The organism is Arcticibacter pallidicorallinus, from assembly GCF_003002875.1.
GTDB classification, from domain to species: domain Bacteria; phylum Bacteroidota; class Bacteroidia; order Sphingobacteriales; family Sphingobacteriaceae; genus Arcticibacter; species Arcticibacter pallidicorallinus.
On record NZ_PVTH01000009.1, the window covers coordinates 1 to 57671 of the forward strand.

At 46.3% G+C, this 57671-nt stretch carries 58 protein-coding genes (1 of these 58 running past the window's edge); 29 read left to right on the forward strand and 29 right to left on the reverse strand.

Annotated elements, in window-relative coordinates; translation table 11 throughout:
• Positions 1-390: 390 nt before the first annotated feature.
• The 3 genes from B0I27_RS13575 (at position 391) to B0I27_RS13585 (ending at position 2923) form a co-directional block, all read left to right on the forward strand.
• The gene (locus B0I27_RS13575; RefSeq protein ID WP_106294265.1) at positions 391-966 is read left to right on the forward strand and encodes an NUDIX domain-containing protein; all 576 of its coding nucleotides are present in this window, start codon (positions 391-393) and stop codon (positions 964-966) included.
• A gap of 90 nt (positions 967-1056) precedes the next feature.
• Positions 1057-2040, forward strand: a complete 984-nt coding sequence (locus B0I27_RS13580; protein WP_106294267.1) for an alpha/beta fold hydrolase — start codon at positions 1057-1059, stop codon at positions 2038-2040.
• A 40-nt stretch (positions 2041-2080) separates the two neighbouring features.
• Positions 2081-2923 (forward strand): cyanophycinase, encoded by an 843-nt coding sequence (locus B0I27_RS13585; protein ID WP_106294269.1) that lies wholly within the window; start codon positions 2081-2083, stop codon positions 2921-2923.
• Between the two features lie 32 nt (positions 2924-2955).
• Here the strand turns inward: B0I27_RS13585 and B0I27_RS13590 are convergent, their stop codons facing one another.
• The 6 genes from B0I27_RS13590 to B0I27_RS13615 all read right to left on the reverse strand — a co-directional run bounded on the left by B0I27_RS13590 (position 2956) and on the right by B0I27_RS13615 (position 11617).
• Positions 2956-3984, reverse strand: coding sequence for an isoaspartyl peptidase/L-asparaginase family protein (locus B0I27_RS13590; protein ID WP_106294271.1), 1029 nt, complete (start codon positions 3982-3984; stop codon positions 2956-2958).
• A gap of 4 nt (positions 3985-3988) precedes the next feature.
• A complete protein-coding gene (locus B0I27_RS13595) occupies positions 3989-5050 on the reverse strand; it encodes a cyanophycinase (protein WP_106294273.1) in 1062 nt (353 codons plus the stop codon).
• Positions 5050-6447 (reverse strand): RagB/SusD family nutrient uptake outer membrane protein, encoded by a 1398-nt coding sequence (locus B0I27_RS13600; RefSeq protein ID WP_245925520.1) that lies wholly within the window; start codon positions 6445-6447, stop codon positions 5050-5052. The genes B0I27_RS13595 and B0I27_RS13600 overlap by 1 nt, the downstream gene beginning before the upstream one ends.
• Before the next feature lie 11 nt (positions 6448-6458).
• Positions 6459-9824 (reverse strand): TonB-dependent receptor, encoded by a 3366-nt coding sequence (locus B0I27_RS13605; protein WP_245925521.1) that lies wholly within the window; start codon positions 9822-9824, stop codon positions 6459-6461.
• 40 nt (positions 9825-9864) lie between these two features.
• Positions 9865-10941, reverse strand: a complete 1077-nt coding sequence (locus B0I27_RS13610) for a FecR family protein (RefSeq protein WP_106294275.1) — start codon at positions 10939-10941, stop codon at positions 9865-9867.
• Between the two features lie 106 nt (positions 10942-11047).
• Positions 11048-11617: an RNA polymerase sigma factor gene (locus tag B0I27_RS13615; protein WP_106294277.1), complete on the reverse strand. Its 570-nt coding sequence runs from the start codon at positions 11615-11617 to the stop codon at positions 11048-11050.
• A 115-nt stretch (positions 11618-11732) separates the two neighbouring features.
• Here B0I27_RS13615 and B0I27_RS13620 point away from each other — a divergent pair, with 115 nt between their 5' ends.
• Positions 11733-12239, forward strand: coding sequence for a DinB family protein (locus B0I27_RS13620; RefSeq protein WP_106294279.1), 507 nt, complete (start codon positions 11733-11735; stop codon positions 12237-12239).
• Between the two features lie 32 nt (positions 12240-12271).
• On the opposite strand, the gene B0I27_RS13625 is transcribed toward B0I27_RS13620, so the two are convergent.
• The 3 genes from B0I27_RS13625 to B0I27_RS13635 form a co-directional block, all read right to left on the reverse strand.
• Positions 12272-13462, reverse strand: a complete 1191-nt coding sequence (locus B0I27_RS13625) for a multidrug effflux MFS transporter (RefSeq protein ID WP_106294281.1) — start codon at positions 13460-13462, stop codon at positions 12272-12274.
• A 69-nt stretch (positions 13463-13531) separates the two neighbouring features.
• Positions 13532-15436 (reverse strand): PAS domain S-box protein, encoded by a 1905-nt coding sequence (locus tag B0I27_RS13630; protein WP_106294283.1) that lies wholly within the window; start codon positions 15434-15436, stop codon positions 13532-13534.
• A gap of 56 nt (positions 15437-15492) precedes the next feature.
• Positions 15493-16941: an MATE family efflux transporter gene (locus B0I27_RS13635; protein ID WP_245925522.1), complete on the reverse strand. Its 1449-nt coding sequence runs from the start codon at positions 16939-16941 to the stop codon at positions 15493-15495.
• A gap of 122 nt (positions 16942-17063) precedes the next feature.
• On the opposite strand from B0I27_RS13635, the gene B0I27_RS17540 reads away from it, so the two are divergent.
• The 3 genes from B0I27_RS17540 to B0I27_RS13645 all read left to right on the forward strand — a co-directional run bounded on the left by B0I27_RS17540 (position 17064) and on the right by B0I27_RS13645 (position 18909).
• Entirely contained in the window at positions 17064-17234 is a 171-nt protein-coding gene (locus B0I27_RS17540; protein WP_181276786.1) for a hypothetical protein, read from the forward strand.
• A gap of 82 nt (positions 17235-17316) precedes the next feature.
• Positions 17317-18048: an SIMPL domain-containing protein gene (locus tag B0I27_RS13640; protein ID WP_106294287.1), complete on the forward strand. Its 732-nt coding sequence runs from the start codon at positions 17317-17319 to the stop codon at positions 18046-18048.
• A 99-nt stretch (positions 18049-18147) separates the two neighbouring features.
• Positions 18148-18909, forward strand: a complete 762-nt coding sequence (locus tag B0I27_RS13645) for an NYN domain-containing protein (protein WP_106294289.1) — start codon at positions 18148-18150, stop codon at positions 18907-18909.
• Between the two features lie 19 nt (positions 18910-18928).
• Here the strand turns inward: B0I27_RS13645 and rluF are convergent, their stop codons facing one another.
• Positions 18929-19855 carry a 23S rRNA pseudouridine(2604) synthase RluF gene (rluF, locus tag B0I27_RS13650; RefSeq protein ID WP_106294291.1) on the reverse strand — a complete coding sequence of 309 codons (927 nt, stop codon included), beginning with the start codon at positions 19853-19855 and terminating at the stop codon, positions 18929-18931.
• A 40-nt stretch (positions 19856-19895) separates the two neighbouring features.
• Positions 19896-20318: a secondary thiamine-phosphate synthase enzyme YjbQ gene (locus tag B0I27_RS13655; protein WP_106294293.1), complete on the reverse strand. Its 423-nt coding sequence runs from the start codon at positions 20316-20318 to the stop codon at positions 19896-19898.
• A 65-nt stretch (positions 20319-20383) separates the two neighbouring features.
• On the opposite strand from B0I27_RS13655, the gene B0I27_RS13660 reads away from it, so the two are divergent.
• Positions 20384-21613, forward strand: a complete 1230-nt coding sequence (locus tag B0I27_RS13660; protein WP_106294295.1) for an MFS transporter — start codon at positions 20384-20386, stop codon at positions 21611-21613.
• Positions 21614-21719: 106 nt separating this feature from the next.
• Here the strand turns inward: B0I27_RS13660 and B0I27_RS13665 are convergent, their stop codons facing one another.
• Positions 21720-22772: a hypothetical protein gene (locus tag B0I27_RS13665; RefSeq protein ID WP_106294297.1), complete on the reverse strand. Its 1053-nt coding sequence runs from the start codon at positions 22770-22772 to the stop codon at positions 21720-21722.
• A gap of 356 nt (positions 22773-23128) precedes the next feature.
• Here B0I27_RS13665 and B0I27_RS13670 point away from each other — a divergent pair, with 356 nt between their 5' ends.
• From B0I27_RS13670 to B0I27_RS13690, 5 genes are all read left to right on the forward strand, one after another.
• On the forward strand, positions 23129-23470 hold the full coding sequence (locus tag B0I27_RS13670) for a PadR family transcriptional regulator (RefSeq protein WP_106294299.1): 342 nt from the start codon (positions 23129-23131) through the stop codon (positions 23468-23470).
• Positions 23467-26664, forward strand: coding sequence for a glycosyltransferase family 117 protein (locus B0I27_RS13675; protein ID WP_106294301.1), 3198 nt, complete (start codon positions 23467-23469; stop codon positions 26662-26664). The genes B0I27_RS13670 and B0I27_RS13675 overlap by 4 nt, the downstream gene beginning before the upstream one ends.
• A 248-nt stretch (positions 26665-26912) precedes the next feature.
• Entirely contained in the window at positions 26913-27116 is a 204-nt protein-coding gene (locus B0I27_RS13680; protein ID WP_106294303.1) for a hypothetical protein, read from the forward strand.
• A 326-nt stretch (positions 27117-27442) separates the two neighbouring features.
• Positions 27443-28093, forward strand: a complete 651-nt coding sequence (locus B0I27_RS13685) for a response regulator transcription factor (RefSeq protein WP_106294305.1) — start codon at positions 27443-27445, stop codon at positions 28091-28093.
• Positions 28094-28221: 128 nt separating this feature from the next.
• The gene (locus B0I27_RS13690) at positions 28222-28602 is read left to right on the forward strand and encodes a response regulator (RefSeq protein ID WP_181276787.1); all 381 of its coding nucleotides are present in this window, start codon (positions 28222-28224) and stop codon (positions 28600-28602) included.
• 6 nt (positions 28603-28608) lie between these two features.
• On the opposite strand, the gene B0I27_RS13695 is transcribed toward B0I27_RS13690, so the two are convergent.
• The 7 genes from B0I27_RS13695 to B0I27_RS13725 form a co-directional block, all read right to left on the reverse strand.
• On the reverse strand, positions 28609-29886 hold the full coding sequence (locus B0I27_RS13695) for a glycosyltransferase (protein ID WP_106294309.1): 1278 nt from the start codon (positions 29884-29886) through the stop codon (positions 28609-28611).
• Positions 29858-31045 carry an amine oxidase gene (locus B0I27_RS13700; RefSeq protein WP_106294311.1) on the reverse strand — a complete coding sequence of 396 codons (1188 nt, stop codon included), beginning with the start codon at positions 31043-31045 and terminating at the stop codon, positions 29858-29860. The genes B0I27_RS13695 and B0I27_RS13700 overlap by 29 nt, the downstream gene beginning before the upstream one ends.
• A gap of 215 nt (positions 31046-31260) precedes the next feature.
• Positions 31261-32091, reverse strand: a complete 831-nt coding sequence (locus B0I27_RS13705; protein ID WP_106294313.1) for a hypothetical protein — start codon at positions 32089-32091, stop codon at positions 31261-31263.
• 122 nt (positions 32092-32213) lie between these two features.
• A complete protein-coding gene (locus B0I27_RS13710; RefSeq protein WP_106294315.1) occupies positions 32214-32414 on the reverse strand; it encodes a hypothetical protein in 201 nt (66 codons plus the stop codon).
• 62 nt (positions 32415-32476) lie between these two features.
• Positions 32477-33679, reverse strand: coding sequence for a DUF763 domain-containing protein (locus tag B0I27_RS13715; protein WP_106294317.1), 1203 nt, complete (start codon positions 33677-33679; stop codon positions 32477-32479).
• Positions 33680-33710: 31 nt separating this feature from the next.
• A complete protein-coding gene (locus B0I27_RS13720) occupies positions 33711-34640 on the reverse strand; it encodes a PRC-barrel domain-containing protein (RefSeq protein WP_106294319.1) in 930 nt (309 codons plus the stop codon).
• A 115-nt stretch (positions 34641-34755) separates the two neighbouring features.
• On the reverse strand, positions 34756-35379 hold the full coding sequence (locus B0I27_RS13725; protein WP_106294321.1) for a DUF4142 domain-containing protein: 624 nt from the start codon (positions 35377-35379) through the stop codon (positions 34756-34758).
• A gap of 121 nt (positions 35380-35500) precedes the next feature.
• Between B0I27_RS13725 and B0I27_RS13730 the strand changes: the two genes are divergently transcribed.
• Positions 35501-36394, forward strand: a complete 894-nt coding sequence (locus tag B0I27_RS13730; protein WP_106294524.1) for an SDR family oxidoreductase — start codon at positions 35501-35503, stop codon at positions 36392-36394.
• A 16-nt stretch (positions 36395-36410) separates the two neighbouring features.
• On the opposite strand, the gene B0I27_RS13735 is transcribed toward B0I27_RS13730, so the two are convergent.
• From B0I27_RS13735 to B0I27_RS13745, 3 genes are all read right to left on the reverse strand, one after another.
• On the reverse strand, positions 36411-37841 hold the full coding sequence (locus B0I27_RS13735; protein WP_106294323.1) for an L-serine ammonia-lyase: 1431 nt from the start codon (positions 37839-37841) through the stop codon (positions 36411-36413).
• A 213-nt stretch (positions 37842-38054) separates the two neighbouring features.
• Complete coding sequence (locus B0I27_RS13740) at positions 38055-38465, reverse strand: GreA/GreB family elongation factor (protein ID WP_106294325.1); 411 nt, start codon at positions 38463-38465, stop codon at positions 38055-38057.
• 379 nt (positions 38466-38844) lie between these two features.
• Positions 38845-39567, reverse strand: coding sequence for a DUF72 domain-containing protein (locus B0I27_RS13745; RefSeq protein WP_106294327.1), 723 nt, complete (start codon positions 39565-39567; stop codon positions 38845-38847).
• Positions 39568-39760: 193 nt separating this feature from the next.
• Here B0I27_RS13745 and B0I27_RS13750 point away from each other — a divergent pair, with 193 nt between their 5' ends.
• The 4 genes from B0I27_RS13750 to B0I27_RS13765 all read left to right on the forward strand — a co-directional run bounded on the left by B0I27_RS13750 (position 39761) and on the right by B0I27_RS13765 (position 44235).
• Positions 39761-41392, forward strand: a complete 1632-nt coding sequence (locus B0I27_RS13750; protein WP_106294329.1) for a pectate lyase family protein — start codon at positions 39761-39763, stop codon at positions 41390-41392.
• Positions 41393-41580: 188 nt separating this feature from the next.
• Positions 41581-42750 carry a hypothetical protein gene (locus tag B0I27_RS13755; RefSeq protein WP_106294527.1) on the forward strand — a complete coding sequence of 390 codons (1170 nt, stop codon included), beginning with the start codon at positions 41581-41583 and terminating at the stop codon, positions 42748-42750.
• A 64-nt stretch (positions 42751-42814) separates the two neighbouring features.
• Positions 42815-43396 carry a DUF4202 domain-containing protein gene (locus B0I27_RS13760; RefSeq protein ID WP_106294331.1) on the forward strand — a complete coding sequence of 194 codons (582 nt, stop codon included), beginning with the start codon at positions 42815-42817 and terminating at the stop codon, positions 43394-43396.
• Positions 43397-43539: 143 nt separating this feature from the next.
• Positions 43540-44235, forward strand: a complete 696-nt coding sequence (locus B0I27_RS13765; RefSeq protein WP_106294333.1) for a DUF421 domain-containing protein — start codon at positions 43540-43542, stop codon at positions 44233-44235.
• Positions 44236-44242: 7 nt separating this feature from the next.
• On the opposite strand, the gene B0I27_RS13770 is transcribed toward B0I27_RS13765, so the two are convergent.
• Positions 44243-44695, reverse strand: a complete 453-nt coding sequence (locus B0I27_RS13770; RefSeq protein WP_106294335.1) for a 3-oxoacyl-ACP synthase — start codon at positions 44693-44695, stop codon at positions 44243-44245.
• Positions 44696-44869: 174 nt separating this feature from the next.
• On the opposite strand from B0I27_RS13770, the gene B0I27_RS13775 reads away from it, so the two are divergent.
• From B0I27_RS13775 to B0I27_RS13785, 3 genes are all read left to right on the forward strand, one after another.
• Positions 44870-47146: a TonB-dependent receptor gene (locus tag B0I27_RS13775; protein ID WP_181276788.1), complete on the forward strand. Its 2277-nt coding sequence runs from the start codon at positions 44870-44872 to the stop codon at positions 47144-47146.
• A 2-nt stretch (positions 47147-47148) separates the two neighbouring features.
• Positions 47149-47979: a DUF4249 family protein gene (locus tag B0I27_RS13780; protein ID WP_106294339.1), complete on the forward strand. Its 831-nt coding sequence runs from the start codon at positions 47149-47151 to the stop codon at positions 47977-47979.
• Between the two features lie 262 nt (positions 47980-48241).
• The gene (locus tag B0I27_RS13785; protein ID WP_106294341.1) at positions 48242-49567 is read left to right on the forward strand and encodes an acetylxylan esterase; all 1326 of its coding nucleotides are present in this window, start codon (positions 48242-48244) and stop codon (positions 49565-49567) included.
• Here the strand turns inward: B0I27_RS13785 and B0I27_RS13790 are convergent.
• Together B0I27_RS13790 and B0I27_RS13795 are read right to left on the reverse strand one after the other, a co-directional pair.
• Positions 49544-49885 carry a hypothetical protein gene (locus B0I27_RS13790; protein WP_106294343.1) on the reverse strand — a complete coding sequence of 114 codons (342 nt, stop codon included), beginning with the start codon at positions 49883-49885 and terminating at the stop codon, positions 49544-49546. The two genes, B0I27_RS13785 and B0I27_RS13790, sit on opposite strands and share 24 nt — an antisense overlap.
• A 42-nt stretch (positions 49886-49927) precedes the next feature.
• Positions 49928-50914, reverse strand: a complete 987-nt coding sequence (locus B0I27_RS13795) for an SDR family oxidoreductase (protein ID WP_106294345.1) — start codon at positions 50912-50914, stop codon at positions 49928-49930.
• Positions 50915-51019: 105 nt separating this feature from the next.
• Between B0I27_RS13795 and B0I27_RS13800 the strand changes: the two genes are divergently transcribed.
• Entirely contained in the window at positions 51020-51292 is a 273-nt protein-coding gene (locus B0I27_RS13800; protein WP_106294347.1) for a hypothetical protein, read from the forward strand.
• 51 nt (positions 51293-51343) lie between these two features.
• Positions 51344-51784 (forward strand): hypothetical protein, encoded by a 441-nt coding sequence (locus B0I27_RS13805; RefSeq protein ID WP_106294349.1) that lies wholly within the window; start codon positions 51344-51346, stop codon positions 51782-51784.
• Between the two features lie 40 nt (positions 51785-51824).
• Here B0I27_RS13805 and B0I27_RS13810 read toward each other — a convergent pair whose 3' ends face one another.
• Positions 51825-52028, reverse strand: a complete 204-nt coding sequence (locus tag B0I27_RS13810; protein ID WP_106294351.1) for a YtxH domain-containing protein — start codon at positions 52026-52028, stop codon at positions 51825-51827.
• Positions 52029-52141: 113 nt separating this feature from the next.
• Between B0I27_RS13810 and B0I27_RS13815 the strand changes: the two genes are divergently transcribed.
• From B0I27_RS13815 to B0I27_RS13820, 3 genes are all read left to right on the forward strand, one after another.
• On the forward strand, positions 52142-52603 hold the full coding sequence (locus B0I27_RS13815; RefSeq protein ID WP_106294353.1) for a MaoC family dehydratase: 462 nt from the start codon (positions 52142-52144) through the stop codon (positions 52601-52603).
• 63 nt (positions 52604-52666) lie between these two features.
• Complete coding sequence (locus tag B0I27_RS17545; RefSeq protein ID WP_181276789.1) at positions 52667-52837, forward strand: hypothetical protein; 171 nt, start codon at positions 52667-52669, stop codon at positions 52835-52837.
• A gap of 10 nt (positions 52838-52847) precedes the next feature.
• Positions 52848-53255: a cupin domain-containing protein gene (locus B0I27_RS13820; protein WP_106294355.1), complete on the forward strand. Its 408-nt coding sequence runs from the start codon at positions 52848-52850 to the stop codon at positions 53253-53255.
• A 56-nt stretch (positions 53256-53311) separates the two neighbouring features.
• Here the strand turns inward: B0I27_RS13820 and B0I27_RS13825 are convergent, their stop codons facing one another.
• Positions 53312-54043 carry an SRPBCC family protein gene (locus tag B0I27_RS13825; protein ID WP_106294529.1) on the reverse strand — a complete coding sequence of 244 codons (732 nt, stop codon included), beginning with the start codon at positions 54041-54043 and terminating at the stop codon, positions 53312-53314.
• A 117-nt stretch (positions 54044-54160) separates the two neighbouring features.
• Between B0I27_RS13825 and B0I27_RS13830 the strand changes: the two genes are divergently transcribed.
• Positions 54161-54955, forward strand: a complete 795-nt coding sequence (locus B0I27_RS13830) for a HipA family kinase (RefSeq protein ID WP_106294357.1) — start codon at positions 54161-54163, stop codon at positions 54953-54955.
• On the forward strand, positions 54933-55316 hold the full coding sequence (locus B0I27_RS13835) for a DUF3037 domain-containing protein (protein WP_106294359.1): 384 nt from the start codon (positions 54933-54935) through the stop codon (positions 55314-55316). Before B0I27_RS13830 ends, B0I27_RS13835 begins: the two co-directional genes overlap by 23 nt.
• A 15-nt stretch (positions 55317-55331) precedes the next feature.
• On the opposite strand, the gene B0I27_RS13840 is transcribed toward B0I27_RS13835, so the two are convergent.
• Positions 55332-57323 carry a sensor histidine kinase gene (locus tag B0I27_RS13840; RefSeq protein ID WP_106294361.1) on the reverse strand — a complete coding sequence of 664 codons (1992 nt, stop codon included), beginning with the start codon at positions 57321-57323 and terminating at the stop codon, positions 55332-55334.
• A 63-nt stretch (positions 57324-57386) separates the two neighbouring features.
• Here B0I27_RS13840 and B0I27_RS17920 point away from each other — a divergent pair, with 63 nt between their 5' ends.
• Positions 57387-57584 carry a KTSC domain-containing protein gene (locus B0I27_RS17920; protein WP_106294363.1) on the forward strand — a complete coding sequence of 66 codons (198 nt, stop codon included), beginning with the start codon at positions 57387-57389 and terminating at the stop codon, positions 57582-57584.
• 3 nt (positions 57585-57587) lie between these two features.
• On the opposite strand, the gene B0I27_RS13850 is transcribed toward B0I27_RS17920, so the two are convergent.
• A protein-coding gene (locus B0I27_RS13850) for a PfkB family carbohydrate kinase (protein ID WP_106294365.1) crosses the window boundary here: on the reverse strand, positions 57588-57671 show its end. Its footprint extends 783 nt past the window's final position; the window shows 84 of its 867 coding nt (coding positions 784-867); its start codon lies beyond the right edge, outside the window; the stop codon is at positions 57588-57590.

Here is a 57671-nt window from a genome sequence, read left to right on the forward strand (position 1 = left end):
CATCGAATTGCTCAAGATTTAACTTAAAAGCCCAGTCCATCGGACGTTGAGCTTTTAATTGCGTACATATCAAGACAAGTAACGAGATAAAGAGAGTTCTTTTCATATCATGGAATCACTTAGATCAACAGATAAGTCCCACAGACTGAATTTGCCCCGATCCAATCTGCGAAGTTTGCCCAAAGATGGATAGTTATAACAGGTTATACTTCAGCTAAGTTATTGAAAACTAAAAACAATCGCTGGCACACTTTTAGTTATTTATAGCACTAATGTTCAGCGCCTGTCAGCATAAGGTTACCAGATTAATCCTATCAAATACTGAACATTTGTCGATAATCCGTTCGCACAGTTTTACCAACTAAAAAATGCTCATCAAAACAAAACAGTATGTCCGATATCAAGATCATCAAAGAAGAAACCCTTTCGGATAAAAAGTATCCGCTAAAATTCTATACCTTCCAGAGAACCGGCAGCAAGGGAAAGCTCCTGGAGAAGAAAAACGAAGTTTACTTCCGTCCTGATGCAGTGACCGTTTTGCTCGTGGATAGTGTAAACAGTAAGTTTCTGCTCATTAAACAGTTCAGATTACCCACCTTCCTGAACGGAAACGAGACGGGCTATCTGGTAGAGGCTTGCGCTGGACTAATCGACGAAGGCGAATCTCCGGAAGAAACTGCTTATCGGGAAGTTGACGAAGAAACAGGATATCCCATCCATGATCTTACTAAAGTTGCCAATGTCTATACCTCTGCAGGTGGAATCACCGAATTTCAGCACCTGTACATTGCCTGGTACAACAGCAGGGGCAGGCATGGTGAAGGCGGTGGTCTGGAAGAGGAAGGTGAGGATATAGAACTTGTGGAAATGAGCTTTGATGAGGCCCGTCGAACCCTGAAAAAAGGGGAGTTCATGGATGCAAAGACAATCCTGTTGCTGCAGCATTATTTTCTTAACTATGAGTGAAGGGACATCCTGAAGATGGAATCGGATGATAGAGTACAAACAATAGCGAACGTCTGGATGTTTGAATAACAAGCATACTTACAGCAATCAATGAACCGTTCACTTAAAACATTCGGACTCGTGTCTGCAGGCCTACTGCTGGCCTTTGGCAGGTACCCCGTTTCCTGGCTGGTATCTTCGCGAAGCAGGTTGGCTAATCCAAAGCGATTAAAATCAAATGGTCACCAGTACATCAAAAGCCCGACAGGAAATACGATCTATGTCGAAATCGAAGGTCCTGAAAACGCGCAGCCCCTGGTGCTGATTCATGGGCTCAATGGAAGCCGCGAACAATGGTTCTACCAGCGGTCCATGCTGCGCGAATCCTACCGGCTGATTATCGTCGATCTGCCCGGACATGGAAAATCACCAGCTCCTGCGAGTCTTGCTGTAAAGGACCTGGCAAGGGATTTAGCAGCAGTTATTTCTGCTCTCTCACTCATCAAGCCGATTTTATATGGTCACAGTCTGGGAGCTATGACTGTTATGGAATATTGCAGCACATACCCTAACGAGGTAAAAGCAACGATCCTGCAGCATTGCAGCTATACAAACCCTTATACCACCTGCCAAGCGTCATGGCTTATGCAATATTTACAGGAACCCGTGATACGGCCTTACTTGAAATATGCGAAACGACATCCCTTGTTGTTCAGTTGGTTAACACGGATGAACTACATGAACGGCTTAAGTATCTTGTTTCACCGTTATATCTTCTTCAAAGGGGAGCAGAGTGCAGCGCAGCTTAGATTCATTTCCCGCATTGCAGCATTTTGCCCACCGGAAGTCACCGCCGAAGGGCTGCTTAGATGTGCTGATTTTGAGATGTCCGCCCGGTTGAAAAAGATCATAGCTCCTTGTCTGGTAATTGGGGCTGCGGATGACAGGCTAACCAGAGCATACGCTGGTAAGCACATAGCCAAACACGTAAAACGAGGGGAATACGCACTGGTAGAAGGTGGTCACCTCAGTTTAATCGAACATGCTGATAAGGTTAACGATTTAGTTGCAGGTTTTTTGGCGAGGAATAAGTAGGCTCAGGTTCGTAATTAGCATGTTTTTCTTATTTTTAAGCATGAATTACGCCCTTTCTATTGCGATAGCTTTATCGCTGGTTTTCTCTCATGCATCTGCACAGCACACACCCAAAGGAAAGTTATTTATCATCGGAGGGGGGAGCCGCTCAAATGATCTGATTAAAAAGCTGGTTGAAACAGCAGATCTTAAGAGCAAAGATTATATTGTGGTACTACCCATGGCAAGCGAACTTCCTGTGGAGTCATTTCAGGGGATTGCTAAACAGATCGGAGAGCTCATTCCCAACAAGATCACTTCATTTAATTTCAGTAGGGCAACCGTGGGTAATAAGCGATGGGTAGATTCATTACGGAACGCCCGTTTAATTTATATTGCCGGGGGAAGCCAGGACCGGTTTATGGACGTCGTCAAAAATACACCGGTTTACGAGGCTATTCATGCGGCCTACAAGAACGGATCAACGGTGGCAGGTACCAGTGCGGGTGCTGCTGTGATGAGTAAGGTGATGATCACCGGTCAGCAGCTTGCAGGCGACACTACGTATAAGGAGACTTTCGACAAATTATGGGATAAAAATATTGAATTCAAAGACGGCCTTGGACTTCTTGACTCGGTTATCATAGACCAGCATTTCTTGAAACGCAGCAGGCATAACAGGCTTATTTCTGCTTTAGCTGCCTATCCGGATTATACGTGTATAGGAATCGATGAGAGCACCGCGATCATTGTGAGAGGAAATAATATAGAGGTCTCTGGCGAGAGCCAGGTGATGACCATTTCTGAACCTCAAGGTTTAAAGGTCAATTCCCGCGGTTTGATACTGATGCAGGATCTGCGATTTGGTTTATATGCAGATGGGGAGAAGTTCCTGATTCGATAAATAAGAAAGGGAGCACAACGCTCCCTCTCTTATTACTTATAAATCTCGATGGTAATTTTTCCATCCGCGGTTACCATTCCACGGTACATCCCTTCGGTGTTGAAAGGGGTCGCTACATTGCCCTTCCGGTCCAGCGCAATCACACCTCCATCGCCCCCCAGCTTGCCCACTTTATCCATCACGAGTTTAGAAGCTTCGGAAACGCTAAGTCCCTTGTATTCCATCAATGCTGAAATATCGTGCGCCACTACGCTGCGGATATAAAACTCTCCCCAGCCTGTGCCGGAGATACCGGCTGTAGCGTTATTGGCATATGTTCCTGCACCAATTATGGGCGAGTCGCCAACGCGGCCGTACTTTTTGTTAGTCATTCCTCCGGTTGAGGTTCCGGCGGCCAGATTGCCTTGCTTGTCGAGCGCTACTGCGCCAACGGTGCCGAACTTGTTATCGCGGTTCTTTATTCCCATTAAAGCGGCCTTCTTACTGCCATGATCGAGCACGCTCTTCGTAGAATCTTCTTTGATCGCTCTCTGAAGCCCCTGCCAGCGCTCTTCGGTACGGAAGTACGAAGGATCAACCAGCGTGATTCCTGCTTCTTTTGCGAAGGCCTCGGCACCCTGACCGACCATCATCACATGTTCTGATTTCTCCATAACTGCCCGGGCGGCGCTGATGGGATTACGAATGGTGGTGACACCGGCCACAGCGCCCGCTTCCAGCGTTTTTCCGTCCATGATGGAGGCGTCCATCTCATTGCGCCCGTCATGTGTGAACACCGCACCTTTCCCGGCATTAAAAAGCGGGGAGTCTTCCAGCACATGGATCGCTGCTTCTACAGCATCGAGGCTGGGTTTGCCTGATTGAATCACGCTATACCCCCGTTGCAGGGCGGTCGTGAGGGCTGCGCGATAAGCTTTTTCCTTTTCGGCAGTCATACTTGACTTCGTTATGGTTCCCGCTCCTCCGTGGATGACCATGACATATTTTTGAGCAAATGCACCACTCAAACATGCGCTGGTGAGTATAACGACCAGGCCCGCTTTAGCTTTCTTAAAATTCATCTTATTATTTCATTATTAATTTTCCCTGTTCTGCCGACCACCACTGCCAGCTTCCGCCTTTTGCTTCAGTTTCAGCGTAGGTGCTTAGGTCGAAGTTTCCGTTGCCTTGTTCTGAACCTGCTATGGCATAAACCTTAACAGCTGCCTGTTTAGCGTTCCAGCTTAAAGCCTTTCCGCTTTCACAAACTTCAGGAATTTTATTCTTATCAGTCATCAGAAAGAAAGCCTTGCCTTTGCCGAATACAGCGGCCTTACCATTCGCATCTATACAGACAGCGGTTCTTTCGTCAGCTGCAATACCTTTGGCTTCGATCCCTTTATCTTTCAGCATCCTTGCGAGAAAAGCAAGATGTCTTCCCTGGCGGCTTCGCGCTACATAATGCTGATCTGTTAGCACCGTTTTCATAAACGGAGCCTTAAGAAAGTCATTGGCATACAACGTCACGTTGGGATGATAAGGATTCGCGAGCGCCTCATCGGAAACAACGCTGCCGTTTTCGCCGCTGTAGTAGAGTTCACCGAGGATGGCGCAACCCGCACTTGTACCGCCCACAGGCGCTTTTTTAACGTTCAGCAAGTAATTGATGGCGTCCATGGTTTTGGTATTTTTCCAGTACTTCATGTAATTGGACTGGTCGCCTCCTGCGATAAACAGCATCTCCGCATTTCTGATCATGCTGGCTACCTGTTCGTTGTCAGCCAGAGCTCTTGAATTAATGTAAAGGGTTTCGACGGAGTTCACCTTTCCGAGCTCGTAAATGTAAGGGTTGTAAGCATCAGCTCCTGATGCCCGGATGATGACCACATCACCTCCGCCGCTTCTCCCGATCATCCATTTGAAGGCTGCGTCTACGTCGGATCCGCCGCCCATCAGCACTAAGCCGCCGTTAACCGGAGTTACGACATCAGCACTATCGCCCACATAACCAATAGAACCCGGCCGCAAGGCGGCCGGGTCGGGGTTGAGAGCATGCTCCTTTTGTATATCAGACCCCTTGGGGTCTTTTTTACATCCCACTGCCGAATAGCAGAGGAAGAATAACATTGCCGCCAGTGAATACTTCATTAGTAGTTCGGGTTTTGTTCCATATTACGGTTCACCGAGATCTCTCTTGCCGGAATAGGGAAGGCATATTGCGCCTGGGTCGGCTCTAGCTTTACCGCACCAACAGCGTTGACAGCATCCTGCGGTAAACGTTCTACGGGTAATTTTCTTCTTCTCAGATCAAAGAAACGATGACCTTCAAAGGCAAGATCTTTGAAGCGCTCCTGGTAAATAGCGGTAATAAGGGCTTCTTTGCCAGCAAAGGTCTCAGAAGCATAGTTCTGTATGCGCGCTGAACGGAGTGTATTGAGGTCTGCGCCTGCAGCTTGCGGCGCGAGTTCCGCTTCTGCCTCTGCTCTGATCAGGTACATCTCTGCTGTCCGGAACAGCTTCACGTCTGCGCGACCGGGTGCAGCAGCGTCGCCACCGATATATTTCTTGACGAGATAAGCAGACTTGCCCGCTCCCCGGTTAGGCGAGTATGTGATATAAGAGCTATAGCGGATGTCATTTGCCTGGTCAAAACTGTTGATCAGCTCAAAAGACGGCGCGTATAGAACAAGACCTCCGGTCTCGCGGAAGAAGAAGGCGCCGATTCGTGAGTCGGAACCAACTCTTTTTAACTTCCAGATTACTTCTGCATCGCTCTGGTCTGTCCAGATCTGCGGAAACTGTGTCCTGCTGGCCAATGGAACGGCATTGATTACTTCCGTCGAATAGCTGACTGCTTCTGCCCAGTTGCGCTCGTAAAGGGCTGTCCGGGCCTGAATGGCGGCCACTGCAGTTCTGGTAATACGGGTCCGGTCATTGAAAGATGCCGGGATCAGATCTTTTGCCTCGATTAAATCAGCTTTTATGTTCGCGATGACAGCTTCAAACTTATCCCTGGCAGGGTAGCTGATGATGGAACTTTTCATATAGGGCACCCCTAAAGCGCCATTGTCATACGAAGAGGCGTAAGCCCGAAGTAACTCCAGATGACAATATGCTCTCAAAGCAAGCAGTTCCCCCTGATATCGCTGTTTCAACGTGAGGTCTGCACCTACTGCCTCTACAGCGGGTATGGCGGCAAGAACGCGGTTAAGACGATCAATCGCTATATAGTAATCATTAAAAGCGGAGGTTACTGATCCGCTGCCTGAATTATAAAGCCAACGATAGGCTTCGGTATTGCTGACAGTATTCTCATCGGGTACGGTGATTTCATCAGAGACGATGGCATTGCTGCCGATCAGTGAATAATCCAGATAGGCGTAAGTACCCAACAAGCCGAGGTCAAGATCTTTCACGTTTCGGAAAGCCTTTGATGGATCGATAGTGTCCGTCGGGTTGACGTCGTCGAGCTTTTTACATGAGCTGAAGGATACCAGCAGCACGATAAGCAGGGAGATATATTTACGGGTTGATTTAAGTATCATGACTGTACTGATTAAAAGTTAACATTAAGACCTGCCGTATAGGTTTTTGCTGCCGGGTATTGGAAACGTCCGTAAACATTGTTGTTTTCAGGATCCAGTCCGCGCCATTTAGTCCAGGTAAAAAGGTTCTGGCCCTGAACAAAGACTTTCACACCTTTGACAAACTTTAAGCGTTCGATAACATTAGCCGGAACGGAATATCCCAGGGTAACATTTCTCAGTCTTAGAAACGAAGCATCCTGGATGTCTTTGGAACTGAACTGACGTCTGATGTCTATACGTTGCAGGGTAGCAACATCTCCGGGTTTTTTCCAGCGGTCTTCGAGCATCCGTATTGACTGGTTACTGGTCATATAACGATCATTTTCATTATATAGATCTTCGTTGTTCCAACGTTTTACGCCAGACACAAAGGAGAAGAGAGCACTTGCAGTGAATGATTTGTACTGCAGTCCGGTATTGAAGCCTCCCGTCAGCTTTGGAAAGAGACTGCCTGATTCAGTTACTGCCAGAGCGTCAAAATCATAGGTCGTTGTGATGTTGCCTTCCTTATCATAATATTGTGCCTCGCCATTTTCAGGATTAACGCCTGCCCAGTTAGGTGCATAATAGGTTCCTAATGGATATCCCACTTTCCATATACGTGTATCGCCGTCAGGTATCTCATCCAGATCGTCTGTTAAGCGCAGGATCTCATTTTTGTTGTAGGCAAAGTTTAGGCCCAGATTCCAGCTGAAATCTTTTGTTTTGATGACCTCACCCTGGATATCTGCTTCTATACCGCGATTTCTCATCTTCCCGCTGCTAAGGGATAGCACCTCAAAACCGGAAGTTATAGAAGGTGGCTGATCTATGAACATATTCGTCGTAATCTTATTATAGTAATCGGCGGCAATACGCAGTCTGCCTTGTTTGAATAAAGCAACATCAAAGCCTGTGTTAAACTCGTTAACGTACTCCCAGTCGAAGTTTTCGTTACCTGCAGCAACTGGTCTCAGGGCACTGGCGCCCCCATAGCTGGTGTTAACCGCGTAGGTAGGTAAATAGTCAAAGTTTCCGCCGAAAGGACTTGCTGTACTACCGTAACTGGCACGGAGACGGAGCTCAGGGATGAAATCCAGGTTTTTAAGGATTTCTTCTGCCTTAGCATTCCAGTTAGCTCCTAAGGAATAAAATCCATGCCAGCGGTTTTGAGGCGCAACTCTTGTAGAGCCGTCGTAGCGGTAGCTGCCTGTCAGGGTATATTTATCATTGTAGGTATAGCGTCCCACTCCCATATAGGAGAGCAGCGCAGCGCTGGTACGCCCACCGCCAATGCCTGGCAAGAAAGCGGTGGAAACAGTTATGCCCGCCGGTGTTTCAGGTAGCCGTGCATCTAGTCCGTAGCCGTTATAATTGAAAGAGCGGTAATTCTCGTAAACGTACTCCAAAAACGCAGACGCTTCAAAATCGTGTACGTCGTTGAACTTCTTGCTGTAGGTCAGTCCTGATGTGGACATGATGCTGAAGTTCCTTCTGCTGCCTTCGCCAAATTTTCCGCGACCTCCCACAGTATTGGAGTTGCTTCTCGATCCGTAATATGAATCCGGGTTGATATAAACCTGATCGGTAGAATTTCGGTAGTCAACTCCCGTCCGGGTGCTCAGCTTTAGTTCAGGAGTGATCTGGTAGCCGAGCGATATGCCGGTGATCGTCTTAAATTGATCGGTTTTGTCAGATGAATTCAGAAGGCGCTCCAGTCCCTGACTTCCCTCACGCTGATCCAGAATATTCGCAGTCCGGTTACCGGGATGAATGAGTGTTCCGTCGGGTGCGTACGGGTATTCGTAAGGCAAAGCATAGTATACAGATGCCATAGAGGCTCCGACCGAGGTACTTTCAACGCCCTCAGTAAAACTCGACGAGGAATAGCCAAGCGAAAGGTTTACGTTTCCTGTAAACTTACCTGAGCTGAAGTCCACATTGCTACGCAGGTTATATCGCTCCATGCCTGTGCGCTTGGCGATACCGTCCTGCTTGTAATAGTTGAGTGAGTTGTAAAAGCGGACATTTTCGTTGCCTCCGCTCGCACTTATCTGCTGTTCCATGAACTGGCTTTGCTGAAAAAAGAGGTCTCTCCAGTCTGTGTTGATGCTGCGAAGACTGTCGAGGATCTGATCTGATCTTCTTTGCTGGTCAGGAGTTTTCGTGGCGTAAGAAGGGTTCTTTGGAGAATGCACCCATCCCGGACCGATATTTCTGCCGATCTCCAGACCAACCTCTTCTTCAAAGCGAAGTCGTTGCTCTGTATTCATCATAGTGAATCCGGGTTTAGTGAGATCAGACTGTCCGTATTGTGATTTGTAATCTACCTGAACTCTGCCCGTTTTGCCTTTTTTTGTTGTAATTACGATAACACCATTCGATCCTCTGGAGCCGTAAAGTGCTTTGGCCGAGGCATCTTTCAGGACGGTTACACTGGCTATATCATCAGGATTGAGAGTTTGAAAGTAAGATGACTCAATTTGAATGCCGTCCATGACGTACAGTGGTGCGCGTGAGCCGCTGATACTGTTTACTCCCCGTATAGTAACGCTTGCGCTGGTACCGGGCTGGCCGGAGCTGGCGATTACCGTCATTCCCGGAACGCGTCCCTGCAGGATCTGATCCACAGAACCTATAGGTACCTGTCCAATCTTGTCTGAGGTGACTACGGATGCAGCATTTGCAGATTGCGTCCGCGAATAGTTTGTATAGCCTGTAACGGTAACTTCTTCCAACGTGCGGTTATCTTCGCGGAGTATGATATTCACTTCGCCTGATCCTGTAAGGGAAACGGTTTGAGAGGCAAAGCCAATGAACCCGAATTCCAAAGCGTTTGCGCCTTCAGGAACGACAAGTGTATAGCGCCCCTGAATGTCTGTAGAGGTGCCTATACTTAGACCTTTTACTTTTACAGAAACGCCCGGCAGGGGATTGCCCTGACCATCCGTCACTCTTCCTTTCACCGGAATATCCGCCTGCACTGCAGATCCAGGATTAAAGATAACGATGAGTCCGTCTTCCTTAACAGAATAGCTTAAACCTGTCCCTCTCAGTGTTTGCTTCATTGTTTCTTCGAGAGTCGCGTCCTTAACCGACACCGTGACCATTTTATTTTCGGGTAGGATGCTGTTGTTGTAGACGAAGCGGTAGTTGCTTTGTTTCTCAATCTCTTTCAGCAGTCGTTTAACGCTTACTTCGCGCAAGTCTGCGGTGATACGGCTTTGAGCATAAGTCGATGCCGTGACCTGAATGCACATAAAAAGTAAGAGGAGAGGGGTCAGTTTCATGGTGCGGATGATTTGTCGTGCGAACATATTTTCGCCTGGAGGAACTGTGAGGAGAGGTTTTCTCATAATAATGATTTAATTCGTTGATGAAGATGTTTCGATGATATTATTTGCTGATTATGATTTTTTCATTGTCGTGCTTGATCTTGAAAGGGTATGACAGCTGCAAGGCCTCCAGTGCACGAACCACAGTTTCGCTCTCAAAGGTTCCAGAATACCGGTAGGATTTGGGCAGACTATCTTCAAATGCGATCTCGATCCCATACCATTTCTCCAGTCTGTCGGCAATGTCTTCCAAGCGTTCATTGTCCAGTTCAAGCCGGTTACGCAGCCAGGCTGTTTCTTTTGGCGCAGAGTTCACAGAGCCTTCGACAGGAAGGGTAGCTGTAAGCGATATGTCAGGTATGGCTGCTGCTGTTCGCGCAGGTCTGGTAATGAACTTATCGTTTGGCTTAAGAATGTACCGTTTTGAGGGTTCTGCGTTTAAAGTGACTTCGACCTTTCCCTCAAAAAGAACCGTCTCCGTCTCGTTTTTCGCTTGTGGGTAGGCGCTGATATTGAAAGTAGTGCCCAGCACCTTAACCGTCACCTCGTCGGTACGTACAAAAAAGGGATGTTCAGTATCATGGCTCACTTCGAAAAAGCCCTCGCCGCTTAGCGTTAGTTCTCTTTTTGTCTTTGAGAATTGAGGGGAAAGGGTAATGCTGCTGTTTTTATTCAGCGTTATAACAGAGCCATCGGACAGTACCACGGTTTTCCGGCTAAGGGCAGTGCTTGAATATTCCAACGGCCGCGATCCGGCATAAAAGATTGATAGGGGATCTTTTGTATAAAAAAGATAGCCGATCACAGCTGCGGCAAAACATGCGGCGATAGCTGTAAGATAGGTCTTTCGGGGTTTGCGGCTTTGATGAACATTTCGAACGCTACCCAAGCCCGCCTCGAGAAGGTCGCGTTGTCGCAGCCCTTGTTTAAGATGGTCCAATTGTTCCTGGCGGTTACCTTGTCCGGCGCTTAAAAACCAAACAAGCTGCCTTGCTTCAAGAATCAGCTGAGCTTTCTCAGGATTCCGCTCGATCCATTCGGTCCAGAAAGCCACGGAGGATTCGTTCTCCTCACGGCAGTACTCCTGAAAGCTATGATCACAAGCGAAGTCCTCGATGTCGTAATTCTCTACGTTCATTTTGAGTCTTTACACACAGACGTGAAAACAGTTAAAATTCCCCTGATTTATTTTACTTTTTTTGTGGGCGGTGTTTTTTCGAGACAGGAAACAGACTGGGAGGCTGTTATTTTTCTCTAAGAGGCACAGAAAGTGATTTTTTTAGACTCTTAATCGCATCGTAAATCACATTATAGCATGTTTTTACACTTTGTGTGTGCTTTTCTGCTATTTCGTCGTAACTAAGCCCTTCAAAAAACTTGAGCTTGATAAATTCCTTCTGTTTTGGACTCAGTTTAGTGAGCGCTTTGTGCAAACGCTGGTTCATCTCCTGATCCCCCTGTACACGAATTAGCATTTCTTCGTAAGAGGTAACATTCTGCTCATCTTCGCTCATCATCCTCACCACTGCTGTATCTATTTTAGATTTATAGCTGATCTGATCAAGGATAATTCTGCGAAGCGTGGTAAATAGATAGGACTGTACCTGCTGTACAGGCTGAAGTTTTTGTCTGCGATCCCAAAGATGCAGAAACAGTTGGTTGACGCAGTCAAGTACCAGTTCATTGTCATTGCAAATCTTCAGACCGAACCGGAGTAAGTGAAAGTAGGTGGCATTATATAGATCAAAGAGGCATTGCTTATCTCCATCCAACAGGCCCTTCCATAGTAATCTATTATCCTCTTCCAGCGACATTCAGCATTAAAAATAGCATATTTTGCCTTAACTTCAAGTTTTTTGTCGATTTGACCACTAAGTGGCGCCCGAAACCTTTGAACCCGTATTTTGTTTTAATCTGTAAAAACAAGTTATGATAGTACAATCTTTGATCGACGAGTTTGAGCACGAGGTGAACAGCACCAGAAGACTGTTACTTGCGGTGCCGGAGAAAGATCTTGGCTTCAGACCCTCGCCAACTTCCTGGACAATGGGCGAGCTGGCCCAGCATATCGCCACCATCTACTATTGGTATGTGGGATCTCTTACTCAGGACGTGTATGATATGGGGGCTGATAGTTTTGAGCGCGGGGCGACGGATGATATCCGTGCTACTATTGAGCTTTTTGAGAAGAATGTAGAAAAGGCCAGGGTTGCAATACGCTCGATAACCGAGGAAAGCTTGGCAGTGCAGTGGACGATGAAATTCGGTGACCGTACCTTAATTGGACCGATGCCCAGAAACCTGGTCGTTCGCGGATTCCTTTTCAATCATCTTTACCATCATCGCGGTGAATTGATCGTCTATCTCCGTGCAACCGGAAACAAGGTTCCGGGCCTTTACGGACCGACGTATGAAGAGAGTACAGGCCTTGGATAAGGAAATGGGCTAGCCTGTAGTTTCGATAGTGCTTAACTCAGGCTAAGCTTCTTGCTCCCGACCGTATGGATAAGCAATGCGGTCGTAACTACAACGGTCATGATCAATGGCATGGGCAGTACAGAATCTTCCGGAAAAAAGCTTACCAATACGGAAGCCAATGCTCCCAAACCCATCTGGATGGCGCCCATTAGAGCAGATGCACTCCCCGCGTTTTTGAAAAAAGGAGCAAGGGATAACGCAGACGCATTCGGATTAATCAGTCCCAGGCAGGCCAGGAAAAGCGCAATAAAGCTAATCGTACTATATAGATCGAGCATGTCATAAAATGCCGCAATCAAAAATGCAATACTAAAGATGGTCTGGCAAAGCAAAGCCCACTTGACGATAGATTTACTGCTGAACCAGCGGAGCAGCAGACTGTTTACCTGACTCGAGCCGATGAACGCGACCGATAAGAGAGCGAAGATCCATCCATAACCGGTCTTGCTTACGCCATATATATTCATAAATGCAACAGGGGAGGCCGCCACGTACGTAAACAAGCCGGCGAAACACAAGGCGCTGACCAAGGCATACGTATAAAACTGAGGCTCAACGATCACGCCAAGAAAGCTCTTGATTATGGGAGATGGTTTCAAAGAATAGTCAGGGTCGGGACTGAAGCTCTCTGGCAGGAAGAAAACGACCGCAGCCAGCATCAGAGCTGCCATTACTGCCAGGAACAGAAATACTGATGGCCATCCATAGGCTGCAATCAGGTAACCTCCCGCTGTCGGCGCAAGCATAGGTGAAATAGCGATGACAAGCATTAACGAAGAGAAGACTTTCGGACTTTCTTTGACGCTAAATAAGTCTCTTACCATTGCCACCGACGCAACCGCTGTGGCACAACTACCGATTGCCTGAACAAAACGAAGTATAATGAGCTGGTTGATGTCTTTAACTGCAAGGCAGGCCACTGAGGCAGCAATATAGAGAACCAGGCCGATGTATAGCGGCTTTTTCCTGCCGAACTTATCCAGCAGAGGGCCGTAAAGAAGCTGCCCGAAAGAGATTCCGATAAAAAAGCCCGAAAGCGATAAGGAAACCTTTGGTACGGTGGTATTAAGATCCTGAGCTATAGCATCGAAACCAGGAAGGTACATGTCTATGGAGAAGGGACCCAGCGCTGCTAAAGACCCGAGTATGAGAATGAGGTAGAATTTTTTGGAAATTGCCATTAGGCCTGATGTTTTTTAAGGAGGCGCAAAGATTGGAGAATTTTTCCAAAGTAAAGAAGCAACTTGCATTTAATGATGCGTTTGTTCGGAAATTTCTTTCACGATCTTGTCAAGTTCATGTGCTGAATCAAGGATGTAGCTTAGTAGCTCTTTACGTTCAGCCTCTGTATGCTGGTGATTATTGATCAAATCTACGAGGCTCATAATACGTGCAACCGGAGCTCTTAGTACATGAGACTGCATCCAGGCAATCGCCTTGAAGCGTTTATTCTGATCTTCTATAGCATTCACGTAATGAAGTCTCTCGGTTATGTCATTCGCCAGTGCCAGGTAGGTGATCTTGCCATTGTAAGATAATACATTACTGCGCATATCGACGTAGATGCTTTCACCATTTTTCTTTTGGTGCTTAAAAACGCCATGATGAGTTGTTCCCGAGTCCTTCTTCATTATCCCCACAGCTTGCAAAAGGGAGGGTTTATCCTCATCCTTCCTGATCGCCAAAAGGTCCATAGAGAGAAACTCCTTTTTGCTATAGCCGTAATGTTTTATTGCGGCTTCATTTACATCCAGAAATTTAAGGGTATCCAGTTCATATACCCACATGGGTTGAGGACTTAGATGGAATAACTCCCTGTAGCGTTTGTGACTGGCCTTCAACTCATCTTGCGCCCGCTTCCTTTCCGTATTGTCTATCCCAATACATTGGATCTCCGCAGGATTTCCGCTCATGTCGGTAAGGCATACAAAGTGCCAGATCGTTGATTTCGCTTGTCCATCCCTTCGATACTTATCCAGTTCCACAGTATAAACTTTGTTAGGATGCAGACGGCAGCGTTCTGCTGTATCGAGGACTCGCTTATGATGGTGTGGCAACACAGATTGCATGCTGTCTCTTCCTATGAGAGAGCCTTCGGGATGTAACCAGCCAAAATCGTCATCGTATTTCTTGTTATAATACGTGTAATAGCCATCAATATTTGTCCTGATAACATAATTAGTCTGAGAGTCGACGAGACTCCTCAACCGGCTTTCGCTGAGCTGCAGTTTTTCGATATATTGACGGTTTTCAAGAATAATCTTCAGGATAGAAGTCGCTTTATCGATTATATTAAGCTCCTCAGCTCCCGGTTCTTTTACGTCCTGATAGTAGATTCCGAAAGTCGCCATGACCTTGCCTTCCGCATCGATGATCGGATAAGACCAGCAGGCACGTAAGTTGTATTTGAGTGCGATCTCTTTGTAATCTTTCCATCTTATATCATTTGCTATATCTCTCACGATCACCATCTTCTTGAGGTATGCTGCCGTACCACAAGAGCCCACATGATCGTGTATTGGCAAATGATGCGTTGCGGACACATATTCAGCCGGCAATGATGGTGCCGACCATATATAAAGATGCTCGCCTTTTGCCTTCAGAATGGAGCACTGCATATCGGGAAATAAAGATTCAATTCCCTTAAGATAATAGGTCAGCAGGTCATTCATGGAGAAGTTCTTTCTAAAATACAGTTCAAGAACTTCTCGTTCCAGATGTTCCAGATTATCTATTCTTCTCATCCGGACGGCAGTGTCAATGGTCTCCGTTATATCGTTGATAATGTGAAGGATATAAGAAATGCCTCCGGTAGTGTCCGGGATAGGGATATTCTCGATCTGCAAGTACCTGTCATCGTCAATTCCACCGTCCCGACGGTAAATATCATAGCCCCGCAGCGGGAAAAAATCTTTTGTTTTTTCGCTCAGGACCTTGTTGAATGAAGCACGTAAGATCGAATGAGCAGAGTCGGCATGTTCTGGAAAAGCCTCGAAGTAACCTTTGCCGACTACTTCCGCCTCCCGGACGTTACACAATGAAAGATAGGCATCATTCGCTGCAATAATGGTTAGTTTGGGATCATTTGGTAAAAGAACGATACCCGGATTTGGCAAATATTGAAAAATAGACGTAAACCGATCCTCGCTGATCATACGCTTCCCCTAATTGGCTTAATCTAATTTAGATAAAGACAGGGAAATATAAAAATTTAAACTTGAATGCTTTTCCATTTGCCTCTTCGGAATAAGAGGATAGCGGCCAGGGTGATGCAAGTTTCTGCTATAGGGATTGCCATGAACACCCCTGCAGGGCCCATGTCGAAATACTTTGCCAAAACGTTTGCCAGCGGTATCTGAAAGAACCAAAATCCAACAAGGTTTATCCATGTAGGAGTCTGCGTGTCGCCGGCGCCGTTGAATGCGTTGACCAGCACCATACCAATTCCATAAAGAACATAGCCCGTACTCATGATATATATGGCCTCTTTGGCAACTTTCCTGACTTCAGGGTCGTTCGAGAAAAAAGAGACCATAAGGTCTGCGAAGGCAAAAGAAATAGCGGTGACGACCAACATATAAAACGCGTTGTACCTCGCCGTCTTAAAGACTGCTTTCTCCGCGCGATCCAGAAATCCTGCGCCAAGGTTCTGACCAACAAGCGTCGCTGCCGCGTTACTTAATCCCCAGGCAGGCAGCATAAAAAACATCATGAGTCGCAGTGCAGTCTGATATCCGGCAGAGCCTTCGTCCGCACCTGTAACAGCGACCAGCTGAGCCAGGAAGATCCAGCTGCAGGAAGCAATCACAAATTGAAGCACCGCGGGCCCCGCAATTTTACAAAGTGCGATAACTTCAGTCCATCGCGGCCTGAGGTATTTTAAATATATTCGGATGATGTGCTTACCGTTGCTGAGGTGATAAAGCTGATAAACGACGCCTGTTGCGCGGCCAATCGTTGTTGCAATAGCTGCTCCGGTGAGTCCGAACCCTTCATACGGGCCTATGCCGTTAATTAAAAGAGGGCAGAGAATAATATTGATAACATTAGCAACAACAAGGCTTTTCATGGCTATAGCAGCGTTGCCGGCTCCACGAAAAATGCCGTTTATCAAAAACAGGAGCATGATGAAAATGCTGCTTCCCATCATAATTTGCGTAAAGGGCTCTCCGTGGCTCGCAGATTCTTCTGAGGCTCCCATGAGCAGCAGAATATCTTTGGCGTAGATGACGCCTAAAGCGCTGATAATGGAATTTAAAACAAGGGCAATAAATATCGCCTGTCCACCTGCCTTTGATGCTTCAACGTTCTTCTTCTCTCCAATCCTGCGTGCCACCACAGCCGTTGTTGCCATGCTTAGACCTATTGCCAGCGAATAAAGCACCGCCAATACCGATTCTGTGAGGCCCACAGTCTGAATCGCGAAGCTGCTGTGCTCGAGGTGGCCCACAAAGTAGAGGTCAACCAGCGCAAAAACCGACTCCATGGCCATTTCAATCATCATAGGGATGGCTAGCAGGACAATGGCCGTCCGCAGGCTTCCTGTTGTCAAATCTATATTTTCTCCGCGAATCGATCTTTTTATTACGGAGAAGATGCCGGAAAACGTAAGGGTGGAGGACGAGCTTGGGTCAGACATGGTAAAGGCAGATGTTTGCACAAAGATAGATGTTTAAGCTTTTCCATAAAACTTGTGAAAAGCCTCCCGACCCGAAATGTGAAATGCCTATACAGTGAAACAAAAGAATCATAAAAAGCATTATGTGATATAAATCTATAGCTATGACGCAACATACTGAACCGGAAGAACAGAATGAACAGGGCCAGGACAGGTCTGCAGATTCTAAACCCTTGACCACTCAGGGTACGCCTGAGGAAATCGAAGAAAACCTGGGAGGCACAACCAACCTGTCTCTTGATCAACTGAAGAAGGAAGGTGATGCGGGACATTAGTGCCCGCCATTCTTCCACTTAAGTCGATTAAACCGGGAGATTGCCCCTGTTGCAATCGACTCCATAACAACGTATAGATACAATGAGAACATACATTACTGCATCAGTGATAGCTGTGGCGCTATTAATAGGATCTTTTGTCCTCGCCGGAGCATATAAGTACAAATACAAAGACAAAAAACGTATTATCGTAACCGGCCTGGCAGAAAAGAACTTTGTTAGTGACCTGATCGTTTGGAACTGTAACTACAACAAGAAAAGTATGGATCTCCGTGAGGCCTATGCTGCTTTGAAAAAAGACGAAAACGCTATTAAGCAGTATCTTAAAGGCAAAGGCCTGAAGGAAAGCGAGATGATCTTTTCGTCTGTTACCATTAATAAAGAATTTCAGTACTCTTACACCAACATGGGTCAGATCAGTTCGACCACTTTCGCCGGATATAACCTGATCCAGACGGTCAAGATCGAATCGAAGAATATTGATATCGTAGAAAAGGTGAGCAGAGAGATCACCGGCTTAATCGAGATGGGCATTGAACTCAATTCAAATGCTCCGGAGTATTATTATTCACGTCTGTCGGAGCTAAAGATCGACCTTTTAAGTAAGGCCAGTAAGGACGCGAAGGACAGGGCGGGGAGTATTGCAGAAAATGCAGGAAGCAGCCTGGGCGAGTTGAAATACGCGAACATGGGAGTATTCCAGATAACAGGTCAGAACAGTAACGAGAATTACAGTTATGGCGGGACCTTTAATACCGCGTCAAAGAACAAGACTGCGTCGATCACATTACGGACAGAATACGCAATTGATTAGTTTTAAAGAACAGATACTACTCGTTCTAACTGCCATCTATTGCACTGCCTGCTAATAATACCGTAGAAATTAGTCATATTTGTCCATTGCTCATTTGAAATGGAAACTAAGAAAGACCTAAAGTTGGCTGTACTGATTGACGCCGACAATGTGCCTTATGCGAACGTGAAAGAGATGTTCGAAGAGATCGCGAAGTACGGGACACCTACGTTCAAACGAATTTACGCCGACTGGACCAAACCAACCGTCTCAGGCTGGAAAAAAGTATTACTGGAGAACGCCATCACGCCGATCCAGCAATACAGTTACTCCACCGGGAAGAACGCTACCGACAGTGCATTGATTATCGACGCCATGGATATCCTTTACACCGGTAAGGTGGACGGTTTTTGTATCGTTTCCAGTGATAGCGATTTTACAAGACTGGCTACACGCTTGCGGGAGGCGGGGATGAAGGTAATTGGAATAGGAGAGAAGAAGACTCTTATTCCGTTTATCACGGCCTGCGATAAATTCATCTATATTGAAATTCTAAAACCTGAAGAAACTGCTCCTGAAGAGGTAGATGCAAAAAAAGCTTCTCCTAAAAAGCCCAAAGCGGCCAACCAGCCTTTGAGCAAAATTGATCCGAAGATCATCCGTTTGTTTGCCGACAGTATCTCCGACCTGGCGGACGAAAACGGATGGGCCTTTCTTGGTGAACTTGGCAACCTGATGCTGAAGAAGAAGCCGGACTTTGATCCCAGAAATTACGGTTATCCTAAAATGCTTCCATTGATCAAGAGTATCAATCGTTTTGAGATAGACGAGAGAGATACGGGAAATCGAAATATTAAGCACATCTATATCAGAAAGAAGTAGTTATACTATTCCATCCACATTAACGCTTGAATCTTGAACCCTTTGATGGTTTAGATGAAGGTTTGCTTACCGGTCTTCCTGAAGACTGGGGTTTTCCTTTCGCTGCCGGCTTTCCGGAAGTGCCGCGAGATGAGCGAGGCTTTGCAGATTTTTCTGGCGCAGGTTTCTTAGGGGCTGGCGACTGAGTTCGACCAGAAGACTTCGCCTTCGGCGCTGTCCCTTTTTCTGAGCTAGACTTATCCAAGAGCCTCTTAATTTCTGCCATTTCCTCGTCGCTAAGCTCCCTCCAGTCGCCCAGAGGTAAACCTTTCAGCCTGATGTTCATTATTCGAACACGCTCCAGCTTCACCACTTCATATCCAAAGTACTCGCACATCCTGCGGATCTGCCTATTGAGCCCCTGGACAAGGGTAATTCTGAAAATGAATGGACTTTCCTTAGCAATCTTACATTTCTTAGTCATTACATCCATGATCGGGACACCTCCCGCCATACCCGTTAAGAACTGATCGGTTAGAGGCTTGTCGACTGTTACCAGATATTCCTTCTCATGGTTGTTTCCCGCGCGAAGAATCTTATTAACGATATCGCCGTTATTGGTCAGGAAAATAAGTCCCTGCGAATCTTTGTCCAGCCGGCCAATCGGAAAGATGCGGTCACTATGATTGATATAGTCGACAATATTGCTCTTATCAGAACTCTCTGTGGTACAGGTTATTCCAACAGGCTTGTTGAAGGCTAACAGGAGCAGGTCTGAACTCTCTCTCGGTTCAATATTCTGCCCGTTCACGCTCACCAGGTCGCCATCGTAGACCTGATCACCAATCTTTGCACGTTTCCCATTGATGAACACATTGCCGTTTTCAATGAACTTGTCGGCCGCTCTCCTCGAACAGAGTCCGCTTTCACTGATGTATTTATTTAGACGTGTGCTGGTGTGAGACATGTGATGTAATATAAGTTGCGAAGGTAATCTTTTCCCCCGTTTATTCTCCCCAACCGGTGACCAGTATTGCTCTTTCGCCGCCGTAATCCCGATGTTCGCAAAGGTAAATACCCTGCCATGTACCCAGAGCAAGCCTGCCGTTGCGTATTGGAATACTGACAGAAGATCCCAGTAGAGAAGCCTTCAGGTGCGCAGGCATATCATCAGAGCCTTCATCGGTATGTAAATAATCGGGATCATTCTCAGGCACGCTCTTGTTAAAGAACATTTCGAAGTCGCGACGCACCGTGGGGTCTGCGTTTTCATTGATACTTAGTGAGGCGGAGGTGTGCTGTATAAATACAAAACACATTCCAACGCCGATATCAGCGATCTCCGGAGACGCACGAACAATGTCCTGCGTAATCAGGTGAAAGCCTCTGGAACGCGGCTTCAGTTTCAAAGCGTGCTGAAATATTTTCATTTTTAGTCGATTGTCTGTTCGTAATTTTAAGCCAAAAGTATAGATTTAAAGAATAAAATCTACCAATGAGCCCCAAGCCCGAAGCTAAGTCCAATAACATTGTCATCCTTATAATTGTTGCCGCGCTAGGCTATTTCGTCGATATTTATGATCTCGTCATATTCTCCATTGTACGGGTCCAGAGTTTCCGCGATATCGGGATTCCGGAGGCCGATATGCGTCTGGATGGCGAGTATGTTCTGAATATGCAGATGGGAGGACTGCTGATCGGCGGGATTTTATGGGGAATAATAGGCGACAAGTTCGGCCGGATCAAGGTCCTCTTTGGTTCAATCCTTTTGTACTCATTAGCCAATATTGCAAATGGCTTCGTAAACGACATTCATAGTTATGCGCTGATCCGTTTCATTGCTGGTATTGGGCTTGCCGGCGAACTCGGTGCCGGGATCACCCTCGTCAGCGAGAGTATGAGTAAAGAAAAGAGAGGGTATGGCACAATGATCGTTGCCGGGATTGGCGTACTCGGGGCAATTGCCGCTTACTACATTTCGGAGCATTTCAGCTGGCGCCAGTCGTATTTCGTGGGAGGAGGCATCGGGCTCTTACTTCTTGTACTGAGGGTTGGTACGTTTGAATCGGGTATGTTCAAACATACAGCTTCAAAAAGCATCAAAAAAGGGGATATATGGATGCTTTTCGCTTCCAGAGAACGACTGCTTCGTTATATATACTGCCTCCTTATTGGCCTGCCGATCTGGTTTGTTGTAGGAATTTTTGTGACGCAAGCTCCCGAGTTCGGTCAGGCATTAGGCGCTCAAACCATACTTAGCGCCGGTAAGGGGATCATGTTCACGTATATAGGGATTTCAGCGGGCGATATTATTGCAGGGCTTCTTGCTCAGGTAAGCAAGTCCAGGAAGCTGGCCGTTTTCATCTTTCAGGTGATGATCCTTACCAGCTCGGTGTGGTATTTGAGCAGTAAGGGTATTACCGAGCAGGAATTTCATTGGCTGGCTCTATTTATGGGTCTTGCTGTCGGCTATTGGGCTACCTTTGTAACGATCGCATCTGAGCAGTTCGGCACGAACCTGCGCGCTACAGTGACTACCACGGCACCGAACTTTGTGCGCGGTGCGTTGATACCCAGCACACTTCTGTTTGAGTATTTTGTACACCGATTTTCTATCATCACCGCCGGCTACATCATGATATTTCTTTTAACAGGTATCGCAATGCTGGCACTTACACAACTCAAAGAAAGCTTCAACAAGGACCTTGACTATTTCGAAGAATAAGTAAGAGACCAGGTAATTGAGTTTCCGGGAAGCAAAGCTGTTGCCGCTTGAGAGAGAGACTCCTATTGTTTGGAAGGATGACTGCTATCGTTTGGAAGAATAACTACTAACGTTTGGAAGAAAACGATACGCGTTTTTTTGACTGAAATTTACTGCTGTCTTCAATTTGGTCCATTCCTTGCCTCGTAGCCGTTTTCCCCGATTTCATGGTTGGTTTCATCCTTCCTGATGAGTTGCGCATCATACCTGCGTTGACTGCTTTTAGCTTTCCCTTACTCCGTTTCTCTTTTCTTCGCTCATGCTCCCGCAGCAGCCTGTTACCTTCATAACACATGTTATTAATGGATGCGCCTCTTACTTGCTGCGCCGCGTCGAGTTCCATATTCACAGGTCTTGCTGGGTATTCTCCCGGTTCTTCCGCGTGGAAAGCAGCGATAATCGAACATGGACTGAACTCCTTGCTGTTGAGCAATACATAGCCTTCTTCCATTCGGGTTTCACTATAAGCCAGCAACGATACGCTGAGCATCAGCAGCTGATCGGGTTCCGGCCGGGTTTCAAAGCGGATCTCCCGGGCCTCAAGCTGAGCCTGCCAACGAAACTCCACATCTTTCACTTCCAGATATTCGTAGTACTCCTTCCTGAAATTGAAGCCGATCAGGCTGAAACGGAGCCGGTATTTGCTCACTGGTTTACTGATGCTTAGCGGCACCCTCAGGTCGGTTTTGGCGTTCAAAGCCCCCATGAACACGCTTAGGCGCCCCTCTTCATCCCGCTCCACTCGCTGACTGACCTGCAGCACTTCGCTCATCCGGCTTCGGATGTTGAAGTCCATCCCGATGAGGCTTTCCAGGTCCGCATCATGCAAGTCACGCTGACCAACGCTTCCGCGTAAGCTATTGCGAAGACCCCGGTACACCAGCTGCGTGCTGCGGCTCACCGCCTCGCCGTCCCGGTGCACATAGGCCGGCTCAAAGGCCTGCCTTATCACTGCCGCCGTGGTACTTGAAAGACCGAACTCGGTGGAGGCCTGGATGCTTGCGCTGGTCTGTTCGAATTTGCGGGGTTTCCCCTGGATGATGTTCATTTCGCGGTAGCCGCGATATACAACGGAACCTGCCTTGCCGCGAACGATTCCTTTCTTGTCTACTTTTGCCATAACCTTGTTTGATTTTTAAAACAAGGTAATCCGGCGGAACGCAGATGACGATTTTTTCGCCAAAATCGACAAAATTTTATGGATTTTTTAAAATTCCGTACCTCAAAAGCAGTCAAGCATCGCAGAGACTGAGCTTCGACCTTCTTTATATGAAGAGCTATATGTGCAGCTGAAAGGCAGTAATACGTCCGACTTTAAGCTACTCAGGTCGGACTTATCACGGAACAATGAGTGCCCATTATCGGCTGTATATAACAGCCGTCTAACGAAACATCAACAGCAGTATCGGCACATAACTAGTTGAATATCTATATGCATAATTTTCTTATGTATGTAAAAAAAACATATATTCGCATATGGCAATATCCAGTAGTATGCTCAAGGGAAGTTTGCAAACCATTCTCTTAAATATGTTGCATGAAAACGGGAAAATGTATGGTTATGAGATTACTCAGAAAGTAAAGGATATCACCAAGGGCGATATAAAACTTACTGAAGGTGCAATCTATCCCTCTTTGCATAAGCTTGTGGCAGATGGATTACTCGTAACACATACCGAGACGTATGAAAACCGCGTACGTAAGTATTATGCGCTGACTGCTGCCGGCGAGGCTGAGCTGGCCAACAAATTGAAGGAGGCCGAGAGCTTCATCGGCAATTTGCAGATGCTTTTAAACCTTAAACCTAACCTGTCATGAACTTGACCGAACATCAACTGTCTAACATTCGCAGTTATCTTAAAAAGGTAAATACCGCTCCGGAGCTATTTGACGAGATGTATGACCACGTTTTAAGTGCGCTCGAGGTCGAGCCCCAGAACATACCCTTTGATATGAAACTTGTGGAACGTTTGGCGGTGTCTGGATTTCGGAAGATGGTTCAAACGGACTCGGATACCAGCAGATACAAGCGCTTGAACGCTCTGATAGGCATCATGCTATTCATAATAGCGAGTTTTACATATTGGTTGACAATGGAACCTACCGTGAGTTTCTGGGATTGTGGAGAGTTCATCGCCGCCGCCTACAAGTTACAAGTTGGACACCAACCAGGGGCACCTTTGTTTCTCATGCTTGGCAAGCTGTTCTCGATACTTTCTTTAGGTGACGCGTCAAAAGTAGCCTATTGGGTTAACATGAGTTCCGTTGTGGCAAGTGGCGCCACGGTTATGTTCTTGTTCTGGACGATAACTTCGATTGGGACGAGAATCCACAAGCATGTAAAGCAGCCCTCGGCCAGCATTTTGATCGCCGGGATTGTTGGCTCACTCGCTTTTGCTTTCTCAGACACTTTCTGGTTCTCTGCTGTGGAGGCAGAGGTTTATGCTATGTCGACTTTGTTTACTGCCATAGTATTTTGGGCGGCACTAAAATGGGAGAAATCGGGTGAAGACCGCTGGCTTGTGTTTATATCGTTTATGATTGGTCTCTCGATAGGTATACATCTTTTGAGCCTTTTGGTGATTCCCGCGGTGGCGTTGGTTTATTACTTCAGGAAGCAGCCTCGTCCGCGGCTGAGGGGTATTTTCATCGCTTTTTTGACCGGTTGTGTTCTGATAGGAATGGTTCAATACGGAATCGTTCAGTATCTCGTGCTGGCAGCAGCAAAGTCAGACTTGCTATTTGTGAACAGTTTTAATGCTCCCTTCGGTTCCGGAGCAGTTGTATTCCTTGGACTTATAGGGGCAGCTATAACTGCCGGGCTGGTCATTTCGGTAAAGCGAAAACTTTACCTTTTGAATTTAGGGCTGGTATGCCTGACATTTGTACTATTCGGTTACAGTTCATACTTTATGATCTATATCCGCGCGAATGCTAAACCCAATATAAACCTTAGTAACCCTGACAACGCTTTTTCTCTATATGAATACCTTGGCCGCTCCGGATATGGAACAACACCTCTCTTGTATGGCCGGACATTTGACGCGAAGCCGGTCCGCCACGAAGAACGAGGCTTTCTTTACCGAAAAAATAACGAAAAGTATGAGGTCTCGGGATCTAGGTATAAGACAGAGTATGACAAGAATCTACTCTTTCCCAGAACGCATAGTCAGAAACCAGGCCACGCAGATTTTTACCGGCACTGGCTTGCCCTGGAGGAAGGGCGGAGCCCCGGTATGTTAGATAATGCCAGCTTCTTCAGCTCATGGCAATTGGGGTTTATGTATTGGAGATATTTTTTCTGGAATTTTGCCGGCCGGCAGAATGATATTCAAGGGCAGGGGAACGTACTTGAAGGAAACTGGATCTCGGGAATTCAACCGTTAGATGCATTGAGGCTTGGCAGCCAAACCGGCCTGCCGCCGAGTATAAAAGAAAACAAAGCACACAATATTTTTTATGGACTGCCCTTCATTATTGGCCTTGCCGGAATTGTATGGCTTTATAGAAAGAGCAAACCTGATTTCCTTACAATTCTGAGTCTATTTCTCCTGACCGGAATGGGTATTGTATTATATCTCAATCAGGATCCTCTTCAGGTAAGAGAACGGGATTACGCTTACGTAGGATCTTTTTATGCTTTCGCTATATTCATCGGCTTCGGCTTTATGGCAGTTAAAGGTGCTTTAAGCAGGGTCGGTCCAGCAAAGGCGTCTTTCGCCATGGCCACCTTAATATGCATTTTGAGTGCTCCGGGACTGATGCTAAAAGAAGGTTGGGATGACCATAACCGATCAGATAAATTTACCGCTTTGCATTGGGCGAAAAACTATCTAAATTCTTGCGCACCAAATGCGATCTTGTTCACTAACGCAGATAACGACACCTTTCCGCTATGGTACGCTCAGGAAGTCGAAGGAATCCGGACTGACGTACGCGTAGTGTGTTTGCAGTTTTTGGCGGACGACGCTTATATCAGCCAGATGAAAAAAGGGTCGGGTCTTTCAGCGCCGCTTCCTATAAGTATGGATCGTTCGATTTATATGGACGGTGTTCGGGATTATTTTCCGTTTGTCGATTATGGAATTACGGACAGCGTGAACCTTCATGATCTTGTGGCGGTAATGAAGTCGGACGCGAAAGAGGACAAGATACAGATGTCGGACGGGTCATTCATCAACTTTTTGCCGACAAAGAAGTTGAGGCTGGGAGTTGATAAGCAAATTTTGCTTGACACCGAGACGCTTACATATGACGAAATTTCCAGGACGACCAATATGGAATGGACTTTTAATAAAGAATTCGCGACCAAGGCAGACCTGGTTCTCTTTGACATCCTGGTCAGCAATGAATGGAAACGTCCGATTTATTTCGCGACATCAGTGTCAGAAGACACCTATATGGGATTGGATGATTATCTCCATCTGGAGGGCTATGCATACAGACTGCTGCCTCTCGTCCCTGTACCCGGAGTCAAAGCAGACAAATCGGAACGGACGCATTCAGATGTCATGTACTCAAACTTCATGACGAAGTTCGAGTTTTCTTCTTATTCGGAAGCCTCTTACGCCGATCCAGAGACACGCAGGGTGATCGGTGGGACATGGAACTTAACAAATACGCTTGCCGCCAATCTAATCGAGGAAGGGAAAAACGTCGAGGCAGAGGCCGTAATGGAAAAAAGCCTCAGAGAATTACCTGTTGATAATTATGCTATCATAGACACCTTGAACAGAATAATGACCGTAAAGAATCTTTATGCGGGTAGTCGAATAGATAAGGCTAGTGAAATAGCAGAAGATACCGTTCAGTTTCTTGACGCTGAGCTCACTTATATCTCATCCCTGTCTCCCAACCAACAGCGAGGTTCAATACAAGACATCCGCATAGGCATGTACGTATTGCAGTCGCTCCAGATATTGGCAGCAGAGAATAAGCAGGCGCAACTTTCTTCATTGATTGAAAGGAACATGGAATGGCTGAGTCAGAAGTTTTCGTTAACCGATGTATAGGCATCTGCGGCGCGTCCACCCTCGCTTATCCCTGTGACTTTGATCTCTGCTGATAAAAACGTATCTTTGCATCAAACGGTATATTTCGAGCATTTTCTATGTAATCTACATCGATAACCTACGGTTATCCCCCCACTTCCGCCACATTGTTGTTAAACCGTTGCAACAGTGGAAGTTCATAAGCGATACAGTTTCTACTCTGATATGACGCGGTTACATTTTTATGCTTTTAACTTAAATTGATTAGTATGGCTAAGTCTCAGGCAACCTTCATGAAAAAGCAATTAGAAAAAACAAGACAAAAGAGGAAGGAAGAAAAAGAGCTACGTAAACAAGAGCGTCAGCAAAACTCAACAGGTGGAAGTCTGGAAAGTATGCTCGCTTATGTTAATGAATTCGGTGAGATTGTTTCAACTCCGCCGGAGAATATCAAACCTCCGGTTGTTGAATAAAGATGGACAGTCGGCACATCCGGCAGCCAGATCGACCTGACGTGATCGAAACAAGTATTTGAATAACGAGTCCCATCGTAAGTCGCGATTTCCGGAGCAACATGCGTGATCTATGCATAAAACTGTGCAATAAAGGTCGTCCTAATCAGGGAAGAACCTCGGTATCACCAGCGACAGCTTCGGCTTATACCTGCTCTTAATAGTAGTTTCCGTATCTATTGTGTTATATATGGGTAGTGGATAAACAGTATGGATAAAGTAATACCCTTATATTTGTGAGTATCCAAATACCAGGTTAACCTTACATTATAGCTATACACAACCATATGAAGTCCATTAAAGTCTTTTTAGTTGAAGACCATAACATCGTGCGAAACGGGATTCGCACGCTTTTGGAGAGGCAGACAGACATTGAGATTGCCGGGGAGGCGGAAACGGTTAACGCAGCTCTTGAAAAACTCAGAACAGGAATCCAGGTCAATATTATCTTATCTGATATCAATATGCCTGACCGGAGTGGTCTGGATCTAATCGATATCGTCACTTCCGAATTCCCGAATATCAAGGTCATCATGCTGACCATGTTGGATCATGAAAATTACATCAAACAGTCTATAAGAGCTGGAGCCAGCGGTTATTTATTGAAAAATATCGACATTGAGCAGATGCTTTTCGCCATCAGGCATATCGCTTTGGGCGGAAGATATATAAGCTCCGAGATAGTTTTTGAGATGTTTAAGAAGCAACTAAGTTCGCCGCCTGAGCTGGGCGCGGGCGAGTTGGTAGAACTGTCGCAAAGGGAAGAAGAAGTTCTGCATCTGATAGCCGACGGATTTACGAATCAGGAAATTGCCGATAAGCTATTCACCAGTCGCAGGACAGTTGAAGGACATCGCCAGAACTTACTGGAAAAGACCCGCACCAAGAATACGGCTACACTTATCAGATATGCCATACGCAATAGCATTATTAACTAGCTTCTTACCAGGTAGTTACTACGTGAATTTATGTCTTTTTCCGCTTTTTTTGACTAGTTTGCTTTATTACCTTTATGGTGGATCAGTCGCAATTCAACTACATTAACCTTTACCATAAAAACATAGCGATGAAAGTGAAAAGGAAGATTTTAGTTTTAGACGATGACAGGTATATTCTCGATGTCCTCGACGAAGCACTGACCTATGAGGAGTTTGAAGTAAAAACAGTAACGGATATCAAGTCATTTTTTAGCTTAATGACAGAGTACCAGCCTAACCTTGTTTTAATTGATTACTTGCTCCAGGGAATCAATGGTGGGGAGGTTTGCCACCAAATAAAAAGCGCAAACTCTACACGGGAAGTACCGGTAATCATGATGTCGGCCTATCCAAAGGTTTTCGAATCACTTGGAACGTACGGTTGCGACGCATTCATCGCTAAGCCCTTTGATCTGTATATGCTGATTGACAAGGTAAAGAGCCACATGCCGCTCGGACATGCAGGCTAAGTATAATCAGGCTGCCTTCGTTTTCGCTTTGGCAGGTAGCAGGTCATGTTGAGAGGAAGTCATCACGTCCCGGTATTGATCTCTGATTAAGGAAGCGACCTTTTGCCACGTGAACAGGGTGTTTACCCTCTTGATCGATTCGATACGCATCAGTTGACGCATATGTGAATCAGAAAGTATCATGCCGAGCGATTCCGCTAGCGCTTTGGGATTCTCCGGGGGGACCAATAAACCTGTATTACCATGGTCGACGCTGTATTTAATTCCGCCAACGTTTGATCCGATCACTGGAGTACCGCAGGCCATCGATTCAAGTGGAGTAATTCCGAACGGTTCATACCAGGGGGTTGTAACAAAAACATCTGCGGCAGAGTAATAGTATTTAAGAAGATTTCTTCCCTTTCTGCCAACGAATGTAACAGCATGATCCATGTTTTCTTCTGAAACGATGGATTTTAGCCTGTCTAGTTCGGCATGATCAGCTGTATCAGGGTCTTCGAAATCGCCTCCTACCACCAGAAGCCGTACCGGGATAGCCGCCTTATAGAGCAGCGAAGTTGCCCTGATTACGTTATCTATGCCTTTTCTCGCCACCATACGCCCCAGCTGCAAGATTATCTTTTCCTCGGGGTTAAGTCCCAGTTTCTTTCTCGAGTAAGATTTACTGATTGGCTGGAACTCTTTTTTACTGAAACCGCAGGGTACAACAGCAACCCGATTTTCGGGCGCCATATAATAAGTTAAAAGGTCATGCTTGTCCTGGGGGCACTCGGCAATAATGACACTGGCAGCCTTTACGATTTCTTTCTCTATTGAGATTCGTATTGCCGGGAACTGGTCATCATCGTGCTGATAGAGCTTCCGGATATATCCCAGGGCATGGAAGGTGATCACAAAGGGAACACCCAGAATTTCTTTGATCTCTGATGCTACCCAACCAGACATCCAGAAGTTGGCATGGATTAGCTCATAGCACAACTTTTCCCGATGCATGAATCGGAGCATATTATCCCTGAATTCGGGCATGTGCTGCCATAGCTCTTCTTTCCGCAGAGGGTATGGTCGACCTGCATTTACATGGATGACGCGTACGCCTGGTAGCCAAAAAATAATCTTCTCAAGTTCTGGGTCATCGTTTCTCGTGTAAATATCTATTTCATAGCCCAAGGCCGCCAATTGCCTGGCTAACTCTGCTACGTAAACATTTTGACCACCGCTATCGACCCCGCCGATTGTAGCAAGCGGAGATGCATGTTCACTTATAAACGCGATCTTCGGTTTCATAGGAAATGTCTTTTTGTGATATTTTTTCTCTTAATGCAGTCGCCAGAGGTTGATACAGTATCCTGTTGGGGGTGCCGGAGAGATTGGTATTGTCCCAAAGTCCAGAGCCGTGCCAGTAACTCGGATCGTTCCAATCGGGCCGGTCAATAATAGGGTATAGGCATACACCCCAGAAGGGGATTTCATCAGGAATTAACTCCAGCTCTTTCCAGACGAAGTTGAACCAGTTAGGCCTGTCCTGTCCAGAATGACTCGTCTCGCTCAAGATCATCGGCTTTTTGTAGCGTAAATACGCTTCGCTCAGCAGGTCACACAGGGGGCGCCATCTTTCGTCGTGTTCCAGGTTCGCCCATGGGAGAAATTCTTTAAATCCGGTGACCCATTGGTTGTTATAATAAAAATTGAGTCCTAAAACATCCAGGAGCTCCGGAGTTCCACCGAGTTCCGGACAGATTCTCCCGCAGAGCATATCAATCGCCTGATATTGAAATTCGTGCTGCATCGCGGCCTCGAATACTTGCTCATCCGTCGCATTCAAAGGAGGAACGATATTGACAAGGGGCTCCGTTGCAAGGATGACGATGCGATTGTCGAGCGCCTTCAGGGCTTTTGCCGCGGCGATATAGGCTTTCATGAGTACATACTTGGCATTCCAACCCTGATTCTTGTAATATGGAGCAGTTTCACCTGCATCTGCGCATAGCCATGATATGAAGCTTACCTCGTTGATAGGCGTCAAAATCAGAGGCTTAGTGGACTCGGTCTTTTCTAAACAGTACCGGGCAAAAGCAAGGCTCAGCGATACAAGCCTTTCCTCAAAATGCGGATGGAACGGGTCCAGATCATCCGGGAAACCGAAATGACAGATATCCCAGACTTGCTGGATTCCGGTCTCAGCAGCAGCCTCTATCATCAAGCCGGCGATACTAAAATCATATTGATAAGGACGAATTTCTACCTGGCTCCAGCGAAGGCCCTCACGGACGGTTTTGATGTCAAAGTCTCTCAGCATGGCGTAGTCATTCCCGAGCTGTTCCAGATGACCCGTAATTTTCATAAAGTCGATTCGCTCCCCCTTTAGATTTAAGAGGTCGGCGCATTCGAAACCGGCCATCAGATATGATCCGAAGGGATTATTATCAATAGACTTGAATTCCATTAACAAATGTTTTTTTATTAAGTAGATAAAGTATCGACAAACAACCTCTTCGTTTGTTTAGAACAAAGGGTATTAGCGCTAGACGATAACTTGCTGAAAATTAGATAGACGCAGCATTGCAGGGTGTTGTACTATCGTACGAGCGGTAAGATCAGGTGTTTCTCTTGCGAGAATGCGTATATTCCGTATCGGCATTATGTCGTCCAGGAGTATCATTAAGGAAATAATATAATCGGCACTCTGGAAAAGCTGTATATGGAGGAACTTGACTTAAATAGTTTGTTGAACATTCCGTGACGCTTCCACTGCAAGACCATAATGTCGGCTTTAATTTCCGCCATCTTCTGATTCAGTTCTTCAGCTTTATTCTTATGTTTAAGATTTACATACCGCATCTTCGGATAGTTCATCAACTTTGACAATTCATGCTTAAAATAGTCTCGCATGTAGCATTCTGCCATTTCAGGCAAGCCGTCTGCTGTAAGGTGGACAAGTTGAATGCCCGCAGAGAATGCCTGAGCTAGTTTTACAACAGGACGAATAACAGACATATCGCAGTACCTGAGGTCGGTAACATAAGCAATCGTATCAATATTTTTAATTACGTGGTTCCGGGGGATGATCAACACTGGGCATTTTGCCTTTTCAAGTATTTCGTATACTTCACTTTCGGGCACGTCGGGAACAGAGTTTTTCGATCCTGATGAAATTACAACAAGCTCTATCTCCTCTTTCCTGACAACGTCAGACAGCAGATCATTAGAGTACTTGGTTTCAAGAAGATGTGCAACGTTACCCGGAATTTTGGGCTTATCTAACATGCTCCTTTCCTGGACGCCGTCAAACTCATCTAAGGGCACCTCGTCCCTAAGGGTTTCGAGCTCTCCGGCGTGGACCATCTCTTTCTTTTTGTTCTGAACAAAGCCTGCATCCACTTTCATCCATAGAAATGTTTTGGCTTTCAGGTTATTGGCTATACGTATGGCGCTCTGGGAAATATCTTCATCGGGCGAGTCTATCGGATTGATAGCAAGAATCTTTTTCATCGTCTGGTTGGTTGTCGTGTTGATGATACAACAACTTAGGAGGTTAGATTGTTGGCAGGGTAAATACGTATTTTCAGGTAAAAAATACGCTTTCGAATATATAGGAGCGAGGTTTTATTACCCTATCTTTCTATGATGCTATCAAACATCCAATTAGCCGTTTCTTCATCGGTTCCATCCCTGAAAAAAATTACGAGATAAAAGTAGCCGTTAACAGTTACGGGCACATGAAGCTCGTTTTCCTGGGGCATATTTTTTATTTCCAGGTCCGGTATTGCCTCTTCTGCGGCTTTGCGTATTTCATCTGCGGTTGGTATCATCATTCTTAAACAACGGAAAATAGAGAATTGTGTGAAAGAAGTTTGGACGAGTCGTTAACAAGACATCAAAAGAGCTTGAGCTGCTTGTCGGAAGGAGCTTTAACGTTACCGAAAACGGTCCTGCCGCCATATTTCCAGGAATCTTTCCGCTCCCTCTCCAGCAAAGGTTCGAGGCCGTGCTGGGGAGTGAATTCCTTTTCCGCTGCTTGGGACATCTTGAAGAGCCGTTTTACGGCCTCTGTTTTTTCTGAGTGTCCGATTTTAGCACTATCCACTGCTTTCTTCAAAACCTGGATCGTATCATCGTAAACCTTGAGCGGAACAGGGAAGGGCTGTCCGTCCTTGCCACCATGAGCCACTGAAAATCTCGCCGGATCGCTGAACCGGGCGGGCGTTCCATAGATAACTTCACTTACCAGAGCGAGCGACTGTAATGTCCGCGGACCCATCCCGGTCAGCAGCAGTAAGTCTTCGAAATGTTTGGGTCCCTGATCGTGTGCAACCCAAAGCATAGCGCCTAATCTTTTCATATCGACGTCCTTTGATCGAAGATCATGGTGCGAAGGCATAACCAGCTTTTTGATTTCAGCCATCATTTTATCGGGTGATTCAGCACTCATCTCCATGATGCTCGTTCTCGCATCAGTAGCCTGCTTATCCGCCAGGTTAATGATGGTACCAAGACCCTCGCCATAAATTGATGTATGCGGATTTTCTACGAAGGATTGCAGACCGGCGGAGTGCCAGTGATAGCGTCGGGCAGTGGAGCTTCCCTGCCTCATTCCTTGTTGTACTACAGTCCAGTCGCCCTCACTGCTTACGATGAAAGAATGCATATATAGCTGAAAACCATCCTGAATAGCGGTGTTATCGACCTTTGCACTTAGCTTACTGCTGCGTACGAGCTCCTCTCCATTTAGTCCGGTTCGTTCTGCCACTCCGAGCAGTTCTGAAGGGGCCATCAATGAGGATTTACCTTTCCCGCCGCATATATATAAACCAAGATCACGCGATCTGGAGTTTACTGAGCGCTTTAGAGCTCCCATGACGGAAGTCGTTATTCCCGACGAATGCCAGTCCATGCCCATTACGGCACCCATGCTTTGAAACCAAAACGGGTCACTCAGTCGCCTCAGAACCTCGGCCTTGCCATATTCCAGAACAATGGATTCTATTATGGCAAGACCGAGGGTTGACATACGGTCTGCAAGCCAGATGGGGACTTTTCCGTAGTGTAAGGGAAGGTCTGCTGTTCCTGAATGCTTCATTACTAACGAAGTTAGTAATTTAAACTTGATATCAGATACCGCTGCGCAGCCTTTTGCTGTTTTCAACCTGGCGCTCAATAATGCGCGTACGAATTTGCTTCCTGAATATTTCGCTTCCTTCTTCCGGCTCGGGATTTATAGCGGTGCCTACCCTTATTTCCGGATCTTCTTCCACCTGTGCACCGTAATCCTCGAGCACACGCATGGCAACTTCGGATTCGGCAATAGACTGGGTGTGTACCGTTACCACTGAACCTTCGGCTGCAAGCTTCGAAAAATGAGCAGCCTCATCATGATCGTCAAATAAAGTTCCGAAAAAGCCGCTCAGTCTGTTTGCATATTCAGACTCGGTATGATGCGTTCCCCGAACGGATACGTCAATATTTTCGTCAAGAAAACCGCTATTCTTTAATTTCTGAATAGCTGTCTGTGCAGTAAAGCCATTTTCGAACACACCTATTACTGTGTGAGGGGTACTCGCCGCCTTAGCTTTACGCCGCCTGTAGAGCCTTTGCTCATCAAAGTGTTCATGCCCGTAAAAATTGTCCTGAAAAGCAGCTGAGCTGACGGGGTCGGTATTCATGAAAATGCCCCTGATGCTCATCTCCGTCTCCAACGAGACATTGTTTTTGCTATAATCGGGTAACGCAGCAAGCTGTTCCGGAGTCACCATAGGCAATATTACCTCATCCCGGTCTACGTCAATTTCAGCAAGACCTATCGGAATCAACACGTCGCGGTCTTCGAGATTCCACTCATTCTCCGTAAGATCCAGAACCAGGTAACGCACTTTGCGGGAGCTTTCGTCAAATAATAATTCAGACACTTCGCCGAGATCCTGGCCTTCCGCCCCGATGACTTCCCAGCCTTTAATGTTAGGCTGACCATCGGCTATTTCAAAATTGCTACCACCCAATTCCTGAAGGTGGTTGCTTTTTACATTCTCATCATTTGCTTCCATTGTCGTTTTTTAAAAAAGGTAAAGTATCAAGGCCACTATAAGCAAGATAATGGCAAGCCAAATCCACCAGGGATTGCTTTTTTTAGGTTGAACATCAAGTTGAGCCATAGCGTTTTTAGTTAGATGTGTTTACACGTGAAGTATTTCCCATAGTCTGATGCTGTTTGTATTTCTCCACCAGAGGCTCCGCCTTTTCATGATGTGCTTTCAGTACCGGCAGGGTCTTAGTGGCAAAGGCCTTAACTTCAGGATCTGTCTCATTCTTACTTGTTTCTTCGAACAATTTGATAGCATCCATGTGATGAACCATCATCAGGTCCATATACTGTTTATCAAATTCAACGCCCGTTTTGGAGCTCAGATCTGTTAGCTGCCCCTGAAATACACCGCTTATAACAGGCGACAGTTGAACCTTCTTCGAAGTGGCAAGAGCCTTTAGCTCACTGTTTGCTTTTGTATGGTCTTTCACCATCTGAGCGGCAAAATCCCTGACGTCCTGGTTTTTAGCCGCTTGCTGCGCCAGTTTGCCAAATTCCACCTCTGCCATTCCTGCATCTGCGGCTTTCATAAAGAACGTGGAGGCCCCGGCCTGGGTAGTATCCTCGTCTGCTGAAATATCTTCCAGATAAGCGGTACTATCCGTCTCCGTATTTCGTCCGTTATTGTTTTTGCTGTCTGTACACGCTTGAAACGCGAGTAGAGCGCCGAGCGTCATTGTTAAAAATGTTGCGTTTTTCATAGGTTAATCGTTTGTCTTGTTAACCTGTCGTATTTCAAAATGTTTGCAAAATTCAGAAAACCATCAGCTATCCTCATTGTTCGTTTCTTTGAATCTATCTATCAAAAAACAGATCATGTCTATGAAAAACGAACAGTTAAATCCGAACCCGCATGAGCGGTATCCCAGACCTCCATTCCCTAAACAGGAGCAGGAGGTACCCGGCACGGAAGATCAGATGCAGCCTAAGGCAGACCACGGTGAAGAGTCCTATGTGGGCACCGGCAAGTTGGAAGGTATGAAAGCCGTAATAACCGGGGGAGACTCAGGCATCGGCCGTGCCGTCGCGATTGCCTTTGCCAGGGAAGGTGCTGACGTATGCATCAGCTATCTTGCTGATGTGGAGGATAAAGATGCTGAAGAAACAGCCGAATACGTGAGGAACGCCGGAAGAAAGGCCCTGCTGATCAAAGGCGATATTCGACAAGAGTCACATTGTAAGGAAATCATTGATAAGGCCGTCGCAGAATTCGGCAGGATTGATATCCTGGTCAATAACGCGGCTTATCAGATGGCTCACGAGGACCTGCATGAAGTACCCTCTGATGAGTGGGCACGGACATTCGATACGAATATCACGGCGATGTTCTATCTATGTAAAGCCGCTGAGCAGCATATGAAGCCGGGCAGCAGTATCATTAACACTACGTCTGTTAATGCCTACTCGCCAAGCCTGAAACTACTTCCTTATGCTGCGACCAAAGGCGCGATTCAAAACTTTACTGCCAATCTCAGCCAGATACTGCTGGAGAATAATAAAGGCATACGAGTAAATGCGGTGGCTCCTGGACCGGTATGGACGCCGCTGATTCCCTCTACGATGCCAGAGCCTGAAAATTTCGGAGCTGATACGCCAATGGGCCGTCCCGGGCAACCCGTTGAGATTGCTCCAGCCTATGTCTTCTTAGCTTCACACGAATCCAGCTATATTGCCGGAGCTACCATACCTGTAACTGGCGGGCGAATTACTATTTAAAGAGATAGACGTGGGTCTAACAGTCGCTGAGACTAATGGGAATATTGACGGCCAGGCCTCCCTCGGAAGTTTCCTTATAGCGGGAATGCATGTCTTGCGCGGTGTCCCACATGGTCTTTACCACGTTGTCAAGGGAAACTTTGGCTAACTGCGGGTCACTGTGGAGGGCAAGCTGCGTCGCCGTAATGGCCTTAATTGCTCCCATTGTGTTGCGCTCGATACAAGGTATCTGTACCAGTCCGCCTACAGGATCGCAGGTCATACCCAGGTGGTGCTCCATAGCAATTTCCGCAGCCATGAGGCATTGCTGCGGAGTACCACCTAAGACTTGTGTAAGACCCGAGGCAGCCATAGCCGATGATACACCAATCTCTGCCTGGCATCCGCCCATTGCCGCTGAAATAGTCGCGCTTTTCTTGAAGATACAACCGGTTTCTGATGCAGTGAGCATAAAGTGCATCACGTCAGTTTCCTTGCCCTCGCAAAAAATCAGGTAATAGAGCAACACTGCAGGGATCACTCCCGCAGCTCCGTTGGTAGGGGAGGTGACTACCCGGCCATACGCGGCATTCTCCTCATTAACAGCGAGCGCAAAGCAGCTCACCCAGTCCAGCGTGTACTGAAACCCGGTACCCTTTTGCTTGATGGCCGCTGTCCACTCGTTAAAATCTTCATAGTGAGCATTAGCTAGCAGGGTCTTGTTAATTTCTGCAGCCCTTCTTTTTACTTCTAGTCCGCCGGGAAGCACACCATTGATATGGCAGCCCCTGAACACACATTCCTTCATTACCTGCCAGATCGCCTGAAGTTCCTGCTCGACCTCCTCATCACTTCGCCAACTGAGTTCGTTTGCATGGACAATTTGGGAAATGTTCTTTCCACTTTCCTCAACATAGGCGAGGAGGTCGCTTGCAAATTCAATTGGATAAACGAGCGATACCTTTCTGCTTTTTATGTTTGATGTATCATCACCTTCTCCGTATATAAATCCTCCGCCGATGGAATAATAGGTCTCGGAGATACTTGATCCGGCGGTAGTTTTTGCCCTGAAAGTAAGGGCATTAGGATGAGCCGGAAGCGATTCAAACATCCGGAATTCCAGATCTTCAGCGAAGTTGAAGGGCACAGCGCATTTTCCATCCAGCTGGATTGCAGAGGAGCTCTTGATAAGGTCGAACGTTTCGGTGATGTTATGCGTTGGAATGGTTACCGGATCGTAGCCGCTGAGGCCGAGGATTACGGCCAGATCAGTGCCATGGCCTTTACCGGTTTTTGCAAGCGAGCCATAAAGAATTATCTGAAGGGACAGTACATTTTCAAGAGGGCCGTTTTGTTTCAGCACCTGAAGGAACCTCTGGGCGGCGCGCCATGGACCCAGGGTATGCGAACTGGAGGGACCTATACCTATTTTAAATATGTCAAAGACGGAGATCTGTTCTTCTTGCATTTATAGTTTTTTAACATTTCAGGGCAGCATTTCAGGCTAATGTCGACCTGAAATGCTCTGCTCTTGTAAAATAGCGAAAATAAAACCTTCATCTGGGGATTTTATTTGCTAAAATGTTATATATACTAAATAAATGCTAATAAAACACAGGAAGGAGTATAAGGTACGAAGTTTACGACTGTTATGAGATGATCAGATGCAGTCCTAAGCTATTTAATCTGCTGCCAGATCAGACGTCTCCTGACTCACATTCTGAACAACTCTTAATATTTCGAAGGTCTTCAGGCCATTGGGCATTTCCCATTGAACGGTTGAGCCTGTACGATAACCTAACAAAGCAATGCCAATAGGGGCAAATACGGAGATTTTTTTGTGTTTCATATTTGCTTCAGATGGAAGCACCAGATGGAACGTGAATGTTTGTTTGCTGGTCATCTCCTGTATGTCTATTTTGGAATCCAGACATACGACGTCATCTGGAAGATCCTGCTCCTTCATTATCTTAGCAGATTTCAGCTCAGCCAGGAGTTTGTTGCGGTTAAATTCGGAAAGGTCGCTGTGTGCTAAGTGTTTCTTTAGTAATTCTAATTCCTTTTTAAGGATAATTAATTGTTCTGTCTTCATAATGAATAATTTAGATTATTGATGTGTCTATAAGAGGGAAGCCTCAAGCATCGTACTTACACCTTAACTGAATGCCGAATGGTATTATGCTTAAAAAATATAAAAGCATTTAATGGTCATTAAGAAATAACCATTCAGTAAACATTGAGAAATAAAACGATTGCTTATTGGCTGGCCCCAAGACCAAGTATGGCCGGGGCTATAGTAATAAAGTCCTTGGAATTTTGGGATACCGCATACTCACATACAACATGGACACCCTGCGATCGTGACGCAGAAGCCTTTAGGTTGCCGTATGTATTCATCAGGGTTGCCATTATTTCAAATGTCTGCTAAATATTTCATTTAAGCAAATCCTCAAAACCTCCCATTCAGAATGTTACAGGGAAACAAGCTTTTTTAGTTCAGCAGCATTTCTGACTGCTGCCCCGCCGATGTCGTTATTAAAGAAGATGTAAGCATCAGATACATCCTTCTCTTCCACGAGGCGAACAAATTCCAGCAGCTCCGCTGTAGAATACTCAGAACTGTATAGCTCGTTCGCTCCATGAAACCGGTAGTACAAGGATCGGGCATTGCTCACAAGCCCGTTTGGCAGTGTAGGATGACTTATTCCGCTGAAGACGATATTCCTTTCAGCAAAAGCGATATAAACCTGTTCATTCCACCAGCTGGGGTGGCGAAACTCGACAACGTTGGTAAAAGCAGGACTCAGATTGTTCAACATGGCTTCGAGATGAGCTTCCGTATAGGCATAGTTGGGATGCAGCTGAAAAAGGGTGGCAGCCAGCTTCTCCTGAAGTCCGGTTTGTATAAGATCGTAGAAACGTGTAATAATATCCTGAACATCATTAAACTTCCTGTAATGAGTGATCGCCCGGGGCGCTTTAACGGCAAAATTGAATCCAGGCGGACTGATGACATACCAGTTCGCCAAAGATTTTGGAGTGGGAGTTCTATAAAAGGTCGCGTTTAACTCCAGAGAGTCGAAATGCTCCGCATAAAAGGAAAACCACTTGCTTTGCGCAAGACCTTCCGGATAAAAAAGACTCTTCCAATGCTTATAGTGAAAGCCAGAACAACCAATATGCCACCTGATCATAAGCGTATCAATTTAAAAAGGAAATACAGCATCGCTATCTTTTTGTTTTGAGTAGCTGAACACCGACAAGCTCCGCCCACTTCTATCGTATGCATAGATGATAACATTCTACCAAATTCCGCCAAAATCGTATTATCGATTCACTTTGCCTGCTGCTATCTTTGAGATAATAACCAACGCTTAGATTATCATCATGAATAAAATCTGGAACATTCTGCTACTCGTAGCAGCAACCGGGTATGCGGGGCAAGTGTCAGCACAATATCCGGTCATACCGAAACAGCTCGAAGCTCAGGCCGACTCGGTGATGAAAGAGTACGAGAGACTATCTGACGAAGCATGGAAAAAGGCGCTTCCGATTGTAGAGCGAGACAATAAACAGGGAAAGCCATTTATTCCATGGGCATCCAAACCCTCTGATTTACCTCAGGCTGCTATTCCGGCGTTTCCGGGTGCAGAAGGCGGCGGGGCTTATAGCTTTGGAGGAAGGGGCGGAAAAGTTTTTGTGGTGACTTCGCTGGCAGACAGCGGTCCAGGCACCTTACGCGAGGCTTGTGAGCAGGGGGGAGCCCGTATCATTGTATTTAACGTGGCAGGGATTATCCAGCTGAAAAGTCCGGTTATTATTCGTGCTCCATACATTACGATTGCAGGCCAGTCTGCACCCGGAGATGGTGTCTGCATCGCAGGCGAGTCCCTCTGGATCAACACCCACGATGTGGTGATCCGATACATGCGTTTCCGCAGGGGCGGTACAGACGTAACGCGTCGTGATGATGCCCTTGGAGGAAATGGCGTCGGCAATATCATCATCGATCATGTATCTGCGAGCTGGGGTCTTGACGAGAATATGTCCATGTATCGGCACGTATATGATAAAGGCGATGGCTCGAAGCCGGAGAAACTTCCAACGGTAAACGTCACCATTCAGAACTCCATTTTCTCCGAAGCACTTGATACCTATAACCATGCCTTCGGTAGTACGATAGGTGGGCTCAACAGTACCTTTATGCGGAATCTGTGGGCGAGCAATATCAGCCGTAACCCTTCCATTGGCATGTACGGCGACTTCGGCTTCGTTAACAATGTAATTTTCAACTGGTGGAACAGAAGCGCCGACGGAGGGGACAACAATTCCTTTTACAATTTTATCAATAACTATTACAAGCCAGGACCCATCACGCCACTGAACGAACCTATCGCTTACCGTATTCTGAAGCCTGAATCGGGCAGGAGTAAAGAAAGCAGAGACCTTTTCGGAAAGGCTTATGTTCATGGAAATATCGTTGAGGGTTACGATAAGGTAACGAAAGACAACTGGGACGGAGGTGTACAGATAGGCAATCTGCCAGATGCGGGCGATCTGTTAGCTAAAATCAAAGTTGACAAGCCCCTTCCAATGAGTGCGGTTTCGACCCTGTCTGCTCAGGAAGCCTACAAATACGTACTGACCAATGTAGGTGCCGCACTTCCGAAGCGCGACGCCGTTGATGAGCGTATCATCAGGCAAGTGAAGACCGGCGAAATAGAGTATACAGAAGGCGGGAAAACAGGAGTAGGGAAGGAATACATCAAAAGACGACTTCCCGAAGATTCTTATAAACAAGGAATCATCACTGACGTAAGTCAGGTTGGCGGGTACCCGGTCTACAAAGGGACGCCTTATGCAGACTCAGACAGCGACGGCATGCCCGACGCTTATGAAAAAAGCAAAGGCCTTAATCCGAAGGATGCCTCTGATGCTGCAGTGATCAGTAAAAACGGCTATTCAAATATCGAAAACTATCTGAACAGCCTGGTTCCGCTGAAGACGGTTAAACCATAGAAAAGAGCCCATAAGACGGGCAAGAATACTGCTTAAGAAGGCTGAACATTAAGTTTGGCCTTTTTCATGATTATATGATAACGATCAGGTAACAATGTGTTAATATCGAAACTTAAGTGATCAGCGAAACGTAACTTTATAAGAGGGTTACGACCATGTTCAGGAAAGCGCTATTTATACTCAGCTTAATGATCTGCTTCCTAAGCAGATCTTCCGCAGAAGGCGGGAGTGACCAATACTGTTTTGAATTTTATGAAAGCACGTATAATCTTGAAGTAGACCGTTCTGTCCATATCCTGTCTCCGCTTGAACTTAAGCCTTCCTCCATCACAGCGTTTTACACTTTACTCAATGGCAGCAAATATCAGCCCATCGTCGACTCCATGCTCGCTTACCGCGCGCGCTACCAGTTAAACGACTGGCTTTATTACCAGCTCATCAGAAGAATTTCGCAGCAGATCAGCCCAAAAGCCGAAAACTATACCCGATACACTTTATACAAATGGTTTTTCTTAAGCAAATCAGGCTATGATGCCCGCCTGGCGATCGCAGGCGATAAGATCATCTTCTATGTCTATAATGACGAAGACATTGCCGATATACCCTTCTTTATGGTGGATAATAAGAAATACATGTGTTTGAATATCCACGATTATCCCAAAGCAGATCTTCACAAGAATCCACCTTTACCGGTGCGGATTAACCTGCCCGATGCAACTCGCTCTTTCTCGTACAAGATTACAAGGCTTCCCGACTTCAAGCCAGAGAATTATAAGGTAAAGAAGATCGAATTCAGGTACAAGCAGAAGACCTTCCATTTCGCCGTGAAACTGAACCCCGAGATTGAAAAGATATTTGCAAACTATCCATCAGTAGATTTCGAGTCTTACTTCAATATCCCCTTAAGCAAGGGAACCTATGGCTCTCTTATTCCGATGCTTAAGCAAAACGTCGATGGGATGAGTCAAAAGAAAGGTGTCGATTATCTGATGCGTTTTACCCGCTACGCCTTCCTGTATGAAGATGATGAAGAGAACTTCGGAAAAGAGAAGAGGCTCTCGGCCGAAGAAACACTGTTTGCCAAGTACAGCGATTGTGATGATCGTGCAGCCCTGTTTTTCTATCTGGTGAAGGAGATTTACAATCTACCCATGATAGCCGTGCTTTATCCTACCCATATAACGATGGCAGTCCGTTTCGACAAAGCCATCGGGAAGCCTATTATCTATGAAGGTAAGGCCTACAGCATCTGTGAGCCAACCCCGCAAGAAGAGAATCTTCAAATCGGCCAAATCTCCAGGAAGCTAAAAAACTTGCCGTATAAGATAGTGTACCAATACGAACCCCCGAGTTTTTAAAATCCGCCGTTTGTTTTTTTCATGACTTAGCTATCTTAGCTAAATACAGCTAAAGAAAATCCCCATGAATAGATTACAGCAGGCATTCGAACTGTTTGACAAATACAATAAGCAAAGTCCTGAACAGGTCGTATGGAACGGCGAGACTTTTCCTTCGGAGTACTTTTATGCAGTCGAACTTTATAACTGGGTTCGTAAGATTCAACCTGATGCGAACGAGTATCTGCTTCTAGCCTCAAGAAGTCAGCATATCGGCAGATGGGAAATTCCAAGGAGCGATTATCCAGAAGGGCGGACCGGATATCTCAAATGGAGAAGTGATCTTGGAAAATTCCACGCCCAAAAAGCAGGTGAGATTCTGCAAGGAGCAGGTTATAGTCCTGAAGAAGTGGAGCGCGTTCAGCAGATCATACAAAAGCAGCGGCTCAAGCTGGACGCCGATGTTCAGACAATCGAAAATGCGCTTTGTCTTGTCTTTCTGGAATTCCAGTATGACGACCTGATCCGGAAGCTAAGCGAAGAAAAGATGATCAACGTGTTGCGGAAGACCTGGAAAAAGATGAGTAAAGCCGGACATGATGCCGCGCTGCAGTTGCAGTATAGTCCGGAAGGATCCGACCTTATCGCAAAAGCACTTCAGGAATAAACAGTCTGAGATCAGAATCTGAACCTCTTCCTCATCCAGATAAGGAGAAGGACACCCGCTATGGTAAGTAGTATTTTCAGCAGCATTTCAAACAAATACTTGTGCGTTTGTTTCTAAAGGTATAAAATATTATCCTAAAAGAAATGCTGCTGAAATTAGACTGGACAAAGGTGTTGGTGGGCGAAGAAGACTGGCCCTTTTTGCTGGAGATCGGCGTCCGTACATTCGCCATGTACGTCATCATTTTAATCGGCTTACGCCTGCTGGGGAAGCGGGGAGTTGGCCAGCTTTCCGTTTTTGAGCTGGTGGTTATTATTAGCCTCGGATCTGCCGCCGGTGACCCTATGTTCTACAAAGAGGTGGGAATGCTCGTCCCGGTTGTGATCTTCACGATAGTAGTTGGCTCCTACAGACTTACTACATACCTGACTGCCAAGAGTAGTGATTTCGATGCGCTCATCGAAGGCAAAGCTACCTACCTCATTCGCGAAGGCGAGTTTTCCATAGGCAACTTTAGTAAAGAAGGACTAGCGTATGATGAGTTCTTTTCTGAGCTCAGGCAGTACAGTATATCCCATCTCGGTCAAGTCGAGACTGCGATCATCGAAACCTCGGGCAACATAAGCGTCTATTTCTATCCGGATGAGAACGTACGCTATGGATTGCCTATCCTCCCGGAGCTGTTCGATCAGGCGACCGTAAAAATCACTAAAGCGGGTATCTATGCCTGCACGTTCTGCGGAAACGTCGAAAATCTGGAACCATCAGATGTCTGTAGTTGCAAACGGTGCAACCGGGAAAGCTGGATCAAGGCAATAGACTCAAGAAGAGTTAAATAGGGGGTGCTTAATGAACTTCTCGTATAACAAAAGTCTTGTTGTTCAGTTCCACAGAATCACCCGACTTTTTGCCCAACATTAACCTTCCAATTGGGGAGTTAGCAGATACTGCATAAACGGGTTTTCCCCCGACCATCAATTGCCCAGCGCTGATACTGATATAAAAATCAGCTCCTGATGTAACTACGAAACTGCCTTGCTTTATAGCATCTGACGCAGTTTCCGGATTGAACCGATCAAGTGTCATACGCAGCTTTTTCGCTTCCATAAGCTGCTGGGCATTCCGCGAAATCTCCTGCTGCATCATTTCTCTAGTGGTCTCATACTTATCGCCCGCACTGCTCTTTGTGTCATTAACTGAGGCCTCGTGTGAAGCTTGCAGCGCATTTTCAATAGAGGATATCCGCTCATCGGCATACCTGACGCACTCTTCATACAAAACTTTCTTGATCTCTTGCATTATCGCACTTAGCTAAATTCGAAACCGCTAAAGTTAAATAATTAGATCACATCTTAGGAATACAAGAAATGCTATCTTTATCGAAACTCGTAACCAGTTATTATGACCTTTTGCCGGTTTATCTTCTTACTGATCGTAACGTCGTTTTGTATTCAAACGGCCCGCGCTCAAAAGATGAAGACCGTGAGTGGTTTCCTGACGGACGATTCTAACGGCGAAAGGCTTGCGACAGCGCTGGTTAGCGCCGGGGCCACGACTATTGCTGCCAATGCCTACGGTTATTATTCCATATCCATCCCTGTCAGTACCAAAACACTGAAGTATTCCTGCCTCGGGTACACCCCGGTAGAGCATCAGCTGCATACAGCTGGAGATACCGTAATCAACGTCAGCCTTTCGTTCCTGCCTAACATGATCTCAGAGGTGGTTATTGATGTATCGGGTAATACAGCTTCAGACAGAGCTGCCAAAGCACTTAATATGAACGCGGTAAAACTGCTCCCGTCTTTTCTGGGAGAAGCAGACCTGATCAAGTCTTTTCAGCTGCTGCCAGGGGTAACCAGCATTGGTGACGGAGCCTCCGGCTTTAACGTAAGAGGAGGAGGAGTGGACCAGAACCTGGTACTTTTGGATGAAGCGCCATTATATTTCACCTCTCATTTGTTTAACCTGTTTTCAGTAGCAAATCCTGATGCCGTAATGGATGCTGTTTTATACAAGTCCGAAATACCTGCAAGATACGGGGGACGCCTATCTTCTGTTCTCGATACCCGCTTGAGGGACGGTAATAATCAGCACTGGCAGGCGGCGGGAGGTATTGGGCTGATTGCGAGTCGCCTCACACTGGAAGGGCCATTAAAAAAGGATAAAAGTGCGATACTCATCAGTGCCAGGAGATCGTATACAGACGTCATTACGCGTCAGTCATCGAATCCCGATATCAAAGACAATTCTATTTATTTCTACGACCTGAACACCAAAATTAACTTTCCTTTAGGCCAGAAGAACCGTATTTTTTTATCCGGATACCTAGGGAAAGACAAAATCGAGTCAGCAGAAGACTTCATGCTCCAATGGGGCACCGGAACCGGAACCCTGCGTTGGAACCATGTGTATAGCAATAAGTTGTTTTCCAACTTCAGCCTGATATTTTCCGATTACCGCTACCGGCTTGGATCCATGAGCGAACCCTCATCCAGCTTTATCTGGAAAGCATCGATACGTGATTATACCGCCAAAAATATTTACAACTGGTATGCGGGTAGTGGAAGCACCGTAACTTTTGGCGCCGAGTCTGCTCTGCATGTTTTCAGTCCCGGGTCGGCGACACCTGAAGGTTCCGCGTCCATATTTCAACCGGTACGAATGAAGGGGCAGCGCTCCGCTGATTACAGTCTCTTCTGGAATCATGAGCTTAGGCCGGCGAACTGGCTCAGTATTGAATATGGCGCAAGATATACCGCATTTCAAACTATTGCTACGGATTCCATAGTGGTGTACGATTATGAAGGGAAAGCTGGTTCCCGTAGAGATCCGGTTAACCCACGGGCGTATGAAGATGGCAAGGCAATAAAATGGTATCACAGTCTACAGCCTCGGCTGTCGCTTATCCTGAAAAGTGGCGAATCTTCCACATGGAAGGCCTCCTATATTCAGACTGTTCAGAATTTGCACCTTATATCAAACAGCCTTTCCACCAGTCCGCTTGATATGTGGACACCAAGTTCATACAATATCAAGCCCGAACGGGCAGTACAGTACTCTGTCGGATTTTCGAATCGCCCCATCCATTCGCCATACAAGTTCAGTGCGGAAGCCTATTACCGAAAGCTCAGCAACCAGCTCGACTTCGTAGACGGTGCCGAAACTTTACTCAATGAGCATCTGGAAGGAGACATACTCTCGGGTGCAGGCAGGGCCTATGGAACGGAGCTGCAAATTGAGCGAACCTCTGGGAAAATAACCGGTTGGATCAGCTATACGCTCAGCAGAACGGAACGCAAAATAGAGGGCATCAACAGCAACCAATATTATCCGGCAAAACACGATAAAACCCATGCGTTGTCAGCTGTTGCTATATATCGCATGAGTTCTCGCATTCTCTTATCTGCAACCTATAGCGCTGCCAGCGGAACGCCCGCAACCCTGCCGTCCTCCCGTTATGAGTTCAGTGGATATACCGTACTTTATAATCCCGGGAATGCCAGAAACAATTATCGCATCCCGTCTTATCACCGCCTGGACTTATCGGCGACTTTTAAAAACAAGACCAAACCAGAGGCTAAAACGAGTAGTGAGTGGGTTATATCAGCCTTCAACGCTCTTAACCGCAGAAATGCGTTTTCTATGTATCTTCGACAGAAAGAAAATCAGCCTTTGGACCTGGAAGCTGTCCAGTATTCTATGCTCGGGATGATTGTGCCCTCTGTTACCTGGAATTTTAAATTCTAAATATGCGACTGACACGAATAATCATCCTCTTCTTGTTTACGGCTATTCTTGCCGCATGCGAACGGGTGCTTGATATCGAAATAAGGGAAGAACAGCCCGTATTGGTAATAGAAGGCTCCCTAACTACTAAACGAGAGCCACATACCGTCAAACTTTATTATACCCGCCCGGTTATTGCAGGCACGGCAGCCTCCGTAGTCAGTCAGGCTTTCATAACGCTTAAGGACAATGTCGGCAACATCGAGACCCTCAGGGAATTAGGAAATGGTGTTTACGAAATCAGCAATATGCGGGGAAGAGAGGGACGCACTTATACGCTGTCTGTGGCCTTCGGCGATAATACATACGAAGCAATATCGACGATCCCAAGACTGAGCATGGAAGCCGATACGCTCGAATTCAAGTATAAGAACAAACAGTTATTATATCCGGAGGAAGGCTACTATCCTTTTATAGGCGGACAAGATTTAGATGGACTTGGTGACTTTACCCAATACAAAATATTCCGGAACGGAAAGTTCCTTAACAAAGCGAAAGAAATAAACCTGTTCCGGGACAAATACGTCGATGGCAACCGAATCGGGAACTATGAGCTGGAAATTGACAGTCCATTCGTTTCCGGAGACCATATCAGGATAGAGGCCTGGTCCTTGACAGAAGCCCACTACAATACCTTGGCAGACATTCGGGAACAGCTCAGCAACAGTGGACTGTTCGCAAGTCCCCTTCCCAATGTCCGATCCAACATCCGAAAAGTCAATCCCGCCAGCGCCAGCGTAACTGGCTTTTTCGGGACATCCTCCGTCAAATCGGTTGAACGATACGTTCCATGACCATTAATATGGCCGGGGCTATGAACCTTTTGCATTATCCTTTTGCCATACAAGCCGGTTCTTTACGCATTTAGGGCAAAAATAATTGCGAATAGGGAGGAAGGGCAAAAGCTTTTTCAGGACCCAGGGTCTAGGACTTTGATAATGAAAAGGGGTGTTACACTTAGGACACTTATAATCTCGATATGACATTCTGATTGGTCAAACAACAAAATTACCAAAATGTGCTACCGAAACAGTAATTTTTTGTAAACTTTACGTTATGAACCTAAAAACCGTGAAATTCCTTCTCGCAACGGTGTTAATACTGATCGGTCAGACCGTATTTTCACAAAATTCACCTGCGCCGTTAAAGCTCGTAGAAATTCTTCTGACACCGGATCATGCCGATTGGAACTACCGGGCAGGAGAGAATGCACAGGTTAAGGTTACGGTGTTAAAATACGGAGTTCCGATAAATGAGGCTGAGGTAGAATATTCGTTTGGGCAGGAGATGATGGAGCCCGAAGTAACTCGGCGCCTGAAGTTGAATGACGGGCAGGGAATCATTAATATAGGTACCAGTACTCAACCGGGTTTCAGACAGCTGAAGGTCAAAGCAAAACATAATGGCGTAGCCTATGATGGCCAGGTCAAACTCGCCTTTTCCCCGGAAAAGATAGAAGCAACTACAGCCTTACCGGCTGACTTCAACGAGTTTTGGAAGCAGAATTTAGAAGAAATCACGAATGTCGCTTTAAGTCCCGTAGTCGAACACTTACCTACACACTCAACAAATACCGTTGACGTCTTTTTAGTTACCATCCAGATCAATGCAAAGGGTCAGAGGCTTTTCGGCTACCTCTGCAAGCCAAAGAAAGCGGGAAAATATCCTGTACTTTTCTCTCCGCCGGGAGCGGGAGTAAAGCCATTCGCTCCGAATACTTCTTTTGCAGATCAGGGCTTTATCAGCTTCACAACTGAAATTCACGGCATCTCACCGGTGCTTGATGCAACGGCTTACCGCAGCATCAGTTCGGCCTTTGGAGACTATTGGCTGAACAACCTCCATAGTCGCGACACCTATTACTACAAAAAAGTCTATCTCGGCTGTGTACGGGCCATAGACTATCTCTGCAGCCTGCCGGAATTTGATGGCGAGAACGTGGCGGTTACCGGCGGCAGTCAGGGAGGGGCACTAGCCATTGTTACCGCAGCCCTGCATCCGCAAGTCAAGTGCCTGGTGTCGTTTTATCCTGCGCTATCAGACATTAACGGCTATTTGCAGAACAGGGCAGGAGGATGGCCACATATGCTGAATCCCTCCAATGGCAAAGTAAACAACCGCCCTGAAAACCTGCTTACCATCGGCTACTATGACGTCGTCAACTTTGCGAGACAAATCAAAGTACCCGGATTTTATTCATGGGGTTACAACGACAACACTTGTCCGCCTACCTCCGTATACGCTGCTGTTAATTCAGTAAAAGCGCCCAAGACGCTAAGTATAACGCCCATTTCCGGGCATTGGAGATTTGAAGAAACCAATCGCGAATCGCTCAGCTGGATTAAAAAGCAGCTAAAGTTAGTCGAGACCAGGAGCGAGTAGGTCCGGGTTGACTTCCCCTTCGTTAGACTCCGTAATTTTGCTCAGGTTGTAGGTCATGATTCCATTATGATCTATTGCCTTTATCAGCCCTTTCTCATATAAGCTCTTGAGCACTACTTCAGTCATTGCGGCTAGCTGAGGATCTGCACTTCCGGGTTGAAGCTCCTCAAGCCTGGCGAAGACATCTTCAGCGCTTCCTTCTCCAAGTTGAGCAAGAGCAAAGATGATTTTGCTTTCCTGAGTATCGGCAGTTTCATAAGAAGAAGGAATGGAGAGAGGTTTGTACTCCTCGCGAAAGTTTTCATCAGATTGTATCATTTCTTATCGTTTTAAAGGGAACGCCAAGGGGTATCAAATTGTTTAAGTTCCGCGCCTGGCGCTGATAAGACTTGCAGACAGCACACCCACCAATACCGCTGCAGCCAGGATGTACTTACGATGAGCTCTCGGCTTGCCGGCCACACCCCATCCGCCATGTGCACTGGTACCGAACGGCAGGGGATTGAAAATATTCCCGCTAGTAAGCTCTGTGGAATCAGCAGTCTTCAGGTAAGTGCGGATAACCTTTGCCGTTACACCTGCCGTCAGTTTCGGCATAAGCGAATGCGCAAGCCGCAACAGCGTCGATACGCTACCTACCGTCACGGAGGATCTTGGATTCAGCGCCAGAGACACCGCTGCCTGGGCAAGACGTATAGGATCATAGACCGGAGGTGCAGGTCTCAGAACCTTACCGGTATAGTTCGCAGCGTGCCGAATACCGGGTGTATCCAGGAAAGCCGGAAACAGATCACATACATGGATCTCCTTCCAATCCTGTAGTTCAGCTTTTAATGCTTCGGAAAAGCCACGCAAACCAAACTTACTCGCCGTGTAGGACGTACCCATGGGAACTGGCAGGAACCCGCCAATAGAAATATTGTTTATCAGGATGCCTTTGCCCTGTTTCTTAAAGTACGGGATGACGGCGTGAGCACCCGATAGGAAACCCAGGAGATTTGTTTGAATAACCTGGGTATGCACTTCCAAAGGTACCTTGTCAAACTCTCCGGCAGTTAAAACTCCGGCGTTATTTACCCAGACGTCAATTTGTCCTCCAAAAATAAAGGCATCGTTTGCAAGACCGATAACCGCTTTTGGGTCCGAGACATCAGCTACAACAATCAGTACCATAGATCCAAGTGCGCGGCATTCTTCCGCAAGTTCCGAAAGCGCCGACTCGTTTCTGGCGGTCAGCACCAAACGCGCCTTGTGACGAGCAAATTCAAGTGCCATGGCACGACCAGCGCCGGAAGAGGCTCCGGTGATGACAACGGTTAGATTATTTAATGATTTAATTTCTCTCATTAACTGTAACGTTTATATTCGTGTATCCGGCAACAAACAACAAGGTCGCATAACTAAATGTCTGTAGACGAAACCATACGCCGGTCCACCTGTTCATTTACACATATGCGAGAATTCAGTGCAGAAGAGTTCATTAAAGAACCCTATACCTGGCTTATCACCGGGAAAGTTACAGGTATAACAATAGCCGTGTACATTGGTTCTGAAAATTTCAGAACGCTTGATAATGAATTGCAGTTCTACGTATCCACGGAGCAAGACACCGTCTACTTCCAGACCGTCCAATACAGACACCAGAAACAATCCTATATCGTTGCGGGAATAGAATGGTTTATTGCAGGTCATCTGGTACCGATCTCACCACTGCGGCCATATTAACCCAATTTGTCTATTTCGCAAACAAATAATCTCTGGCAGGCTTTATAAGTTATGAGAAAATTGAAAGGTATTATATCCGGACTAGCTGGCGCCCTGGCTGTTAATATTCTCCACGAAACTATCAGAAGATACGACAGCAAGGCTCCCAGGATCGACTTAATCGGAAAAGAAGCGTTAACTAAATCCTTGTCGGGTATAGGCGTAAACCCGCCTGAAGGTAAGAATCTTCATCAGGCGACTCTGGCGGGAGATATAGTCAGCAACACATTATACTATAGCCTTATCGCTTCCGGAGACATTAATAAGAAATGGATGAGAGGAGTGATGCTTGGTGCTTCAGCAGGACTGGGAGCGCTGAAACTACCCAAACCTATGGGTCTGGATGACACACCTGTAACAAAAAACAGAAAGGCCGAGGTGTTAACCGTACTGTATTATACATTCGGCGGATTAGTAACCGCCGCCACATACGCACTGTTAACCAGAAAATAACAGCGCAAAAAAAGCGGCAGGAAATCCTGCCGCTAAATAACTATTGATAATCGCGGTGTGTAGTTTTAGGTCCGCCGTACTGCTCCTTGAACTGATCGGTATATTTCTTTGCCTGATTCATCCACTCAGGAGCCTTTTCATTTATGTCGTCCATAAATGACTTTCCATCCGGACGTTTCTTTGTTGCATACTTGACACCTGCAGCTACTGCAGCACCAAGAACTATATATCTTAATAATCCCATAACTTGTTTATACTGCAATTAATACAATATTCATTCCAGTTAATTCAGATGTCCGCAGATTGGATGTAAACTGTTACATTAGCGCTTTTTAACAAGAAAAATTATAAACATCCATGATTACCATAAGCAACTTTCAGGATTTTGAACAGTATAAAGGACAGGAGCTGGGCATATCGGCCTATCATAAGATCACTCAGGATCAAATAAATAAGTTCGCTGAAGCTACTCTCGATCGCCAGTGGATTCACACTGATCCGGAACGTGCGGCTCAGGAAAGTCCGTTTAAGGCTACCATTGCGCACGGCTATCTTACACTTTCACTAATCCCTTATTTATGGCAGCAGATTGTGTCTATCCAGAACCTGAAAATGGAGATCAACTACGGTGTGGAAAGTCTCCGCTTTGGTCAGGCCGTACGCGTCGATAGCGAAGTAAGGCTCAAGGCAAAATTGTCGGATATCGTAAACCTGCGCGGAACAGTAAAAGCCACAGTAGAGGTGACCCTCGAAATCAAAGACGAGAAGAAATCCGCCTTTAACGGAGAGGCCGTTTTTCTATACCATTTCCATTCCTGATCAATCAGCTAAATCGTAAATACAAGTTTTAAAACTATCGTAGTGCTTAAATGTTAGACAGATATGGAACTTTTAAAATTTGGAAACAGAATAAAAACCTCGAACGGCCAGGAAGGAACCGTGCAGGAAGATCAGGAAGCTAATTCAGACGAAGTCAAGGTAATGATTGACGGAGAAGAAACAGCCAGTGTGCTCAAGGCAAAGGACCTGGAGAAGGTATCAGATCACCTATAATTAAAGAGATATGGAAGAGAAACGCAATGATTCAACTTCCCTTCGCCCTGAAGGCGAGCGCCTGCTGGATGCAGAGCTCGTCAGCATTGACCTGTATGACCTGAATGAGCAGATACAGCGGGAAACAGCATGGCTGGAGGGCGACCGTACAGCTATAACCGTGTTTAAAACGGATGGTATGCGTATCGTGCTGATCGCTTTGCACGCAGGGGCGGAGATGAAACCGCATACCGCGCCCGGCGTTATCAGTGTTCAGGTGTTAAAGGGAAAAATCAACTTCGCAACCGATCAACATAACGAAGATCTGGAACCCGGACAGATGATTACCTTGCACAAACGTATTTCGCATCGTGTTAAAGCTTATGAAGACTCTTCATTCTTGCTTACCATGGCTACCCCCGGAGACACCGATCACTAAGAGAATTTCTATATTAACAGAAAAGGAAGCTAATCGCTTCCTTTTCTGTTTTGCTTCTATTTCTGTAAGCCGGCAAACGTTTTAAACTCTTCGGCTTCAACATAGCGCTTGAAGTTATTGATATCCTCTTTGATCATGTCTTCGAATACTCCATTGAACAATGAGGTGATTCCACGACCAACACTTCCGGCAGGAGGGAAGTAACTGATTTCAACCAGTAGCTCAGTACCCAAACCGTTAAGTGCATCACTGAACTCCACTTTACCGGCGTTGTCGATCATCGAACCTTCAATAGAACGCCAGCCGATATATGCGTTCTCTTCCTGACGTGTTACTTCCGCATTCCAGCTTAAGCTCACGATATTACCCGGCGTATTGGCAACCCAGTGAGATACATTATCACCGGTCTGCTCGACAGACTTAAGGTGTTTCATGAACTTTGGCAAATTGCTTACGTCACTCCAAAAGCGGTATAGCGTCTCCCTCGGAGCATTCACGATGAACCGTTCGGTAATATTGATCGCTTCGGGATCTGAAGTATCCTTACCGAGTCTGGTATAGACAGGACATACACCTGTCGCTCCGCGATAAAGCAAAACCCCGCCAACTGCCGCTTCCTGCAATGCAATGATGGGGTGGTGCCAGATGTTTTTCAATCCCTTATAAAAAATGAAGGCACCTGCCGCTATGGAAATAACGCGTTCAGTTGTGTCCACATTGGGTGTTCCGCTACTTTTTAGGAACGAATTGTTCAGCGTATCCGTTATTTTATCTGTAATGTTTTCCATTATGTATCTGTTTTCATACTTGAACATATACAATAACAACTTGTTTGTTGTTATTAGCTAAACATAGCAGAAGCCCTGTTCAGCTTAAATAAATAGTTCTAAATTTGGCGCAAGAATATGGACGAAAACACCAGACAACTAAGAACAGTTAATGTCACCCGCTACGTCATTCCCCTCCGGGAAGGAGGATCGCTTCCAGCTATCGCGGAAGCTGACGACGACTTTCTATACGTATTGAAGTTTAGAGGAGCCGGACAGGGTGTAAAAGCACTTACTGCTGAGTTAATCGGTTGTGAAATAGCCAGGGCACTGGGACTTCAGGTTCCCGAAGTGGTATTTGCCGAGCTGGATGAAGCATTTGGCCGCACGGAAGGAGACGAAGAAATTCAGGATCTGCTCAAGTTCAGCCGAGGGCTTAACCTTGCCCTGCACTATCTCTCGGGCGCTATTACCTTCGATCCCGTGGTGAATACGGTAGAGGCGCTTCTTGCTTCAGAGATCGTATGGCTGGATTGTCTGCTGACTAATGTCGATCGTACAGCCAGGAATACCAATATGCTGATGTGGCACAACGAGCTATGGCTGATCGATCATGGCGCATCCCTTTACTTTCACCACTCCTGGAGCAACTGGGAAGAACAGGCGCGAAAGCCTTTTGTACAGGTGAAAGACCATGTGCTGCTGTCGCAGGCCACCGAACTCGATGTTGTGAATGAAGCCTTTATCAAACTTCTGACTCCAGAGCTGATACAGTCTATCGTAGACCTTATTCCAGACGAGTGGCTATCTACAGAATCAGAGGAACAAGCCGGGCTGAACCGCCGTGTATATTATGATTTTTTACTAACCAGAATCGCAAATTCTGACATATTCGTTAAAGAAGCCCAAAATGCAAGACAGACACTTATTTGAGTATGCCGTAATCCGCCTTGTTCCGAGGGTCGAACGCGAAGAGTTTCTCAATGTCGGTGTGATTCTCTATTGTAAATCATTACGTTTTCTGGAAATGACCATGACCATCGACCCTAATCGTCTGCTGGCATTCGCTCCGGACCTGGACCTGAAGGTTGTTGAGCAGAATCTCCAAGCATTCGCTCGGATCTGCGCGGGCGGAAAAGATGGAGGCCCGATTGGACAGCAGCTGATAGCAGACCGCTTTCGCTGGATCACGGCCATGCGAAGCACCATCCTGCAAACTTCTCGGGTACATCCGGGCTTCTGTACCAATCCACAGCTCGCTTTAGAAAGACTGCACCGTGAGCTGGTACTATAAGAGAATCTGCGGGTATTATCCCGCAAATTCCCTTATCAGAGGCAACGTAAAGAAAAATTCAGAACCCTTCCCGTGTTCACTCTCCACCCAAATGCGGCCCTTATGCCTTTCAACGATCTCTTTGGTGATGAACAAACCAATCCCAAGACCGGAAATATGAGATGCCAGGCTTTCAACCCTAAAAAAGCGCGCGAATATATTTTCCAGTTGTTCTGTTTCTATACCAAATCCAAAGTCCTGAATACCCACCCGTACTTCCAGGTCAGTCTTTCTAACGCGGATAAGCACTTTCGAGGCATCAGGAGAGTATTTGATTGCGTTGGAAATTAAATTAATGATCACCTGCTCTATACGCTGCTTGTCAGCCTGCACCGGAAGCACAATACTGTCGCTGTCCAGTTCAATTTCATGCGTTTCAGATGTAAACTGAACAAGTTCAATAACCTCATGTAACAACGTCTGCAGGTCGAACGTCTCAAAATCAAGGTAAAGCTTTCCCGACTGTATCTTAGACACATCCAGCAAGTCTGATACCAGGCTCGAAATCTTATTCAACTGCTTTAGCGCTTTTTTAATGAACGCCCTGTTGAGTTCACCCGACTCGTTGCGTTCCAGGATCTGCAAGAATCCCTTCATGCTGGTCAGCGGGGTCTTCAGCTCATGACTGGCCAGGCCGATAAACTCGTCCTTCTTTGCATTGAGCGCCCTAACTTCCTCGTAGAGCTTGGCATTGTCCAGCGCCGTAGCTGCCTGAGCCGCTACGCCGGCAACCAGATTCTCCTGATTCCTGCTGAACATGGCAGGCCGCGAATGCCCGAATACAAGTCCCCCCACCACAACGTTACCTTTCGTCGTGACAGGAACAACCAATAAGCTCGAAACCTGCATGCTCACCTTCAGTAAGTCAAAAAGCGGAGCATGATTTAGATAACGTTCATCTTTTCTAATTTCCTCAATCCGGACGATCTTTCCTCCCAGAAAAATACTATCAAATAGCGCCCTAAACTCCGCTGATCCAAAGCCTTCTACAGATCCAACAGCTGCAGCGGAAGTCGCGAATAGTTGAATCGCATTGCCAATGCCGTCCTTTGTATTGTAGTAAAAAGTTCCGAATTCTGCTCCTGTCAGCTGTGTAGTAGCATCCGTAACCTTCTGAAGGATCATCTCCGCCTCAAGACCTTCCGAAATGGCCTTTCCGATAGTGTTCAAAACGGCAAGATCAGTCGCGTGGCGCTTAATCGCTCGCTCTGCTTCCTTATTTTTAGTTATATCACGCGCAATCTTTGATGCGCCTATAATATTTCCGTCCTTATCCTTAACAGGGGAGATAGTGAGTGATACGGCTATTTTCCGACCGCCTTTACCAATCCGCACTGTTTCAAGGTGCTCTACCTTGATACCTCTTTTGATTTTGCTGATGATGTTGTCTTCTTCAGACAGACGTTCTTTGGGGATAAGAAAAGAAATATGCTCGCCTATAATCTCCTCTTCGGTATAGCCGAAGATTAACTCAGCCCCTTTATTCCAGCTGGTAATAAAGCCATCCAGCGTCTTGCTAAGAATAGCATCATCAGACGACTCAATTATGGCAGCCAGCATGGCCTGCTTCTCTTCCGCCACCTTCTGCACGGTGAGATCGTGAAAGATGTGGGACACGCCCAGCACTCTTCCCTGCGCATCTCTGATCAACGACGCTGTGAGCGATATATTAACTTTCTGATTGTTCTTGCTTAGCCGGATGGTTTGGTAGTGTTCCACTGAGCCGCCTGCGACCACTCTTTGGAAATCGGCCTTTTCGTCAAAGGCAAGCTCCTTTGGAATCATAAAATCTATATGTCTGTCAGTGACCTCGTCCGCCGTATAACCTAGGATCCTTGTAGCCGCAGAATTCCAGTGTATAATGTGCCCATTGATGTCCAGTGTAATGACTGCGTCATGCGCACTATTAAATATTGAAGACAAATCAAAGTCATTCAAGCTAATGAGTGGTTTATTAAAGTCCTCCATCAAAACAAATATATCCAATAAAACATTTGTATGGTATTTAACTAAATATTTGCTGTCGCCCACATGCCGTCCTCCGTCATATCGTCATATCACTTTGAGCCCTCATCCCGTACCCTTACAGTGGTTTTTCTTTCGGGCATGGTTTACGAATATCAGGGCGTGCCTGAATCTCTTTATGACGAGATGAAAGCAGTAAAATCAAAGGGGACTTTTTTAAACAAAAGAGTCAAGGGGGTTTATCCTTATCGAAAACTTACATGAAATTTATGGGGCAATTCTCTCCAGAACATCCTCGAGGCTTCCTTTAAACGGACCAGTAGATTCGATTTTCAGGGTCGCCATAGCCGC

Coding starts and splice junctions, on each gene's coding strand:
- B0I27_RS13740 (WP_106294325.1), bottom strand. CDS start 38,465: ATGAAGACAGAACAATTAATTATCCTTAAAAAGGAATTAGAATTACTA.
- B0I27_RS13680 (WP_106294303.1), top strand. CDS start 26,913: ATGGCTAAGTCTCAGGCAACCTTCATGAAAAAGCAATTAGAAAAAACA.
- B0I27_RS13620 (WP_106294279.1), top strand. CDS start 11,733: ATGATAGTACAATCTTTGATCGACGAGTTTGAGCACGAGGTGAACAGC.
- B0I27_RS13780 (WP_106294339.1), top strand. CDS start 47,149: ATGCGACTGACACGAATAATCATCCTCTTCTTGTTTACGGCTATTCTT.
- B0I27_RS13630 (WP_106294283.1), bottom strand. CDS start 15,436: ATGATCAGCGAGGATCGGTTTACGTCTATTTTTCAATATTTGCCAAAT.
- B0I27_RS13785 (WP_106294341.1), top strand. CDS start 48,242: ATGAACCTAAAAACCGTGAAATTCCTTCTCGCAACGGTGTTAATACTG.
- B0I27_RS13660 (WP_106294295.1), top strand. CDS start 20,384: ATGAGCCCCAAGCCCGAAGCTAAGTCCAATAACATTGTCATCCTTATA.
- B0I27_RS13840 (WP_106294361.1), bottom strand. CDS start 57,323: ATGGAGGACTTTAATAAACCACTCATTAGCTTGAATGACTTTGATTTG.
- B0I27_RS13735 (WP_106294323.1), bottom strand. CDS start 37,841: ATGCAAGAAGAACAGATCTCCGTCTTTGACATATTTAAAATAGGTATA.
- B0I27_RS13595 (WP_106294273.1), bottom strand. CDS start 5,050: ATGAAGTATTCACTGGCGGCAATGTTATTCTTCCTCTGCTATTCGGCA.
- B0I27_RS13700 (WP_106294311.1), bottom strand. CDS start 31,045: ATGGAATTCAAGTCTATTGATAATAATCCCTTCGGATCATATCTGATG.
- B0I27_RS13770 (WP_106294335.1), bottom strand. CDS start 44,695: ATGCAAGAGATCAAGAAAGTTTTGTATGAAGAGTGCGTCAGGTATGCC.
- B0I27_RS13665 (WP_106294297.1), bottom strand. CDS start 22,772: ATGGCAAAAGTAGACAAGAAAGGAATCGTTCGCGGCAAGGCAGGTTCC.
- B0I27_RS13720 (WP_106294319.1), bottom strand. CDS start 34,640: ATGGAAGCAAATGATGAGAATGTAAAAAGCAACCACCTTCAGGAATTG.
- B0I27_RS13755 (WP_106294527.1), top strand. CDS start 41,581: ATGATCTGCTTCCTAAGCAGATCTTCCGCAGAAGGCGGGAGTGACCAA.
- B0I27_RS13585 (WP_106294269.1), top strand. CDS start 2,081: ATGAATTACGCCCTTTCTATTGCGATAGCTTTATCGCTGGTTTTCTCT.
- B0I27_RS13760 (WP_106294331.1), top strand. CDS start 42,815: ATGAATAGATTACAGCAGGCATTCGAACTGTTTGACAAATACAATAAG.
- B0I27_RS13730 (WP_106294524.1), top strand. CDS start 35,501: ATGAAAAACGAACAGTTAAATCCGAACCCGCATGAGCGGTATCCCAGA.
- B0I27_RS13790 (WP_106294343.1), bottom strand. CDS start 49,885: ATGATACAATCTGATGAAAACTTTCGCGAGGAGTACAAACCTCTCTCC.
- rluF (WP_106294291.1), bottom strand. CDS start 19,855: ATGTCTCACACCAGCACACGTCTAAATAAATACATCAGTGAAAGCGGA.
- B0I27_RS13835 (WP_106294359.1), top strand. CDS start 54,933: ATGCAAGACAGACACTTATTTGAGTATGCCGTAATCCGCCTTGTTCCG.
- B0I27_RS13820 (WP_106294355.1), top strand. CDS start 52,848: ATGGAAGAGAAACGCAATGATTCAACTTCCCTTCGCCCTGAAGGCGAG.
- B0I27_RS13815 (WP_106294353.1), top strand. CDS start 52,142: ATGATTACCATAAGCAACTTTCAGGATTTTGAACAGTATAAAGGACAG.
- B0I27_RS13695 (WP_106294309.1), bottom strand. CDS start 29,886: ATGAAACCGAAGATCGCGTTTATAAGTGAACATGCATCTCCGCTTGCT.
- B0I27_RS13725 (WP_106294321.1), bottom strand. CDS start 35,379: ATGAAAAACGCAACATTTTTAACAATGACGCTCGGCGCTCTACTCGCG.
- B0I27_RS13580 (WP_106294267.1), top strand. CDS start 1,057: ATGAACCGTTCACTTAAAACATTCGGACTCGTGTCTGCAGGCCTACTG.
- B0I27_RS13685 (WP_106294305.1), top strand. CDS start 27,443: ATGAAGTCCATTAAAGTCTTTTTAGTTGAAGACCATAACATCGTGCGA.
- B0I27_RS13750 (WP_106294329.1), top strand. CDS start 39,761: ATGAATAAAATCTGGAACATTCTGCTACTCGTAGCAGCAACCGGGTAT.
- B0I27_RS13615 (WP_106294277.1), bottom strand. CDS start 11,617: ATGTCGCTGGAAGAGGATAATAGATTACTATGGAAGGGCCTGTTGGAT.
- B0I27_RS13645 (WP_106294289.1), top strand. CDS start 18,148: ATGGAAACTAAGAAAGACCTAAAGTTGGCTGTACTGATTGACGCCGAC.
- B0I27_RS13670 (WP_106294299.1), top strand. CDS start 23,129: ATGGCAATATCCAGTAGTATGCTCAAGGGAAGTTTGCAAACCATTCTC.
- B0I27_RS13765 (WP_106294333.1), top strand. CDS start 43,540: ATGCTGCTGAAATTAGACTGGACAAAGGTGTTGGTGGGCGAAGAAGAC.
- B0I27_RS13810 (WP_106294351.1), bottom strand. CDS start 52,028: ATGGGATTATTAAGATATATAGTTCTTGGTGCTGCAGTAGCTGCAGGT.
- B0I27_RS13775 (WP_181276788.1), top strand. CDS start 44,870: ATGAAGACCGTGAGTGGTTTCCTGACGGACGATTCTAACGGCGAAAGG.
- B0I27_RS13715 (WP_106294317.1), bottom strand. CDS start 33,679: ATGAAGCATTCAGGAACAGCAGACCTTCCCTTACACTACGGAAAAGTC.
- B0I27_RS13575 (WP_106294265.1), top strand. CDS start 391: ATGTCCGATATCAAGATCATCAAAGAAGAAACCCTTTCGGATAAAAAG.
- B0I27_RS13690 (WP_181276787.1), top strand. CDS start 28,222: ATGAAAGTGAAAAGGAAGATTTTAGTTTTAGACGATGACAGGTATATT.
- B0I27_RS13640 (WP_106294287.1), top strand. CDS start 17,317: ATGAGAACATACATTACTGCATCAGTGATAGCTGTGGCGCTATTAATA.
- B0I27_RS13675 (WP_106294301.1), top strand. CDS start 23,467: ATGAACTTGACCGAACATCAACTGTCTAACATTCGCAGTTATCTTAAA.
- B0I27_RS13610 (WP_106294275.1), bottom strand. CDS start 10,941: ATGAACGTAGAGAATTACGACATCGAGGACTTCGCTTGTGATCATAGC.
- B0I27_RS13590 (WP_106294271.1), bottom strand. CDS start 3,984: ATGAATTTTAAGAAAGCTAAAGCGGGCCTGGTCGTTATACTCACCAGC.
- B0I27_RS13600 (WP_245925520.1), bottom strand. CDS start 6,447: ATGATACTTAAATCAACCCGTAAATATATCTCCCTGCTTATCGTGCTG.
- B0I27_RS13655 (WP_106294293.1), bottom strand. CDS start 20,318: ATGAAAATATTTCAGCACGCTTTGAAACTGAAGCCGCGTTCCAGAGGC.
- B0I27_RS13830 (WP_106294357.1), top strand. CDS start 54,161: ATGGACGAAAACACCAGACAACTAAGAACAGTTAATGTCACCCGCTAC.
- B0I27_RS17540 (WP_181276786.1), top strand. CDS start 17,064: ATGACGCAACATACTGAACCGGAAGAACAGAATGAACAGGGCCAGGAC.
- B0I27_RS13825 (WP_106294529.1), bottom strand. CDS start 54,043: ATGGAAAACATTACAGATAAAATAACGGATACGCTGAACAATTCGTTC.
- B0I27_RS13625 (WP_106294281.1), bottom strand. CDS start 13,462: ATGGCAATTTCCAAAAAATTCTACCTCATTCTCATACTCGGGTCTTTA.
- B0I27_RS13705 (WP_106294313.1), bottom strand. CDS start 32,091: ATGAAAAAGATTCTTGCTATCAATCCGATAGACTCGCCCGATGAAGAT.
- B0I27_RS13795 (WP_106294345.1), bottom strand. CDS start 50,914: ATGAGAGAAATTAAATCATTAAATAATCTAACCGTTGTCATCACCGGA.
- B0I27_RS13800 (WP_106294347.1), top strand. CDS start 51,020: ATGCGAGAATTCAGTGCAGAAGAGTTCATTAAAGAACCCTATACCTGG.
- B0I27_RS13745 (WP_106294327.1), bottom strand. CDS start 39,567: ATGATCAGGTGGCATATTGGTTGTTCTGGCTTTCACTATAAGCATTGG.
- B0I27_RS13805 (WP_106294349.1), top strand. CDS start 51,344: ATGAGAAAATTGAAAGGTATTATATCCGGACTAGCTGGCGCCCTGGCT.
- B0I27_RS13605 (WP_245925521.1), bottom strand. CDS start 9,824: ATGAGAAAACCTCTCCTCACAGTTCCTCCAGGCGAAAATATGTTCGCA.
- B0I27_RS17545 (WP_181276789.1), top strand. CDS start 52,667: ATGGAACTTTTAAAATTTGGAAACAGAATAAAAACCTCGAACGGCCAG.
- B0I27_RS17920 (WP_106294363.1), top strand. CDS start 57,387: ATGCCGTCCTCCGTCATATCGTCATATCACTTTGAGCCCTCATCCCGT.
- B0I27_RS13710 (WP_106294315.1), bottom strand. CDS start 32,414: ATGATGATACCAACCGCAGATGAAATACGCAAAGCCGCAGAAGAGGCA.